Origin of the sequence: Devosia limi DSM 17137 (genome assembly GCF_900128975.1) — a bacterium.
Lineage (GTDB): Bacteria > Pseudomonadota > Alphaproteobacteria > Rhizobiales > Devosiaceae > Devosia > Devosia limi.
Map to the genome: position 1 here is coordinate 1 of NZ_FQVC01000011.1, position 56,920 is coordinate 56,920.

Genomic DNA, 56,920 nt, shown 5'->3' on the forward strand with positions numbered 1-56,920 from the left:
GGCAGGCCTCAGACAAAGCAGCGGTTCCCGCCCTATTGGCAACACGAGCAGTCGTCGGTGACGTGGTCGCGGACCGCGGCTACGACGCGCAAGCCATTATCGAGATGATCCAGCAAAGAGGCGGCCGCGGCCACATCCCAACCCAACGGGACCGCAAGCAGCAGCGCAGCGTCGACCCAGCCATCTACCGCCAGCGCAACCTCGTAGAACGGTTCTTCAACAAGCTCAAACACTTCCGCAAGATCGCAACCCGATACGAAAAGACGGCGCGCAACTATCTCGCCGCCGTTCTCATCGCTTGTTCACGCCTCTGGATGCGCTTTTATGAGTCCGCTACCTAGTGCGGAAAGCCCTGCTTGAACTCCACCCGCGTGCCGTGAAACGCCGTCGCATCCTCGTTGCGCACATAGTGCAGCGGCTGTGGCGGCATCCTGATGGTTAGCGGCAGTTCAAACGCATCTGGAATCGGCAGAGGGATTTCCTCGCCCTTGCCATTGAAGTCCCTCAGCTTCACCAGCCGGTCGATGACGAAAACTGATGGCCATCGGTGATGATGCGCCGGTTCGGTTTCGCCGGGGGCAATGCTGACGGAAACGACCCGGATCAGATCGTCCTCATAGAGGACCTGGTGATGTCGAGGTGCCGCCGCCAGGGCGTCCATTGCGGGATCCCAGGTTGCGGGATCGGTGCCGTCCATGCTCTTCGGTGTCATTGGCCTGGTCTCCTGCTGTTACGGCCGGACGAGACAAGAACATATTTTGAAGTGCGTGATCATCGGTATCGGGCGCGCGATGCGGACCCGATACCCAGCTATAGGCAGAAGACTATCGCTGAATTCGTTAGGGCGCCAGCCCTGGAGGGACCGGCGACGGCTCGTACAACACCGTGATCCGCACCCGCTCATTGGCGGCCATATAGGGATCATTGGGGAAGAAGGGGTCGGTGGTCGAGCGTCCGACGACCGACTTCACGCTGCCGTCCTTCAAGCCGAATTCGCCCAGTGTCGCCCGCACCATATTGGCGCGGTCAGCCGACAATTCCCATGAACCATAGCGCGGATTGCTATAGCTCGTGCCGGCAGCGGTGTGGCCGGAAACCCGGATCTGGTTGGGCAATTGCTGCAGGATCGGCGCGATGGCGGCAATCGCCTGGCGCGTGATCTCATAGGGATATTTCGACCCCTCGGGAAACATCGGACGCCCTTCCTGATCGATGATCTGGATATCGAGCCCCTCTTCGGTCTTCTCGACAATCAGGTTGTCGGCAATCTCGGTGATGTTCGGCATCGCCTGCCACGCCTGGCGGATGCTGGCGGCGGCGCTCTGGAAGGCCAGGTCATTGCTCGATTGCAGATCGGTCTGCGACGCGCCCATGGCCTGTTCGGATTCCCCGGTCATGCCTTCGCGTCCACCGGTGCCGGCTGCGTGCGAGCCGAAATCGGTGCTTTCGGTCGAGATCGACACGTCATCGACCGCGTCCATCGCCGAGCCGGCCATTTTGGCGCCGGTCGCATCCATGGCGCTGCCGCCCATGACGCCGCCCGACCCGCTGGTCGAAATGCTCACATTGGGAGGGGCGAAATAGTCGGCCAGCCCTTCCTTCTGCTCGGGCGTGGTCATGCTGATCAGCCAGAGCAGCAGGAAGAACGCCATCATCGCGGTCACAAAGTCGGCATAGGCGATCTTCCAGGCACCGCCATGATGGGCGTGGCCGGCTTTCTTGACCTTCTTGATGATGATGGGGCGGTTTTCTAACCCAGCCATGATGCAGTCGCTTCCCTAGAGCCCAAGGCTCAGTTTGCCGGCAGGTTGGCCGTCGCCTGGTCAATTTCCTCGAATGTCGGCCGGTCTTCCGACATCAGGCCCTTGCGGGCAAATTCGATGGCCATGACGGGCACCTGGCCCGAAATGTGCGCCAGCAGGCCCACCTTCATCGACAGGAAGTATTTGGCTTCAGCGTCATAGATATTGCGCAGCGCCTGCGCCATCGGGCCGAAAAAGCCATAGGCAACGAACACGCCGAGAAAGGTACCCACCAGCGCGCCGCCGATCAGATGGCCCAGCACCTCGGGCGGCTCCGAGATGGCGCCCATGGTCTTGATCACGCCCAGCACGGCGGCCACGATGCCCAGCGCCGGTGTACCATCGGCCAGCGCCTGCACGGCCGAAACCAGCCGTTCGCGCTCCTGGTGATGGGTCTCCAGCTCCTCGTCCATCAACGCTTCCATTTCATGGACATTGTTGGAGCCCAGCGTCACCATGCGCAGGTAGTCGCACATGAATTCCACCGCATGGTGGTTGGCGGCAAATTTGGGAAAGCGTGCAAACAGCGAGGATTGCGACGGGTTTTCGATATGAGGTTCCAGCGCCAGGATACCCTTGGCCTGCACCAGCTTGAACAGGCTGAACTGCAGCCCGAGCAATTCGATATAGGACGCCTTGTTGTAGCGCGGGCCCCGGAACAGCGTGCCGAACACGCCGAGCGACTGCTTCAGTACCGCCCCGGTATTGCCGATCACGAATGCCCCCAGCGCCGCGCCGAGAATGATCACGCCTTCGAAGGGCTGCCAGAGCACTTCAAGGTGCCCGCCCATTGCAGCGTAACCGCCGAACACGCAGACGATAACCAGCACGATACCAATAATGAGACGCATACGATCTGAAACCCAACTTGAGCAAAGGCTGCCGGCAACGGGTGGAAAAAGAGTCCGCTGCAGCGAAGGATGAACTCAGTTCCGCCGCGTCATTATCAATCGGTTATGCTTAACAGCCGGTGTATGCAGTGCTGCGTGCCGACACGGCCGGCAGAGCCTCACCAGGCTGGCTTGGTCGAAGCCTAGAACGTGCCCCCAGCGGGAACGCCCCGCTGGAACGGATGGCTACCGCTCCACCAATCGTGCCAGTTGCCCGATGACCGTGCCCCAGCCGTCATGAAACCCAAGTTCTTCATGCATGGCGCGATCCGCGCTGCTCTTGTGCATGACCCGCGCCACGTAATCGGTCCCCTGGTCATTATCGGCCAGCGTGATGACCGCCGTCATGAAGGCCTGCTCCGCCGGCCGCCAGCCGCCCTCCAGTGCATTGGTGAAGACGATGCGCCGGCCATCATCGACCGCGAGGAAGCACGCATTCATATGCGGCACGAAGGCACCGCCATCCTCACTCATCTCCGTTACCATCGCCCCGCCGGGCCGCACCTCCAGGGCCAGCACCCGGCACTTGGCCGGCTCGGGCAGCCACCATTGCGCAAACTTGGCGGGATCGGTCCAGGCCGCCCACACCACCGAGCGTGGTGCCTTGATCAGGCGCGAGATCGTCAGATCGCGCTGGGGATCGAAGCTCTGGTTCTCGAAATCCTTGCTCATGTCTCTGCCTCCTGCCCGTGGGCGGCGATGACGAACTGTTCCAGCCGGTCGGTCCGACCTTCCCAGATCGCCCGCTGGTCCGACAACCACGCCTGGACCGCCAAAACTTGCTGCGTCTCGATGGCGCAAATCCGCACCCGACCCTGCTTGCGGGTCTGGATCAAGCCATTCCCCTCCAGAAAATGGATGTGCTTCATGAACGATGGCAGCGCCATATCGAAGGGCGCCGCCAGTTCGCCGACGCTGGCGGGCCCCCGCCCCAATCGCCCGAGCACTGCCCGCCGTGTCGGGTCGGCCAGAGCCAGGAATATGCCGTTCAACGGGTCCGGATACTGTTCCATAAGGCTAAGTATCACGGCAAGGAAACTTAGTGCAACAGCTTAGTATCCTGCAGCAGCGTCGATCTGTCCGCCCAAGCCTGTTCAAAAGGACTGGTTGTCGCAGCCTCGGACCCCTGGAAAGCGGTCCAAACCCCTTCCCTTTCGGCGTCTTCTCCGCTAGACAGCCCACCTAACCACCCCGTCCAAGCCTTCCCCAAGCGCCGCAACGCCCCGTTGTCGTGCGCGAATGGTGCGGGTGGCCTGAATGTCGGGTGATTCTTCCTCGCCCGTCCCGTCCATCGAACGAGCCGAGTGAGCCCATGCCAAAACGTACCGACATCAAATCGATCCTCATCATCGGTGCGGGTCCGATCATCATCGGGCAGGCATGCGAATTCGATTATTCAGGCACCCAGGCATGTAAGGCGCTCAAGGAAGAGGGCTACCGGATCATCCTGGTAAACTCCAATCCGGCGACGATCATGACCGATCCGGATCTGGCCGATGCCACTTATATGGAGCCGATCACCCCCGAAGTGGTCGCCAAGATCATCGAGAAGGAACGCCCCGATGCGCTCCTGCCCACCATGGGCGGCCAGACGGCGCTGAATTGCGCCCTGTCGCTCCGCAAGATGGGCATTCTCGAAAAGTACAATGTCGAAATGATCGGCGCCACCGCCGAGGCCATCGACAAGGCCGAGGATCGCGAACTGTTCCGCGATGCCATGAAGAAGATCGGGCTGGAAACCCCGCGTTCCATGCTGGCCCACAACACCATCGAAGCGCTGCAGGCGCTTGAAGTGATCGGCCTGCCCTGCATCATCCGCCCGTCTTTCACCCTGGGCGGCACGGGCGGCGGCATTGCCTATAACCGCGAAGAATATCTGGCCATTGTCGAGAGCGGCGTCGATGCCTCCCCGACCAATGAAGTTCTGGTCGAGGAAAGCGTCCTCGGCTGGAAGGAATATGAGATGGAAGTCGTTCGCGACAAGAACGACAACTGCATCATCATCTGCTCGATCGAAAACATCGATCCGATGGGCGTCCATACCGGTGACTCGATCACTGTCGCGCCGGCGCTGACCCTGACCGACAAGGAATACCAGATCATGCGCGACGCCTCGCTGGCGGTGCTGCGCGAGATCGGCGTCGAGACCGGCGGCTCCAACGTGCAGTTCGGTATCAACCCGGCCGACGGCCGCATGGTCGTCATCGAGATGAACCCGCGCGTGTCGCGCTCCTCGGCCCTGGCCTCCAAGGCCACCGGCTTCCCCATCGCCAAGGTGGCCGCGCGCCTCGCCGTCGGTTACACGCTCGATGAATTGGACAACGACATCACCGGCGGCATGACCCCGGCTTCGTTCGAGCCCACCATCGACTATGTCGTGGTCAAGATCCCACGTTTTGCCTTCGAAAAGTTCCCCGGCGCCGACAATCGCCTGACCACGTCGATGAAGTCGGTCGGCGAAGCCATGGCCATCGGCCGCACCTTCCAGGAATCGCTGCAGAAGGCGCTGCGTTCGCTTGAAACTGGCCTGACCGGCCTCAACGAAATCGGCATTCCCGGCCTCGGCGAAGGCGAAGACAAGAACGCCATCAAGGCCGCCCTTGGCACCCCGACCCCTGATCGCCTGCTGCACGTTGCCGAAGCCATGCGCCTCGGCATGAGCCTGGAAGACATCCACGAAGTCTGCAAGATCGATCCGTGGTTCCTCGAGCAGATGCAGGGCCTGATCGATACCGAAGCCAAGGTGCGCCAGTTTGGCCTGCCCGACGACGCCGACGCTCTGCGCTCGCTCAAGGCCATGGGCTTCTCCGACCCGCGCCTGGCCCAGCTGGCCGGCGTCAAGGCATCCGACGTGCGCAAACTGCGCCACAGCCTGGGTGTTCGCCCGGTCTACAAGCGCATCGACACCTCGGCCGCCGAGTTTGCCTCGCCGACCGCCTATATGTACTCGACCTATGAGGCCCCGTTCGCCGGCGCTGTTGCCGACGAGGCGCGTCCGTCCGATCGCAAGAAGGTCGTCATCCTGGGCGGCGGCCCGAACCGGATCGGCCAGGGCATCGAGTTTGATTATTGCTGCTGCCATGCGGCCTTCGCGCTGGCCGATGCCGGCTACGAGACCATCATGGTCAACTGCAATCCCGAAACCGTCTCGACCGACTACGACACCTCCGACCGCCTCTATTTCGAGCCGCTGACCGAAGAAGACGTCATCGAAATCCTCGAAACCGAAAAGCAGAACGGCACCCTGCATGGCGTCATCGTCCAGTTTGGCGGCCAGACCCCGCTGAACCTGGCCGAAGCCGTGCAGAAGGCCGGCGTGCCGATCCTGGGCACCCAGCCCGACGCCATCGATCTGGCCGAAGACCGTGACCTGTTCAGCAAGCTGCTCAACAAGCTGGAACTGACCCAGCCCAAGAACGGCATCGCCTATTCGCTGGAGCAGGCTCGCCTGATCGCCGAACGCCTGGGCTATCCGCTGGTCATCCGCCCGTCCTACGTGCTGGGTGGCCGCGCCATGGCCATCGTGCATTCGGCCAATGAGTTCGAGCGCTATGTGCAGGACACCCTGACCGGCCTCGTGCCGCCCGACATCCTGCAGCGCTATCCCAACGACAAGACCGGCCAGATCAACTCGGTCCTGTCCGACAACCCGCTGCTGTTCGATGGCTACCTCTCTGGCGCCACCGAAATCGACGTCGACGCGCTGTGCGATGGCAAGGACGTGTTCGTCGCCGGCATCATGGAGCATATCGAGGAAGCCGGCATTCACTCCGGTGACTCCGCATGCTCGCTGCCGCCCCAGAATCTGAGCCCCGAAATCATCACCGAACTCAAGCGCCAGACCCGTGAACTCGCCTTCGCGCTCAAGGTTGGCGGCCTGATGAACGTGCAATATGCGCTCAAGGACGGCGTCATCTACCTGCTCGAAGTCAATCCGCGCGCCAGCCGCACGGTGCCTTTCGTCGCCAAGGTCATCGGCCAGCCCATCGCCAAGATCGCCAGCCGCATCATGGCCGGCGAGTCGCTGGACAGCTTCGGCCTCGTCGAAAAGTCCTTCGAGCATATCGCCGTCAAGGAAGCCGTGTTCCCGTTCAACCGCTTCCCCGGCGTCGATACGGTGCTTGGCCCCGAAATGAAGTCGACCGGCGAAGTCATCGGCCTCGACACCAATTTCGCCATGGCCTTCGCCAAGTCGCAGATGGGTGCCGGCTCCAAGGTTCCGGCCTCGGGCACCGCCTTCATCTCGGTGCGTGATAGCGACAAGCCACTGATCGTCGATGCCATCCGTCATCTGGAAAAGGCTGGCTTCACCATCCTCGCCACCGGCGGCACCCAGCGTTACCTGGTGGAAAACGGCATCGCCGCCACCAAGATCAACAAGGTGCTCGAAGGCCGTCCGCATATCGTGGACTCGATGAAGAATGGCGGCGTGCAGCTGGTGATCAACACCACCGACGGCATGAAGTCGATCAGCGACAGCCGCGATATCCGCCGCACCGCGCTCTACGCCAAGATCCCCTATTACACGACCGTGGACGGGGCACTGGCTGCCATCGAAGGCATCATCGCCTATCAGCAGGGCAGCCTCACCGTCCGCTCGCTGCAAAGCTACTTCACCGCCTGATTGCGACTACGGGAGCAGGACCAGTCCTGCTCCCCTCTCTCCACACACTCGCCCACAGCGCCCGCCCACCGGCGTCATGGCCCACCCACCACACCATCGCCGCCCACAGCGCCATCGCCACCCATGGCGTCATCCCGGCGAAAGCCGGGATCCAGTTTCCGTCTCACTGCCCTATCGCCGCACCCCTCTGCTCTGCCGCCGTGTCTCCCCTTCCCCCTCGACCTGGTGTTGACCTTTCCGTCCGCCCGGCTATGCTCTCCCCACCATGATGTCCGAAGCAACCAAGTTCGCCGTGCACTTGACCGCCTAGCGGCGCTCAATCGAGCACATCCGACGGGCGGCCCTGCCGCCTGATCAGGCTACCCCTGAGGTGGCCGTGCGAACTCATGGACATTTCCAATGCCTGCCAATCTCTTGGCGCTCTCCGCAGCGCAGATCGATCTATTCATCACCGACGGCTTCGTCCGCATCGACAACGCCTTTCCCCGCGACGTCGCCGCTGCCGCCCGCGCCATTCATCCCGACGATCCCGCTACCTGGACCCGGCCGCTCATGGCCCAACCACCCCTCATGCCCAGCGCACCGCTGCAACTGCATCGCCCCGACGGCACCTATTCCGCCGTCGAGACAGCCATCCGCCGCGCGCTCGGCCGCTCCTGAACCCGAAAGACCAAAACCATGACCAATTACTTTGAAAGCCCGTTCAAGGGCATCCTGCTGTCCGAGCAGGTCACCAATCCCAACCTTATCGTCGGCCGCTACAGCTATTATTCCGGCTATTATCATGGCCATAGCTTCGACGATTGCGCCCGCTATCTGCTACCCCAGCCCGGCGCCGACCGGCTGCTGATCGGCAGCTTCTGCTCCATCGGCAGTGGCGCCGCCTTCATCATGGCCGGCAATCAGGGTCACCGGAACGACTGGGTGTCGACCTTCCCGTTCCACTACATGCCCGAAGTGCCTGCCTTTGCCGGTGCGCTCGATGGCTACGCGGCCGCAGGCGACACCGTGGTCGGTAACGATGTCTGGATCGGCAGCGAGGCGATTATCATGGCTGGCGTCACCATCGGCCACGGCGCGCTCATCGGCACGCGGGCACTCGTCACCAAGGATGTGGAGCCCTATGCCATTGTCGGCGGCAACCCGGCCAAGCTGATCCGCAAGCGCTTCAGCGATGCCAACATCGCCCTGCTGCTGGAAATGGCGTGGTGGGATTGGTCCGACGAGCAGTTGCAGATCGCCATACCACTGCTCACCGCCGGCGACATCCCCGCCCTGCACCGCCACTGGCAGGAACAGCAGGGCTAGCGAACTCACCGAGGGACGCGCCCTTTGGCGTCCTCACCAATCCATCCACACCGTCACCACCCGGCTTGTCCGGGTGGTCCACACTTCTCAGGTCACGCATCACGCCGCGCGGAAAAACCCATCCACCAGCGCCAGCGATGCATCCACCGCCGCTTCGTCCACATCCAGATGCGTCACCCAGCGCTGCTGCCCATAACGCCCGGTGACCCCAACCCCCTGCCCCTGCAGATACGGCGTGAACTTTTCGCCGACGCTGGCATCCATGTCGATGAAGACGATATTGGTGTCCGGCATGGTCACCCGCAGCGCCTCGTGCCGCGCCAGCCCTTCGGCCAGCCGCCTTGCCCGCGCATGGTCGTCGGCCAGCCGCGCCACGTTATGCTCCAGCGCATAAAGGCCTGCCGCCGCCAAAATTCCCGCCTGCCGCATGCCGCCACCCAGCATCTTGCGATGCCGCCGCGCCTTGTCGATCAGGTCCTGCCGCCCGACCAGCACCGAGCCCACCGGCGCACCCAGGCCCTTGGACAGGCAGATCGAAACCGTGTCGAACGCCGCCGTGAAGGCCGCAATATCCATGCCCAGCTTGACGCTGGCATTGAAGGCTCGCGCCCCATCCAGGTGCAGCCCCAGCCCGCGCCGTCCCACCAGCGCCGCCACATCCTGCATATAGGCGAAGGGCAGCACCCGCCCGCCAAAGGTATTCTCCAGCGCGATCACCTTTGCCGGCGCGAAGTGACTATCATCCGGCTTGATCGCCGCCTCGATATCGGCCAGCGCCATGGTGCCATCCGCCTGGTGCTCGATCGGCTGCGGCTGGATCGATCCCAGCACCGCCGCCCCGCCGCCTTCCCAGCGATAGCAATGCGCCTGCTGTCCGGCGATATATTCATCGCCACGCCCGCAATGGCTCATCAGCGCCAACAGGTTCGATTGCGTCCCCGACGGCACGAAGATCGCCGCCTGCTTGCCCAGCCGTTCGGCCATCACCGCTTCCAGCCGGCTGACTGTCGGATCATCCCCGAACACGTCATCGCCCACTTCCGCCCCCATCATCGCCGTCCGCATCGCCGCACTGGGCCGGGTCACGGTATCGGAGCGGAAATCATAGCGAATGGCGGTCATGGCAGTCGATCCTGAGAACTGAGACGGGCAAATCAGCCCTCCCCAACTTGATCAGGAGCTGCGCAAACAGGCAACTGCGGACAGGCCGTCTCCCTGCGATCGAGCACCGCCGTCATTCCACCCACTGTGCTGCCCACGGGCTTGACCCGTGGGCCACTATCCTACGACCAGGACTGTGCTTGCGCCGCCCGACCCGCGGGTAAAGCCCACGGGCAGCCCGGTGAAAATACATGTCCCGGCAAAGGCCGGGATCCAGTTTCCCTCCTGAACCCCGGCAACCCCTACCTTATTCCCTCAACCCCGCCTGGATCGCATCCCACAGCGGATTGGCCTTATACGGCATCACCGGGGTCTCCCCCTTGTCCACCGCTTCCCAATATTTCCAGCCCAGCGCGTCGCTGCCGAGTTCATAATCGAACCCGTCATACTCATCCTCGCGGAACGAATAGAACGCCCAGTGAATGTCGTGCCGGTTGAAATTGGCCATCACGTCGGTGAGATATTCGGCGCATCCCTCGTTCCGCCGCATGCATCCGAACTCGCCCGCCACGATCCGCGTCGGCGGCAGGCCCTGCTTGTCTGCCCAGTCATAAACCGGCTGCAGGAACGCATCGACCGTACCAGCGCTCCACTCCACATCGGCATCCCCATAGGGCACCACGCCAGGATAGACATAGCCCTTCTGCTCGCGGAAATTCTTGCCGGCGGTGAAATTGTACGGCTCGTACATGTGGAAGGCGTAGAGCACTTTGGGATCGCTCAGCGGCGTCTCCCAGGAGCTGAACGTGCCGGCATTGGCATACCAGCCGCTATCCACCATGATCGGCGTATCGGGATCGACCGAGCGGATCGCCGCGATCACCATTTCATAGAATGCCGGCAGGTCGCGCGCCGTACCCTTGTGCTCGTCATACCAGGCAATGTAGCTCGCCGTGTCGCCGGGGCTGGTGGCCTCGGCCGCGCCCGTGCCGCGTTCGGGCGCCGGTTCGTTGACGATATTGTAGGCGACCACCGCCGGATTGTCTTTCAGCCGCGCCGCCAGATCCCGCCAGAAATCGGCCGATTGCTGCCAGTATTTCTTGTCTTCCCAGAGCCGGTTGTCGAATTGGCCGTCATTGTTCTGCTGCCAGCGCGCGCCCGGCAGTGTCAGCGGCGCGATCACCATGCCGATATCGGCGTCATGGGCCCAGCCCAGCACCTCTTCGAGCCTGGCCATGTCGGGCTCGACCAGCCCCTGGTAATTGCTGGCGCTGCCGATCAGAAAGTCGCGCTCGCTAGCGGGCCACTTGTCATAGGCCAGCCGCCCCCAGGTCACCCCCGCCGCCTTGGCGTCGACAAAGCGCTCGGCCAGCGGCTTCACCGAAAAGAAGTTGGTACCCTTCTGCTGCTGGTCCCAGAAGGCCATCGTATCGCCGGCCATGGTGGCACCGGTTAGCGCCACCATCATCGCGAGTGCGAGACCCGCTTTCGTTACAAATTTCATAAAAGTCCGCCTTTCGAATGGGCGGAACCCATGCCCCAAACCGGGCAGGAACAAGGCAAGCGTGCTAGACCGCACACCCCTCCAGACTTGTCCCCACCAACTCATCCTCGATGGTTAGCAGCGGATTAACCGCCATGGGTTTTCGCGCGACGATCAACATGCCGGTGATCGGCGCGCCCCGGTCCTGCCGCAGCGTCGCGGTTTCAAACCGCACCACGTCCAGTCCCGCCGCGATCAGCGCCAGCCGCGTCGCCGCCACACCATGCGCATAGCGTAGCGACGGCCGCAGAAACACCGCCTCCTCGCCATCATGGGCTTCCAGCGAAAACGCCAGCAAGCCGCCCGGCTTGAGTGCCGGAACCACCGCCTCGAGCACCGGCGGCAGCGCCCCACAATAGATGAACACATCGGCCGCCGTGATCAGGTCAGTCTGCGGTGGCCGCCCACCCAGCGAGGCGACCAGTTCCGCCTTGCCCAGCCGATCATAGATGCCCTTGCGGGCAGTCTCGGCAATCATCGCCGCCGAAAGGTCTATCCCCTCGAGGAACGACACCTTCTGCCGCAGGCGTTCGCCCATCAGGCCGGTGCCGCAGCCCAGGTCGAGAGCCTCGGCAAAATGCTCGATGCCCAGCCCGGCCATGGCCTCGGCCAGCATGATATCGAGCAGTGCGGGCACCTGGTATTTCAGGTTTTGCAGCAGCGCACTTTCAAACCTGGCGGCATATTGGTCGAACAGCGCTTCGACATAGCTGACGGCCGTACCGTCGCTGGCACTGGCGGCACCATATGCCGCCAGCCTGAGCTGAGCGCCGAACTGACCATCGTCGTCCAGTGCTTCCAGGCGCCGCCATGCCGCTATGGCCCTCGCGGTTTCGCCGGATTTTTCATAATACCCCCCGAGCAGGTCCCAGCCCGGGGGCCAATCGGGGACAAGGTCGAGGGCCTGCTCCATCAGGTCGGCGGCGGCCATGAACTCGCCCCCTTCGGCAAGGAGCTTGGCATAGCCCACGCGCCGGTCGGCGATCAAATCGCCGGAAGATTGAAACGCCTTGGTCAAGACGGATGATACTCGGAAAGATTGAGGGGCCGGAGGACCCGGCAGGGCGGCGGTTTGAAGGAATTTTTGCCTAAAAGCAAGCGCTGTCGCGCAGGGCAAATATGCACCCGCGAGATTGTGGGGCGTGCGCGATACGCTGTTTTGCGCTATAGGGGGGTGGCCCAGTTCCGGCACATTGTGCCCCGGCTTCGGGCAGACGCCCGTGGCAAAGCGATTATCCCATTGTTTTGCCGGACTTCTGCGCGTCGGCATCGGCAGTCTTTGGCCGGTGCGAACACTTGATGAACTTAGTCATTATCCTGGTTGACCCAAAGTCGACCGGGTATTTTGTCGTGCCAACACGACATATTGAACACGAGTTTCTTTCGGGATAGAATTGCGCCATCGAATATTGCGGCCGACCGATCTGATCATGCGAACACCATTCGCCCTGCTGACGTCACTCTCCGATATTTCGATCACTCAAGTCTCGATCATTGTGATCGGGGCTGCCTACAGCAGCGACTGCACGAGGGAACGCGCATCATGGCAACTGGCACCGTAAAGTGGTTCAACGGCCAAAAAGGCTACGGCTTCATTCAGCCCGACGAGGGCGGGGCTGATGTGTTTGTGCACATCTCCGCCGTTCAACGCTCTGGCTTGAATGGCCTGGATGAAGGTCAGAAGATCACTTACGAAATCGTCAAGGACAAGCGGACTGGCAAGTCCGCCGCCGACAACCTGACCGCCGCCTGACCAGGCAGCGTACGAGCATAAGGGGCGCATCCACTTGGAGGGGATGCGCCCTTTTTGTTTTCCGGGGCTGAACTTCACCCCACCGCCGTCACCCCGGCGCAAGGGATCCAGTTTCCTCCCTTTCACCTATCCACGACCGGAACGCCCTACATCCCCTCTGGCGCCACACGCATCACACGGCCATTGCTGGCGTCCGTCAGCACATAGACCGCGCCATCCGGCCCCACCCGCACATCGCGGATCCGCCCCAGCGCCCCTTCGAACAGTCGCTCCTCGCCGACCACCTGGTCGCCTTCCATGTCCAGCCGGACCAGCACCTGTCCGCTCAGCCCGCCAGTCAACAGGTCGCCCTGCCACTCGCCGATCAATTCACCCTCGTAGAAGTCGAGCCCCGACGGCGAGATCGATGGGTCCCAATAATGCAGTGGTTGCTCCAGCCCGGCCTGTTCGGTGCCAACGCCAATCGCCAGCCCCGAATAGTCCCGACCATAGGTAATCACCGGCCACCCGTAATTGCCGCCGGCTTTCGGCTGGTTCAGCTCATCGCCGCCCCGCGCCCCATGCTCGACGGTAAACAGCGCCCCATCGCTCTCACGCAGCGTCGCCCCCTGCGGGTTGCGATGTCCCTTGCTCCACAATTGCGGCGCCCAGCCCTCCAGCTGCGGATTGTCGGCGGGCACCGTGCCATCCGGCCCGATCCGCACTACGGCGCCGGCCAGGTCCGACAGATCCTGCGCCCGGTTCATGTCGCCGCGGTCTCCCAGGGTCACGAACACGTTGCCATCCTGCCCCACCACGATCCGCGAGCCGAAATGGCGGTTGGTATTGGTGAAATTGTTCATGCGAAAGATCACGTCCTGCTGGCTCAATTGCCCGCCATCACCATCGAGGGCCAGCGTTGCCGCCATCACCGCCGTGCCCTGCCCGCGCTGCAATCCGGCATCCTGCGCCCTCTCGGCATAGCTCAGATAGAGCCGCCCGCTTTCGGCAAAGTCGGGAGCCAGCGCCACGTCGAGCAACCCGCCCTGCCCCTCGGCATAGACCGCCGGCACACCCGCGATGGGCGGCCCAACCACGCCATCGGCGACAATCCGCAATTGCCCGCTGCGCTCGCTGACCAGCAACCGCCCATCGGGCAGAAATTGCAGCGCCCATGGGTGCTCGAGCCCTTCGGCGATCGTCGTGGCCACGAGCGGGCCGGCGCTGCTCTGGGCTTTTTGCGCCGTAGCAGGCAGCGTAGCTGCGGCAATCAGCAGCAGCGCGATGGCCCCGGAATGGGCTTGGGCATAAGCACTCAACATCATCTGGCCTTTCTTCCCGATTATCCCTAAGACTTGCACTTGCGTGTGGAGACCCCATCTCGAATGCGCAACACCCGCTTGACCACAACGTGGCTTGCGGGCAACTTGAGCCTATCTTCCCGAAAAAGTTATCGTGACGCTGATGCCGAACGTCCTTTTGGCAGGAAGATGCCTATATTTGCCGTGCCTTTGGAGGCGAGACGAAAAATGGACAAGATTCCAATGACGGTTGGGGGCCATCAGGCTCTGACCCTGGAGTACCAGCACCGTACCGCCAATGAGCGTCGTCGCATTATCGACGCCATTTCGGAAGCGCGCGCCCATGGGGACCTGTCCGAAAACGCCGAATATTCGGCGGCCAAGGAACAGCAGAGCCTCAATGAAGGTCGCATCCAGGAACTGGAGTCGATGCTGGCGCTTGCCGACATCATCGACGTGTCCAAGCTTTCGGGCGACAGCGTCAAATTCGGTGCCACGGTAACCTTCCTTGATGAAGATACCGAGGAAGAAAAGACCTATCAGGTCGTGGGCGACCCGGAAGCCGACGCTTCGGGCGGTCGCATTTCGATTTCTTCGCCAATCGCCCGCGCCATGATTGGCAAGGCCGAGGGCGATTCGTTCGAGGTTTCCGCGCCAGGCGGTGCCCGATCCTATGAAATCGTAAAAATCCGCTACATCTAGTGCTCAAAAATTGAGCATACCCCTAGCGGGGGTGTGACATTTCGGTGTTATCACCGCTCTTCTGACCGGACAGCACCGAGTGGACCTTGAATCATTGCTCCCACGGCCTTTATCTAGGCCGGGGGAGTTATTCTTTTCCTCGCAGTTTCGGAGAGCGTCGCGATGCACGCGAAAGTCATCATCATCGGATCGGGCCCTGCCGGCTACACCGCTGCCATCTACGCGGCGCGCGCCATGCTGGAGCCGGTGATGATTCAGGGTCTGCAGCCCGGCGGCCAGCTGACCATCACCACCGATGTGGAAAATTACCCCGGCTTTGCCGACGTCATCCAGGGCCCCTGGCTCATGGATCAGATGAAGGCGCAGGCCGAGCATGTCGGCACCAGGATCGTCAACGACCTCATCGTCTCGGTCGATTTCGACAAGCGCCCCTTCGTGCTGACCGGCGATAGCGGCGATATCTACACCGCCGACAGCCTGATCATCGCCACCGGCGCCCAGGCCAAATGGCTGGGCCTGCCGAGCGAACAGAAATTCCAGGGCTTCGGCGTTTCCGCCTGCGCCACCTGCGATGGTTTCTTCTATCGCAACAAGGAAGTCGTCGTGGTCGGCGGCGGCAATACCGCGGTCGAAGAGGCGCTGTTCCTCACCAATTTCGCCTCCAAGGTCATTGTCGTGCACCGTCGCGACGAGTTCCGGGCCGAGCGCATCCTGCAGGAACGCCTGTTCAAGAACCCCAAGATCGAAGTGCGCTGGAATACCGAAGTGGCCGATATCGGCGGTACCGCCATGCCACCTTCGGTCAATTCGATCACCCTGCGCGATACCGTCACCGGGCGGACATATGAGCAGCCTGTGGACGGCGTCTTCGTCGCCATCGGCCATGCCCCATCTACGTCAATATTTGCCGGCAAGCTGGACATGAAGGCGGGAGGCTACCTTCAGGTCAAACCCGGCACCTGCGAAACCAACATCCCCGGCGTCTTTGCGGCCGGCGACGTCACTGACGATGTCTATCGTCAAGCCGTCACCGCCGCTGGCATGGGGTGTATGGCTGCGCTCGATGCCGAACGATACCTTGCCGAACACGAACTGGCCGAGGCAGCGGAGTAAACCTGCCCACATAAAGAGAAAGCGTCAAAATGCTCGACTGGGACAAGCTCCGGATCTTCCACACCGCCGCCGAGTCGGGGAGCTTCACTCACGCCGCTGAGAAGCTCGGCATGAGCCAGTCGGCGGTCAGCCGGCAGATTTCGGCGCTGGAGGACGATCTCGGCCTCAAACTGTTCATCCGCCACGCCCGCGGCCTCGTGCTCACCGAGGTGGGTGAACAGCTGTTCCGCACTGCCCACCGCATGCATTGGGAACTCCAGCAGGTCGAAACGCAGATGTCCGAAAGTCAGGACGTCCCCACCGGCCCGCTCATCGTCACCACCACGGTGGGCATCGGCTCGACCTGGCTATCGTCACGCCTCGACGAATTCCTCAAGCTCTATCCGCTGATTCAGCTCGAAATCCGCCTCAACGATGCCGAGCTCGATCTGGCCATGCGCGAGGCCGATGTTGCCATTCGCCTGCACCGGCCCAACCAGTCCGAGATGATCCAGCGCAAGCTGTTCACGGTGCATAATTATTTCTACGCCTCGCAGAGCTACATCGCCGAATATGGTGCGCCCAAGAATATCGAAGACCTCGACAATCACCGCGTCATCAGCTTCGGCGAGCCCGTGCCGTCCTATCTCGGCGACATCAACTTCCTCGAACGTCTCGGTCGCTCGGACAATTCTCCGCGCCGGGCGGTACTCAAGGTCAATGCCGTCTATGGCATGATGCAGGCCGCCCGCGCCGGCATCGGCATCGCGATGCTGCCGGCCTATGTCACCGAAAAGGAAGATGGTCTGGTCCAGATCCTGCCGGAGATCCAGATCCCGGAATACGAGGCCTATTTCGTCTATCCGCCCGCGCTCAAGAGCTCCAAGCGTGTCGGTGTGTTCCGCGACTTCCTCGTCGGCAAGGCCCGCGAGTGGAGCTTCTAGGCACCGCAACGACCTCGGTTGCGATCACCCGATGGGCAGGATGAACAATCCTGTCCACCGCGTAGCAGCCACCGGCTATCCCTGTCACCGCCACCCTCTAAGGCGCTGCCGCCCTTGACACTTCCGCCGCACCGGCCCAAGTGTCGGGTGATCGCGGCTCGTCCGCCGTCAGCAACATAGGATCAACCCCGATGAACCCCGACTCTCGAAGTCGAGCCCCAAAGACCGCGGCACCCGTTCAGGCCTGATCCCAGGTCCGCGCGGTGCCGCCAGCACCGCATCAAGGACCACAGCCATGCTCCATATCTATACCTATAGCGGCCAGCACCTCATCCGCTCCGTCACTGACGGCGTCAATAATATCGAGGGGCTGGACCGCGGCATCTGGTATGATCTGATCAATCCCACCCCCGACGAGGAAAAGTTCGTCGAGGCCTGCCTGGGTGTCTCCGTGCCGACGCGCGATGAAATGCAGGACATCGAGCCCTCCGCCCGCCTCTACACCGAATCCAATGCCGAGTTCCTCACCCTGACCGCCCTGGTCAACCTGCGGGAACACGACCCGCTCAAGACCCCGGTCACCTTCGTTCTCCGCGACAAGGTGCTGGTCACCCTGCGCTATGCCGAACCGCTCCCCTTCGCCCTGTTCGAGGCCAGCGCCACCAAGCCCGGCGCGCGTGCCTACAATACCGGCGAGATGGTGATGATCGGGCTGATCGAGGCCCTGATTGATCGACTTGCCCAGATTCTGGAGTGGACCGGCGATGAACTCGACGCGATTTCGCGCGAGGTCTTCCGCTCCAGGGACAAGAGCGCGACCCGCAAGGCGCGCAATCTCGAAGCGCTGATCGAAAAGATCGGCAACAAGGGCGACATGCTGACCCTGGTGCGGGAAAGCCTGGTCTCCATCCTGCGCCTGACCACTTTCCACCAGACCAAGGAAGAGACCAAGGCTGCCCGCGATGTGCGCCAGGAGATGAAGATCCTGCAGCGCGACGCCTCGGCCCTGGGTGATCACGCCGGCTTTCTGTCCAACAAGGTCAATTTCCTGCTCGACGCGACGCTGGGCCTGATCAATCTGGAACAGAACCAGATTATCAAGATCTTCTCGGTCGCCGCTGTGGTCTTTCTGCCCCCGACCCTGGTGGCCTCGATCTACGGCATGAACTTCGAGCATATGCCCGAGCTGGCCTGGCAGGTCGGCTATCCCTTTGCCATCGGCCTGATGATCGCCTCCGCCGTCCTGCCCTACCTGTTCTTCAAGCGAAAAGGCTGGCTATAGGCCACGCCGCCGCCATTGCCCGGCTGGTCCGGGCAATCCCACCCTACCGGGCCATCTCAACCCACCCGGTGATTCCCGCGCCGGCGGGAATCCATTCTCCCTACCATCCCAGAATAGATTCCCGCCGGCGCGGGAATGACTCAGTGAAACTCGCCCACCTGATTCCCGCCGACTCCCCCCCACCTGCTCAATTAATCCCCTCACCGCACCAAAACTGCCGCAAACATCACCATCGCCCCCTGCGACAAGCCGTCCACATGACGGTTTGGTGACAGTAAAATCACTGATTTCATTACACAATTTGCAAGCTCATGCGCCGGACGCATGGCTGGCATAACCATTGCCCAATTGTTGAGCGCAGTGCACATCCCTATATCGATCCTCACACAGCGGGTGCTTCTCCTCCTCCCTTGCTCCTGCTGCGTTCCCTCCTTGTGGGGTTCTGCCCTACAAAACTATGGCTTCGCTCTCCCCTCGAGCGAGGCCATATTTTTTTGCCCAAACGCCTGTGCGCCGGGCCATTCTGATCCGATTTACGCCTGCAACACGCGCATGGCTGACATGTTAACAAGCCAATTGCTGACTCAGTCAGTAGAGATCATATTGCGTTTGTCGCTGAGACGGACCCGTATCCTCCTCCCTCGGTTCCTGTATCGCGACACCCGAACTTGGATCGTATCCTCCTCCCTCGATCCCTGTTCAACCGGCAGAGCGCATATCCTCCTCCCTTGCTCTCTGCCACACTTTCGATTTGGCTTCGGCCCTATCATCAGGCTCCATCTTCGGATGGAGCCTTTTTTTTGCCACTGCCGGCGGCTGCCCTGGTGGGTGAGTGGACACAATGTCGCTGTGTCTGCTGCATGGCTGGCATACCAACTCCGCCATTGCTGACCATCCGGTCAAAATCTATATTCACACCTGTCGCCGCGACGTGCTCCGTATCCTCCTCCCTCGGACCATGTTGCCGACACCCGGTTTCGAGCCGTATCCTCCTCCCTCGGCTTGGGACCACTGGCAGAGCGCATCTCCTCCTCCCTTGCTCTCTGCCCCACTTTCGATTTGGCTTCGGCCCTATCATCAGGCTCCATCTTCGGATGGGGCCTTTTTTTTTTGCGCATTCATTCGCCGCCTGCATGGCTGCACTTCCCAACCGGCGTTTGTTCTCCACCGCCTGATCAGGGATAGTGCTGCATGACTTCCGCTGGCGGCTCCGGCCGCTGGCGCCTCCAAGGTCAGCGGCTTCGGCTGATGACCCCCTAGGCCCTGCCCATCCCCTCGGGCGGGGCCTTTTTTTTCTAGGTCATTCCTGCCGCCAAACCGGCAATATCTGCCGCCGGCTCTCCCCATCGCATCGCTATCCGATTGATCTTGCTGACCTATCCATGCGGCACGGGACTTGCTTACCCAAAGCTTAACCACATGGTGTCATCCCTGCAGGAGCCGATCATGGTGAGCGTCAACACCGCCTACTCCACCACCAGCTATGCCAGCCTGGCCAGCACCTTCGTGAACAATGTCGCCCAGCAGACCGCCGGCACGTCTGGCGCTGCCGCCAAGACCAGCACCGACAGCGCCGCCACCAATGTCACGCTGTCCGATGCCGCCAAAGCCTCGCTGGAGCTCAAGGACTTCGCCACCGTGGTCAGCGAGGTCCGCGCCAAGCTCGAAGCCATCATGCTGGAAGCCGGCCGCACCAATCCGCTGGAAAAGGGCGAGCTGGCCGTCGATCTCAGCACGCTCGACCAGCGCGAACTCTACGCCATGTCCAGCAACGGCGAGTCGAAGTTCACCCCCGATGAGCAGAAGGCGGCGGGCCTCGAAATGCAGCGCCGCTTTGAAGCCGCGCTTTCCGGCCCGGCCGCCGTCGCCAGGGTAACCGGCAATTATCAGAACCTCTACAAGGCCGCCGCCGAATATTTCGACGCCCTCGGCCCCGAGGAAAAGCTCGACAAGGAATGGATTGCCGGCCGCGCCGCCCTCACCGAGGGCCTCAAGCAGTTGCAGGCCGATCCCAAGAAGCTCCCCACCACCAACAAGGACGATCCGGTCGCCCTCTATCTGGCGCTGGCCGAAGCCGGCGAGGCCGCTTCGCCCCGCCCGATCGGCAGTGTCGCCGAGCAGGCCCGCAAGACCCTCGACAAGCTCTATGCCGATGCCGTCGCCAACGGCAAGGTGCCCACATTCAACAGCAAGACCACTGTCGGCACCTATATCGACATGATCGCCTTCGACAGCCGCTCGCTGTCTTCGATCATCCTGGATGGCACTGGCAAGTTCACCGAGACCGAGGTCAACGCGGCCCAGACCGCCATGCGTTCCAAGAGCGGCGCCGCGCTCGTCGCCGGCTTTCAGAACGCCGCCAAATCCAGCGACCCCACCGCCTTCAGCCAGAACGTCATCAGCCTCTATTCGGCCATGAGCCCCGAAGAGCGCCAGGCCGCCGGCTGGAGCAAAAAGTTCTACGAGGCGGCTTTGTCCAGCTACACTTCCACCGCCAAGATGATGGAAATGTTCGGCGAATCCAGCGGTAATACCGGCTTCTCCAGCTGGTTCAGCAAGTAGCAGCCGGAAGCGCCACAGCCTGTCAGCGCCCGGCCCCTTCCTCACCCACCAGCCGTCATCCCGGCGAAAGCCGGGATCCAGTTTTCTTGCCGGCGCTACTCCGCCCCTACGCGATCCCGGCGCAAAACGCCTGGATTCTTGCCACCGCCTCTTCCAGCTCGGCATTGGCCGCGGCATAGCTCAGGCGGAAATGCCCCGGCAGGCCGAAGGCGGTGCCATGCACCAGCGCCACGCCGGTTTCCTCCAGCAGCGCCATGACGAAGTCCTCGTCCGTCACCAGCCTGGTGCCGCCGGCGCTGGTCTTGCCCAGCAGGCGCTGGCACGACGGGAACACGTAGAACGCCCCTTCCGGTGTCAGACAATCGAGCCCGGTATCGGCGTTGAGCCCCTTGACCACCAGGTCGCGCCGTTCCTGAAACACCGCCCGCCACTCGGCGAGGAAGTCCTGCGGTCCGTTCAACGCCTCGACGGCGGCCCATTGCGCGATCGAGGACGGATTGGTGGTCGACTGGCTCTGCAGCTTCAGCATCGCCGCCAGCAGCGGCCGCGGGCCCGTGCAATAGCCAATGCGCCAGCCGGTCATCGCATGCGACTTTGACACGCCATTCATGGTCAGCGTGCGCGGGCGCAGCGCCGGCTCCACCTGCGCGATAGTGGCGAACACGCCGCCATCATAGACCAGCACTTCATAGATATCGTCGGTCAGGATGTGCACATGCGGATGGCGCAGCAGCACATCGGCCAACCCGCGCAGCTCCGCCGCGCTATAGGCCGCCCCCGTCGGGTTGGACGGCGTATTGAGGATCAGCCACTTGGTCGCCGGGGTGATCGCCGCGTCCAGCGCCTCCGGAGACAACTTGAACCCCGTAGAGGCATCAGCCACCGCAAACACCGGCGTCGCGCCGCATAGCCGCACGATTTCGGGATAGCTCACCCAATAGGGCACCGGCACCACGACTTCGTCGCCCGGGTTCAGCGTCGCCATCAGCGCGTTGAAGATGATCTGCTTGCCACCCGAGGCGACAAAGCAATCGGCGGCGGTCACGTCCAGCCCATTATCCCGGCGAAACTTGGCGGCCACGGCTTCCTTGAGTTCAGGAATGCCGTCCACATTGGTGTAGCGGGTCTTGCCCTCGTTCATGGCGCGGATCGCGGCCTCGCGCACATTGAGCGGCGTGTCGAAATCGGGCTCCCCCGCCGACAGCGCGATAATATCGCGGCCTGCCTGCGCCATGGTGCGCGCCTTCTGGCTGATCGCCACCGTCGCCGACGGCGCCACGCGCTCAAGTGCTTCGGACAAGAAACCCATAGTCAACCTCCCGGAAAGTCGGGGGGATTGATACGGCCAAGTGCCGCGCCGGGCAAGCTGGGTTGCGCGACTTCCGTCAGGCCGCAGGCGGCGCCGTACTCGCGCGCACTGCCAGCGTCACGGGGAGTGTGCGCCGTTCGCTCGGCACGGCGTTTTCAAGGATCGCATGGACCGCCACCCGGGCGATCTCGGCCATCGGCTGCACGATGGTGGTCAGCGCCGGCGTCGATGCTTGCGCCTCCGGCACCCCGTCAAATCCGACAATGGAAACATCCCCGGGCACCTGCAGGCCCCGCGCCTTCAGCCAGTCCAGCGCATAGAGTGCAATCCTGTCCGACATGGCGAGTAGTGCCGTCGGCCCCTCCCCGCCGGCAAAGATCCTCGCCAGGCAGGCTTCGACGCTCGCCTTGTCATTGCGCGTCTCGTAGACCGGCAAGTCCTCCGGCCCAAGACCAACTGCGGCCAGCGCCTGCCGATAGCCGGTGACGCGATCGCGCGATGTCGCATAAATCGCCCCGGCGACATCCGCCGCGCTCACCAGCCCGACATGGTCATCGGCATTGAATTCGGTCGCCAGCACCGCAAACTTGCGATGCCCCAGATCGGTCAGGTGACGGGCCGCCAATGCCCCGCCGCTGACATTGTCGATGCCGATAGCCGGGATCGAGCGATCCTGCACGCCCAGCGCCAGCGCCACGAACGGCAATTGCCGCTCCCGCGTCAGCTGCACCAGTTCCTCCCCACCCTCGACACAGAGCAGGATAAACCCGTCGACCAGCGCGCTCTGGATATTCCAGGCCAGCCGCTCGTGGTTCATCGCCGAAACCAGTGCGATCCCCGAGCCGCTGGCGTCGCAAACCCGGGCGATTGCCGCCATCAGCGCCCGCGCCCATGGATCGTCGAAGAAATACGACATCGGCTCGACAGCCGCCACGCCGATGGCATTGACCTTGCCCGCGCGCAGCAGCCGCCCTTTGAGGTCCGGCCCGCCATAGCCCAGCGCCTTGGCCGCCGCCAGCACCCGCTCGCGCACCTCGTCGCGCACCAGGTTGGGCCGGCTGAACACATTGGACGCCGTACCCTGCGACACCCCCGCCGCCTTGGCCACATCCGCCAGCTTCACGCTCTTGCCTGCCACCGATACCTCGCTCCAGCGCCGCGGACCCGCCGTTGGGCACGTGATAGCACGATATTGGATCGGTTCAAAATTGACTTGACCCAGCTCTTGGCGATGCTATTTTTGAATCGGTTCAAGCCAGACCTCGATCCTGAATTGAATCGATTCAAACGATATCACAGGAGCGGAACGTGATCCCCGCCAGTTATCTCTTCAAGAATGTCTATCGTCAGACCTGGATCGATCCCCAGCCAGGTGCCCCCGTCGCCCACGCCCAGCGGCATCGGCCGGCGCGCACCACCGCCTGGCTGTCCACCCTCGTCCACCGCCTGCCGCACCTGGACCGGCACCAGGCAGGCTGTCCCGATCGCTGAGCCCGACCGCCAGGCTAAATCCCCACGCCTGCGTCCCTGCGCAGCATCACGCCCTGCACCCGCCAGCCTGCATCGGGCTCATCGGCCAGCTGATACAATGCCTCATAAAGCCCCAGGTCCGGCCCGACGAACCGCACCACCTGCAACACCGCCGTGTCGCTCACCTGGGTGGCCTCACCGAAACTATGGGACCGCGACTCCACGATCGGCCGATAACCCGAGCGCAGGATATCGGCATAGAATAGCGCGGGATCGCTATAGCGCGCCCTGAACCCGGCCCCCGCAAATTCCAGTGCCGCGGCCCCATCGCCACTGCGAAATGCCTCGATTTGTCCGGTGACCACCGCCTGCCAGGGCGGTTCCTCCGTTTGTGCCATCGCCGGTGTCATTGCCGGTGTCATCACTAGAAACGCAAAAACCGCGAGTGCCATAGCCAGACGCATATTCGCCTCCTGTGCTCGGCGGAAGTGGCGCGGCCCATGCCTGCCACACTTCTGCCCTGAAATGGTACGCGCTTCACCCAGATCGGCACAAACTCGAACCGCATTCCGCTGGTTCAATGGCACCATTGTTAAGAGTGAGACGACGTCGATCCCATGCACAAATCTACGTCACCCAAGCGGAAAAGTTTCAGGCTCTATGCCATGGCGACCACGGCCACTCTGGTCATTGGCGCGTCGGCAGCCCTGTTGACGGGCGTCACACCGGCAACAGCAGCGAACCTGGCGAACCAACCGGATGCACAAATTGCCGTCTTCATGGTGCCGCTGACCATTCTCGTTCTTGCAATGCTTTACGAAGTCGCGCGCTTTGCCTTGCGCGGCAACCTGCCCGTCGAAGCCCCGCTTCGCCGGAACTCGCGTCGTTACTGGAAACCCGGCCGCGACGAGGGTTGACCTCCTCCCATATTTCTTGATCACGTCAACAACTGGGTCGGCCTCGCGCCGGCCCTTTTCTGTGGGTGGGCACGACCATCGGCCTATTGCCGCGGCGCTTTCTTGGGTTCACATTGAGCCAAAGGAGGACGAAACGATGCTAGTCGACGCTATCCTTCAATCCAAGGGTGTCGTGGTTCACACCCTGCCCGAAACGGGTACGCTGGCCGATGCAGTCGCCATGCTCAACACCCACAATATCGGCGCCGTCGTCATCACCGCTGCCGGTGGTGGCATTGTCGGCATTCTGTCCGAGCGCGACATCGTGCGCCAACTCGGCAAGAACCCGGGCGGCGCCCTGGATCTGCCCATCGCCTCATGCATGACCCGCGGCGTTTTCACCTGCTCGCGCGATACCCCGATCAACGACGTCATGGAACGCATGACCCGCTACCGCATCCGCCATATGCCGGTCGCCGAGGACAATGCCCTGATCGGCATCGTCTCTATCGGCGACGTGGTCAAGCGCAAGATCGAAGACGTCGAACAGGAAGCCCTCGCCCTGCGCGAATACATCGCCTCCTAGGATTCTTTCCGGCTACAACGCAACCACCGGCCCAGCGGCCCCAGCACCTCCCTCCCCCTTGAGGGGAGGGACCGAGGGTGGGGTCCCTGGGCCCTTGCGCCCATCCAACAGCCAGCACGCGCACCTCCCCTCGACGAGAGAGCCGGGTGGGGTGGAGCAACGCGCCCAACATGAGGGTGGGGGTCCCTGGGCCCTTGCCCAATGGCTCCCTCACCCCAGCCGCATCAATCCCGCCGCCGTCGGCCCAAACCCGCACTTGCGGTAGAACCCCTCCAGTCCCGGCTCGAAATCCACATGCAACCACTGTGCCCCGCGCGCCATGGCCGCCAGTTGCGCCGCCTCGACCAGTTTCAGCGCAATGCCCTGCCGCCGATAATCGGTATCCACGCAGGTATCGAGAATGAACGCGTGGATGCCCCCATCCCACGCCACATTGACGAACCCCACCAGCCGATCACCGTCATAGGCTCCGACATGCCCCAGGCTCCGCTCCAGCACCGGCGCGAAGCTCGCCGGTCCGGCATCGCCCCAGGCCTTGAGCCAGAGCGCCCGCATCGCTTCGTCTCGTGGAAACGGGTCCACCACGATCTCGATCACCACTCGCGCCCTCCAACATTACCAGCCTGTCCAAGTGTTCATGTCCCCGCAAGGTCCAGGAAAACTGCTCTGGCCTAGGGTTCTTCCTGTGCTGGACGAACCGGCCCCATGCAAAAGGAATTGCCCCATGAAGACGATCACCACAAGCGCTGTTGTCGCGCTCATGACCGCCTCGCTCGGCCTCGTTGCCGCTGCCCCAGCAATGGCGCAACAGGCTCCCGCCCAGACTCAGTCCGTGCAGAAGGGCAATGGCCCCGACCGTGGCTTCCGTCATGATCGCGGCGATCACGCGGGTCCGGGCCGCATTGGCGGCGGTGGCCAGCTCGGCGGTCTCCTGCAGTTCGGCCGCAGCGCCGAAGCCATCGAGGTCGCGTTGGTCCGTCTCTCCCACCAGATCGAGATGACGCCCGAGCAGACCACCCTGTTCGACGCCCTCAAGACCGCCAGCCTCGCCGCCCAGGCCGATTTTGCCGCTGCCATCGAAGCCGTGCTGCCCAAGCCGGCCGCCGCTGCAGCCGCAACCGCTGAGCGGCCCGGCTTTACCGATCGCCTCGACATGCGGATCGCCGTGGAAAGCGCCCATGTCGCCGCCCTCACGGCCGTCCAGCCTGCTTTGACGGCCTTCTTCGATAGCCTGACGCCCGAGCAGCAGGCCCAGTTGACGCCGCAGCGCGGCGAACGCCGGGGTTCCGGCATGGCTGGGCACGGCAAGGGCGGCATGCGCCATCATGGTCCCGCCAGCGCCCCGCAGGGCCAGTTGCCCGCGCCCGGCGCTCCGGGTGCAGCGCCCCAGGGCTAACCAATACGCGCACCGGCCTTTGGCATCCTTCACCGAGGGCCGGACTGGCGGCGCGCGGCAAGCCGCAATGCCGATGCGCCCCGGCAAACTCCGGCCCTCAACGGCTGGGGTTTGCTTTTGTGCAGCCATGATTTACCAATCACTTTCCTCGATTGGATCAATCCCATGACCGCTCTGCCGCTCGACCCCGCTCGTATTCGTGCCCATTTCCCGGCTTTCGATGAGCCTTCGCTGCGCGGCCAGGCCTTTTTTGAGAATGCCGGCGGCTCCTACACCGCCCGCCCGGTCCTCGATAAGCTCGACCACTTCTATCGCGCCACCAAGGTGCAGCCCTATGGCGTCTACCCGGCCTCGATTGCCGCCGGCGAGGCCATGGACCTCAGCTTCGAGCGCATCGCCGCCGCCCTCAACGTGTCAGCCGACTGGATTCATTTCGGCCCATCGTCCTCGGCCAATACCTATGTGCTGGGCAATGCCTTTGCCGGTTGGCTGAAGCAGGGCGATGCCGTCATCGTCACCAATCAGGATCACGAGGCCAATACCGGCGCCTGGCGCCGCCTCGCCCATCGCGGCATCGAGGTGCGCGAATGGCGCGTCGATAGCCAGACCGGCCGCCTGTCGCTCGACGCGCTCGATGCCCTGCTCGACCCCAAGGTGCGCCTGATCGCAGCGCCGCACTGCTCCAATATCATCGGCGAGATCAACCCGATTGCCGATATCGCTGCCCGGGCCCGTGCCATTGGTGCCGTCACCGCCATCGATGGCGTCAGCTATGCGCCCCATGGCCTGCCCGACCTCGCCGCGCTTGGCGCCGATATCTATTTCTTCTCGGCCTACAAGGTCTATGGCCCCCACCAGGGCATCATGGCCGTGCGCCCGTCCCTCGCGATGGAACTGCCCAATCAGGGCCATTACTTCAATGACACCAAACCGCGCTATCGCCTGACCCCGGCCGGTCCCGACCACGCCCAGATCGCCGCCTCGTCCGGCATTGTCGATTATCTGGAAACTGTCGCTGCGCTGGCCGATCCCACGATCATCGGCCCCGATCCCTATCGCCGCGCCCACGCCGCCATGCGGGCCCAGGAAACCGCGCTGGCCGCGCCGCTGCTCACCTATCTGCGCCACAAGAATTCGGTCCGCATCATCGGCCCCGACGATGCCGGCCTGCGCGCCCCCACCATTTCCCTGGCCCTCGACGAGCCCGGCGCCGTCGTCGCCGCGCGTCTCGCCCGTCACGGCGTCATGGCCAGCGGCGGCAATTTCTATGCTGTCCGCCTGCTCGAAGCCCTCGGCATCGCTCCCGAGCACGGCGTGCTGCGCCTGTCCTTCGTCCACTACACGACGCCCGAGGAAATCCGCCAGCTGATGACCGCGCTCGACGCCGAGCTGAGGTAATCTACGCGGCCGCCCGGCCGTCATATCGCCATCCCCACGCCCCGCCACTGAAAGCCCTCGATGCCCCGTCCCGTCGCCACAATGCTGCTTGTCGTCTGCACCATGCTCTGGGGCCTGGCCTTCATCGCCCAGAAAACCGCCATGGATTCCATGGGGCCGCTGAGTTTTGCCGGCATTCGCTACATTATCGGCGGCCTGCTGATCCTGCCGCTGGCCTTGTTTGAACGTCGCCGCAAGAACGTTCAGCTCACGCGCCAGCAGTGGATGCTGATCGGCCTCATGTCGCTGGTTTTCTTCCTCGGCTCGGCCCTTCAGCAGATCGGTCTCGGCACCACCACGGTCACCAATGCTGGGTTCCTGACCGGGCTCTATGTGCTGTTCGTTCCCGCCATTGCGCTGTTCGCCTTCCGCATCCAGCCCCACCCCATCATCTGGGTCGGCGTGCCGCTGGCATTGGTCGGCATTTTCTTCCTCAATGGCGGCGGCTTTGACAGCTTCAATGCCGGCGACGGGCTTGTCGTCTCCAGCGCTGTGTTCTGGGCCATGCATGTGCTGCTGCTGGGCTTTATCGCCCGCACCACCGGCCTGCCGATTTTCGTATCCTCGGTCAGCTTTCTGGCCGCCGGCGTCCTGGCCTTCGCTCTTGGCCTGATCTTCGAGGGCCCCACCCTGGCCGGCATCGTCGATGCCTGGCTGCCCATTGCCTATTCGGCGGTGATGTCCACCGCCATCGCCTTCACGCTGCAGGCCGTCGCGCAACAATATGTGCCTGCGGCCAATGCGGCGATCATCCTCTCGGCCGAAAGCCTTTTCGCCGCATTGGGGGGCGCGCTGCTGCTGGGTGAACGCCTGCCGCCAATCGGCTATGCCGGCGCTGCCCTGCTGTTCGGCGCCATCATACTGGTCGAAGCCGTCCCGCCCCTGCTGGAGCGGCGCGCCCGCCGGCAGACTGCCTATTTGGTGTAGCGATAGAGCTGGAAGGTCTTGCAGATCACCGCGAGGAAACACCCCTGCAGGGCCAGCTGGTCTTGCCCCACCTGGGTGATGGTCCCTGCCGCCTTGTGCCCATACAGGTTCAGCGTGCCCTTCCAGCGGCCGGGCGCCACCGGGGTCGCGCCTTCCAGCAGCATGGTGTTGAGATAGGGCAGGTTCTCGGCATTGTCGGCGCCATTGCCCAACCAGATCAGCTCGGCGCAAAGCTGGGTGCCGTCACCGCAGAAATTGATGTCATAGCGGGAGTCGCGATATTCGATTTCCCAGATGCCCTCGGGACCACCGGCAGCCATGCTCGGCAGCACGCTTGCCGCCATCAATGCCGTAGCGGCCAGAGCCCGTACTATCGTTTTCATCACCGTCTCCACGCAAAATACTATGGCCTGAGATTGCCCTGTTCAAACTGAACCGTGGCTGAACATAGTCTGTCATCGTGGCGTCATGCGAGCCTCATAGGATCACAGAGGTCAAACGCTTCCCCAGGCGGCTTGACCCTCGGCCCAGCCCCGCGTTCCCCAAACGCCGCGCTGCGCCTTCGGAGAGCCCGGCCGCAAACCCCGGCTCTCCCCGCCGACCGCTCGGCATCTGGCCGCCCCCGGGCGGCCTCTTTTTTGCCCGCACATCCATCCATTCCCGTTCATCGCGGCCCGCCCACTGTCGTCATCCCCACCAACGCCGTCATCCCGGCGAAAGCCGGGATCCAGTTTACCTCCGCCTCAGTGCCCCCACGTCCCAACCAAACCACCGGGCTGTCCACGGGCTTGACCCGTGGACCTCTCACCACTTGCGCCGCACTGCGAGTGGCCCGCGGGTCAAGCCCGCGGGCAGCCCAGTGAATGCTTCAACGGTTGCGCTCGCAAACACCCACCGCCGTCATCCCGGCGAAAGCCGGGATCCAGTTTGCCTTCCCCTCAACGTCCCCACACCCCAACAAAACCACCGGGCTGTCCACGGGCTTTGACCCGTGGACCTCTCACCACTTGCGCCGGGCAAGCGCCTACCGGGTCACGCCCGCGCCCACAGCGTGGCCCCCTAGCCCCGCTCCATCGCCACCGTCTCCACCGGCGTGCCCATTTCCGTCCCCGCACTTACCCCAGTCTCCCGCCAGCCGCGCCGCGCATAAAATGCCCGCGCCCGCATGTTAAACCCCCGCACCTCCAGCCGCCGCGTCCCCGCCGCCTCGGCCCGCGCCATCAATTGCGCTCCGACCCCGCTCCCCCAGGCATCGCTGCTCACGTGAATGGCGTGCAGATAATCCCCCTCGATATGGCTCATCCCCACAATCCGCCCGTCGCGCACCCCTACATCGATGTCGCGCCAGCAGGCTTCCACATAGCCCTTGGCCGGCCTCTCGGCTGCAAACCGCGCCCGCCCGGCCGCATCCACATGCGGCCCCCAATTCTCCACCCACGACTGCTCCAGCAGCGCCACCAGCTCGCCAATCTCGTCCTCACCCATCCGCCGGATTTCCACGCTCGCGCCCATCGTCGCCCTCTTCACTCGCAATCAGCTGTTGAACACGCCGCGCAGGGCTTCTAGCCTCCCGCGCAAGCGTCTATTGCCTTGGATCCCCACCGCCGCAAACGCGAGACCGCGCCGCCAATGGCCAAGCTGTATTTCTCCTATGCCGCGATGAATGCCGGCAAGTCGACCCTGCTATTGCAGGCGGCCTACAATTACCGCGAAAGCGGCATGCGCCCGCTGCTGTTCACCTCATCGCTTTATGCCGAGAACGGCGTCGGTCTCATCTCCTCGCGCATCGGCATTTCCGAAGCCGCCGAGCTCTATGGCGCCGATGATGATCTCTATCAGGCCGTGCGCAGGCATATGGACGAAGCCAAGGTCGATTGCGTCTTTGTCGATGAAGCCCAATTCCTCACCGCCGATCAGGTCTGGCAATTGGCCCGCGTCAGCGACCGGCTGAAGGTGCCGGTCATGTGCTTTGGCCTGCGGACCGATTTCCAGGGCCATTTATTCCCCGGCTCCGCCGAACTGCTTGCCATTGCCGATGTGCTGCGGGAAATTCGCACCATCTGTTCGTGCGGCTCCAAGGCCACCATGGTCGTGCGCCAGGGCATGGACGGCCGCGTGCTCACCGATGGCGATCAGGTCTCCATCGAAAAGTCTGTCTACATCTCGCTGTGCCGCAAGCACTGGGAAGAAGCTGTTGGCCGCTGGCCGGTGAAAGGACCCTAAATGCATCAGGACCAGGACGAGCCCAGGGGCGCCCTCACCATCCGCACCCTGGCCATGCCCGCCGATACCAATCCGGCCGGCGACATCTTTGGTGGCTGGGTCCTGAGCCAGATGGACATTGCCGGCTCCATCGCCGCCGTCGAGCGCGTCCGGGGTCGCACCGTCACCGTGGCGGTCGAGGCCATGACCTTCATCGCCCCGGTCAAGGTCGGTGATGTGCTGTGCATCTACACCACGCTTGAACGCGTCGGCACCACCTCCATCACTGTCGCCATGGAAGCCTGGGCCCGCCGCAATCGCCTCGCCGATCGCGTCAAGGTCACCGAGGGCCGCTTTGTCTATGTCTCCATCGGTGATGACGGCCAGAAGCGCCCGATCCCGCCGCTCTGATCGCGCACCCTCGTTCAGCAATCGTTCAGCAAGACCATGATGAATAGAAGCCAGGCCGCCAGACGGTTCACTGAGAGGTTCTCATGCGTTTATTTCGCCTTGTCGTCGCTGCCGGCCTGACCATCCTGGCCGGCGCCACTGCGGCCTTTGCCGCGCCCGCCACCGCCACCAGCAATGTCAACCTGCGCTCCGGCCCCGGCACCAATTATGCCGTGGTGGGCACGCTGCGCACCGGCCAGAATGTCGAGGTCATCGAGTGTCAGGACAGCTGGTGCTTCATTGAGGATGGCAATCGTTCCGGCTGGGCCTCTTCGGCCTACCTGCAGCGCTTCAATAGTGGCGGCCCCTCGCGCCCCCAGCCCGGCCAGCCGGTTCCGTCCGATCCCAGCCTGAATTTCGGCATCACCATCGGCCCCGATGGCAAGCCCTCGATCAATTTCGGCATCAACCAGCCCCAGGTGCAGCCGCCGCGTCCCGGCCCGGGCCCCGGTCCGAGGCCACCGCGTCCGCCGCGCCCGCAGCCCGTGCCGCCGCCGGTCGCCGAAGCCTGCTTCTATGCCGAGCCGAACTACCGCGGCGCCAGCTTCTGCCTGGAGGAAGGCGAGTCCATGGCCCGCCTGCCCCGCAACTGGAATGACCGTATCCGTTCGGTCGAAGTGCTGGGTGGCGCCACGGTCGATATCTGCGGCGATGCGAACTTCTACGGCGTCTGCCAGACCCTGGAGTCCAGCAGGTCGCGCCTTGCCAACCAGCTCGACCGGCGGATTTCCTCGCTCGAAGTCTACTGATCCAGTCGACCTCCGGCTGCCACGCATCCGGCATCCATTGCCCTCGCCCGTCCGGCGGGGGCATTTTTGTGACGCTTCCCCTGATTCCGGCGCCCTTCAGGAACTCTTTTCTCGCCGTTACCGTTTCTTCCTCAGCATCACCAGGAACAGTCGCCGCGCGATAGTTGATCCCCGCGAAAACAGGAGCCGAGACCATGAAGCGCCAGACCCGCCGCACCCTGCTCAATGTCGCGACCGCCTTGGCCGTGGCTGCCACCGCAGCGCTGGTGCTCATGCCCGCGGCCCAGGCTGCCGCCGGCACCATCACCAGCAATGTCAATGTGCGCTCCGGCCCCGGCACCAGCTATCGCGTCGTCGATACCGCCATCCGCGGCACCCAGGTTGACGTGCGCCAATGCGAGGGCAATTGGTGCTTTGTGCAAAAGCCCGGTCCCGATGGCTGGGTCTCCGCCAATTACCTCAGCACGGGCGGCCGCCCCGCCAATCCCACCCAGCCGGGCCTGTCCTTCGGCTTTCAGGTTGGCCCCAATGGCCCCACCATCAATTTCGGCAATAACCAGCGCCCGCCCATCGTAGTGCGGCCCGAGCCCAGCTACAGCGAGGTGTGCTTTTATGATCGCACCCGCTTTCGCGGCGAGAGCAATTGCCTGACCAGCGGTGACAGCGTCCGCGATCTCGGCCGCTTCGCCGACCGCATCTCGTCCATCGACAATCCCGATGGCCTGACCGTGCAGGTCTGCAGCGAGCGCAATTTCCGCAATTGCCGCACCTACACTTCCAGCGCCGCGTCGCTGGGTGACTTCGACGACTACATCGTCTCGGTCCGCGTCCGCTGAACCGGCGTCGTCCGCTCCCCCCGGCGCGCCGGGGGCCTGCCCCAAAGGCGCCCCTTGGAAGCCGCCCGGCCCCGCGCTAGTCTGCCCATGTTGGACTAGCCCGCAAACCGGGCGCGCCTCCCGACGGAGCAGCGGCGCTCGTGGTATAGGAGAACCCGATGTCGTTCTGGACCCGCGCCGTTTCCGTCGCTTTCGCCGCCCTCGCATTGCTCGCCATCACCCTGCCGCCCGCCGCCGCCAGCACGCCGGCCTGGAGCACCAGCGATCTGACGCTGCGCCAGGGCCCCGGCCCCGCCTATCAGGTCACCGGCGCCATCCCCACCGATAGCCGCATCCGGGTGCATCGCTGCTCCCGGCTCTGGTGCCTGGTGGAAGCCCACGGCGCCAGGGGCTGGACCGGTCTCGCCCATATCAGCTTTGGCCAGGGTCCAAAGGGTCCGTTCGAGGGACCAAAACTGAACTATGCCAGCGGCGGTCCCGGTCAGGTCTGCCTGTTTGAAGGCACCCATTACACTGGCGCCTCGATCTGTGCCGGCTCCGGCCAGGTCTTCCCCGACCTGCTGCTCTATGGCCGCGACAACCGCTATTCCTCGATCAGCGTCACCGGCAACGTCTCCGCCGCCGCCTGCCGCGACCGCAACCTCAAGAGCTATTGCGAACGCATCACCGAAAGCCAGCCGGTCCTCGACAGCTTCCTCAACAACAACCTCTCCTCGCTCCGCGTCTACTGAGCACCGAAGCAAAAACGCCTGCCCGGACCTCCAGGCAGGCGTTTGCTTTTTCACGGGCCCACTGCACCACCGTCCCCACCCACCGAGCTGTCCCCGGGCTTGACCCGGGGACCACTCACCGCCAGTGCCGCATTGAGAATGGCCCACGGGTCAAGCCCCCGGGTAGCCAGTGTCTTCTGAGAAATGCCCCTAGAACCGCAGACCCAACCGCGCCTTGCCCGATAGCGACCGCATCCCGGCGCCATCAATGCCCAGCTCGGCACTGGTTCCCAGCGTCCAGTCTCCGAGACCCAGCAGGTCAAAACCGGTCGTCAGCGTGCCGAATGATCCCGCCTTGCCGTCAATCATCGAGAGGCCAAACTGCCCGCCGAGGAATGGCTGCACCGTCAGTCCATCACCTGCTGCGAGGCTGAACTGCAGCGTCCCGCCCAGCGACACCCGCAACTGGCTGGTGGTGAACGCATCGATCACCGCGCCATTGCCCAGCCCGTCCACCACTGTGTAGGACCCGGCCCGCTCCTGCAGATACAGCGCATTGGCCGATGGCTTGAACGTCAAGGCGTCGCTCAGTGCCCATTGCCCTTCCAGCTTGGCCCGCGCCAATAGCCGGTCGGTCTCGAACGCCCCCCCGAAGAGGCTCGTCGACACATTGTTCCAGCTGCGGCCATAGAAGACGCTGGCATCCAGGAACACGCCCTCGCCGATCTCCGCCGACATATAGGGACCAACCAGCACGCCCGTACCATTGGCGCGACTGAAGTCGGTGATGTCATCCATCCAGTCGACATGCAGCGCCAGCCCGACCAGCAGCTTGTCATTGACCAGCACATCCCCGCCCGCCGAGAGCAGCGCAAAGCTGCCCCAATGGTCGGTGCCATTATCGGCGCGGACATGCAGTGTCGCCGTGCCATCAATCCAGAAATTGATGCCATCATTGCCCACTGGCTGCATCGCCAGGCTGTCGGCTGCGCTGGCCGCCGCCGCCAGCGTGCTGGCCGCAAAGTTCATGCTGATCGAATTGCCCGAAGGCGAAAACGACAGGCTTCCCGGTGCCGAAGCCGACGCCATGGCCCGCCGGTTTACCAGCCCCGGCACATCCACCGCTCCAGCCAGCAGCCCGGCACGCGATTTGACGAAGCCGGTCGAGAGCGTGCTGAAATAGTCCTCGACGGCTACCGGATTGATCGTCGTGGTGAACGACACACTGGCAATATTGGACCGGCCGAGCGTCGGACTGTGCAGCGTATAGGAGACCACCGCCGTGCCGCCAAACTGGGGGTTCGGGGTGAACTTCAGGTACAGCGCGCTTGGCGCCGGTCCGCCCACCTGCGCCACATCGGCACCGACAATGCGCGCCGTGCCGGCATGGGGCGGGGAGACATTGACCACATCGCCCGTATCGAACGGACCACCGGTCGCGCCCTCGCTCAGATTGACCGGCAGCGGCGTCGCGCCCGGCGGCACCACCACGGCCTTGTCCTCGGCCGTCACCGCCCGGGGCACCACATTCATGGTGTAATTGCCGGTAACCGAGCCGCCTCCGGTATCGGTCACGGTGATCGAGAAGCTGTAGCTGCCCGCGGCAGCCGCATCGATGGTGCCGACAAATGCACCGGTGCCATCCACATTCAGGCCTTGCGGCAAGGCCCCGGCGCTGACGTTGAAGCTTAACGCACCGACATTGCCGCTTGCCGCGATCTTGGGCGCATAGACTTCCTGCGCCATGCCATCGGGCAAGGCGCCGCCGGCCGGGCTCAGCGTGATCACATGGCCGACTTCGGGCGTCACGCTATTGGACGGCGCGGAGGCAGAACTGGTTCCGGCCGCGTTGGTGGCCGTCACCGTGAACGTATAGGCGATGCCATTGGTCAGTCCGCCAACCGTCAGCGGGCTACTGCTACCGGTCGCCGTCAGCCCTCCGGGGCTGGACGTCACCGTATAGCCGATTATGTCAATACCACCGGTGGAAGCAGGCGCGGCGAAACTCACGCTGGCCTGCCTGTCGCCCCGAACCGCACCAACGCCCGTCTGCGCGTCCGGCCACACCGGATTGACCATGAATGACCGGCTGACCTGGCTCGCCGGGAGATAGGAGCCATTGCCGGCCTGATCAGCATTGATCGTGCAGGTCCCTGCCGAAACGAAGGTCAGCGCCCCACCGCTGGTGATGGTGCAAACATTACTCGTGGACGAGGTGAAGGTCGGCGTCAGCCCGGAATCCGACGTCGCCGACAGTATGGGCGTCGTACCGAAATTCTGTGCGCCGGGATTGGTAAACGTAATCATCTGGCTCAGCACCGGATCCGGCGCCGCCAGCGCCGGCTGAACACCACCGAAAACGACAACAAACAGGGCGAAAAGCCCACTCACCAAACCCGGAAATCGCTTCAAAATAAACCGCCTTAAATCAAGAACGGGCATGACCACGCAAACGCGATTCCACCAAGCCCATCGGCGAAATAATACGCCGACATGCTCTGTCCAATCCGCCAATCCCGCATTGTTTGAATTGAATTACACTCAAGCCGAAGCCGCCCCCGGCGATCCCGCAACCGTCAGCGCCTGCGCCACCACCAGCATCCCCGTCAGCGCCTGCCCGCCACCCTGTTCCCTCTTCGTTCGTCCGATGCTAAGCTCGGCGGAACGTTGCGCTCCAGCGCTTCGTTTCCTATCTGAGTGTCTCCTCCCCGACCGACGGTGTGTTCATGGCCGACAAATCTGCGCGTCCCGGCAAAGCCGAGTTCTCCATCGATGACTTCCTCGGCGAGATCGAGAAAGCCGAGGATATCGCCGCCAGCAAGCCGCTTTATGCCGAGCGGATGAAGAACAAGCGCGCGCTCGACCGGGCCGACCAGAAGGCCGCTGCCGACGCCGCCAAGGCGCAGGAAGATGCTGCCAAGGCGCTCGCCCAGGCCGAAAAGAAGAAGACCGCGCTCGAAAAGCGCCGCACCACCAAGGCCAGCCACGACACCGCCACCGGCATGTCGGCCAAGACATCCAAGACCAAGATCAACTCCGTCGATCGCATCGACTTCGGCGGCATGGGCGAAAATCCCCAGGCCGGTTTCGGCCACGTGCCCTCCAGCAAGGCCAAGCCCCCCCAGACCGACGACGAGATCAACGCCGCGCTGACGGCCGCCACCAGGAAGTCCAAGGCCCGCAAGGGCGAGAGCCTCGAAAACGCCCAGACCGTCGGCGTCACCGCCACCGTCAAGGCGCTCGAACAGATCATCCTGCATGGCCGCAAGGAGGTGGAAGGCTCGTCCCCCTGGATGCCGCACCGCCCGGTGCGCCCGCTGCGCGACAAGTCCATGCCCTTCCGCATGGTCACGCCCTATACCCCCGCCGGCGACCAGCCCACCGCCATTGCCGAGCTGGTGGAAGGCGTCAACAATGGCGAAACCGACCAGGTCCTGCTCGGCGTCACCGGCTCCGGCAAGACCTTCACCGCCGCCCAGGTCATCGCCGCCACCAATCGCCCCGCGCTGATCCTGGCGCCCAACAAGACCCTCGCCGCCCAGCTCTATGGCGAGTTCAAGTCGTTCTTCCCCGACAATGCGGTGGAGTATTTCGTCTCCTATTACGACTACTATCAGCCCGAGGCCTATGTGCCGCGGACCGACACCTATATCGAGAAGGAATCCACCATCAACGAGCAGATCGACCGCATGCGCCACTCGGCGACCCGGGCGATCCTCGAGCGCGACGACGTCATCATCGTCGCCTCGGTGTCGTGCATTTACGGCATCGGCTCGGTGGAAGACTACACCGCCATGACCGTCGATCTCGGCAAGGGCCACAAGATCGACCAGCGCGAGCTGCTCGCCAAGCTTGTCGCCCTGCAATACAAGCGCGGCGATACCGGCTTTGTGCGCGGCACCTTCCGGGTGCGTGGCGATACCATCGAGATCTTCCCCGCCCACTATGAAGCCGCCGCCTGGCGCGTCACCCTGTTCGGCAACGAGATCGAGTCCATCGCCGAGTTCGATCCGCTGACCGGCAAGAAGTCCGCCGATCTCAGCTTCATCCGCATCTATGCCAATTCCCACCACGTCACGCCCCGCGCCACCATGAACCAGGCGATCAAGCAGATCCGCGCCGAGCTGGCCGCGCGCCTGCAGGAGCTCAACGGCGCCGGCCGGTTCCTGGAAGCCCAGCGGCTGGAACAGCGCTCCCTGTTCGATCTGGAAATGATGGAAGCCACCGGCTCCTGCGCCGGCATCGAGAATTACTCCCGCTACTTCTCCGGCCGCCGCCCCGGCGAGCCGCCACCGACCCTGTTCGAATATCTCCCCGACAATGCGCTGGTCTTTGTCGACGAAAGCCACGTCACCATCGGCCAGCTCGGCGCCATGTATCGCGGCGACCTCCGCCGCAAGGCCACCCTGGCCGAATACGGCTTCCGCCTGCCCTCCTGCATGGACAATCGCCCGCTGCGCTTCGAGGAGTGGAACGCCATGCGGCCGCAGTCGGTCTATGTCTCGGCCACGCCCGGCTCATGGGAAATGGACCAGACCGGCGGCGTCTTTGCCGAACAGGTCATTCGCCCCACCGGGCTGATCGATCCCCCGGTCGAAATCCGCCCGGCCAAGGCACAGGTCGATGATGTGGTCGATGAAATCCGCCAGACCAACAAGGCCGGCTATCGCACCCTCCTCACCGTCCTCACCAAGAAGATGGCCGAGGACCTGACCGAATACCTGCACGAACAGGGCATTCGCGTGCGCTACATGCATAGTGATGTCGATACCATCGAGCGCATCGAGATCATCCGCGATCTCCGCCTCGGCGCCTTCGACGTGCTGGTCGGCATCAACCTCCTGCGTGAAGGTCTCGACATTCCCGAATGCGGCCTCGTCGCCATTCTCGACGCCGACAAGGAAGGGTTCCTGCGCAGTGAAACCTCACTGATCCAGACCATTGGCCGCGCCGCCCGTAACGTCGATGGCAAGGTCGTGCTCTATGCCGATCGCATCACCGGCTCGATGGAACGCGCTTTGGCCGAAACCAGCCGCCGCCGCGACAAGCAGATCGCCTACAATCAGGAACACGGCATCACCCCGCAGTCCGTCCGCTCCAACATCCACGACATCGTCGATTCCGTCTACGAGCGCGACCACGTCACCGTCAGCATCGGCAAGGGCCGGGATGGCAAGGAACAGGTCCAGGTCGGCGCCAACCTCGCCGCCGTCATCAAGGACCTCGAAACCCAAATGCGCGAAGCCGCCACCAACCTCGAATTCGAAAAGGCCGCCAGGCTCCGCGACGAGGTCAAACGCCTCCGCGACATGGAACTGGATACCCTCACCGGCGAGGTCAACTGACACCCGCCCCACGCGAGCCCCGATCCGTCCCTCCCCCTCCAGGGGGAGGCTAGGTGGGGGCCTCCACCGCCCTACCCGCACGCCCCGGCTCCCCCAAAATCCCCACAACCACCGCAAACACCCCCTCCGGATTGCCCAGCACATCCGCATTGCTGAACCGCACCACCCGATATCCCTGCCCCGCCAGAAACCCCGTCCGCTGCGCATCCCGCGCCACGCCTGCCGCGGAATAGTGGCTGTCCCCATCGATCTCGAACACCAGCTTTTCCCGCTTGCAGACGAAGTCGACCACAAACGGCCCAATCGGCGCCTGCCGCCGAAAATGCCAGCCCGTTTCCCGCCATGGCTGCAACACCACCCAAAATCGCCGCTCGGCCGGCGTCTGCTCCCGACGCAGCTTGCGGGCCAAGGAAATCTGCCTGTTCATAATGCCCCCTTACGGGAAGCTAACATCCGGCGCAGGCGTGAGAAAGCACCCCCGCCCAACCTCCCCCTAAAGGGGGAGGAGCCCCATCGTGGCCTTCACCACCCAAACCGCGCGAGCCCCAATCCGTCCCTCCCCCCTCCAGGGGGAGGTTAGGTGGGGGTCCCTCAGATCACGCCAAAACCCACCACCGTCTCCCTCACGCGCCCCCCTCGCCGCCGCCATCAAGGACCTAGAAACCCCGCGCGAAGCCGCCACCAATCTCGAATTCGAGCAGGCCAAACTGCGTGACGCGGTCAAACGGCTCCGCGAGATCGAACTGGCCACGCTAACGGGCGAGGTGAATGACCACCCAACCCGCGCACCCCCACCCAACCTCCCCCTGAAGGGGGAGGAGCCCCATCGCGGCCTACACCACCGAACCGCGCGAGCCCCAATCCGTCCCTCCCCCTTCCAGGGGGAGGTTAGGTGGGGGTCCCTCAGATCCCGCCAAACCCCACCAACGTCGCCCTCACGCGCCACCCTCGCCGCCGCCATCAAGGACCTCGAAACCCCGCTCGAAGCCGCCACCAATTTGGAATTCGAGAAGGCCAGACTGCGCGACGCGGTCAAACGGCTCCGCGACATCGAACTGGCCACGCTAACGGGCGAGGTGAATGACCACCCAACCCGCGCACCCCCACCCAACCTCCCCCTAAAGGGGCAGGAGCCCCATCGCGGCCGACACCACCCAAACCGCGCGCGCCCCAATCCGTCCCTCCCCCTTCCAGGGGGAGGTTAGGTGGGGGTCCCTCAGATCCCGCCAAAACCCACCACCATCGCCCTCAGACGCCCCCCTCACCGCCGTCATCAAGGACCTCGAAACCCCACACGAAGCCGCCACCAATCTCGAATTAGAGCAGGCCAGACTGCGCGACGCGGTCAAACGGCTCCGCGACATCGAACTGGACGCTAACGGGCGAGGTGAATGACCACCCAAACCGCCCCCCCCACCCATCCTCCCCCTCGAGGGGCAGGAGCCCCATCGCGGCCTTCACCACCGCCCCCCGCGAGCCCCAATCCGTCCCTCCCCCTACCAGGGGGAGGTTAGGTGGGGGTCCCTCAGATCCCGCCAAAACCCACCACCGTCGCCCTCAGGCGCCAACCTCGCCGCCGTCACCAAGAACCTCGAACCCCCGCGCGAAGCCGCCACCAACCTCGAATTCGAGAAAGCCGCAAGACTGCGCGACGAGGTCAAGCGGCTACGGGAAATGGAACTGGACACGCTGACGGGTGAGGTGAACTAAAAAGCAAAACTCCAGCTAAGCCATTGCATTGTGAACCAAATTAAACAAAGCTTACAGTAAGTAGTGCTTTGTGAGGTCTATGGGTGCGTTTTGAGCGGGTTTGGTCTGGTGAAGATTGGGAGACGTACGCGCACGCATTGGTTCAGCTACGCCACGGCCCCGAAAATGTTCAACGCGTCCCAGCCAAAGTTAGCGGCGATGCGGGGCTAGAGTTCTTCACAACCAACGGCTGCCTTATCCAGTGCTACGCGCCAGAGGAAACCTCTGACACTGCCAAATCATCAAGCGCGATGAAGCAAAAGGCAACTTCTGACCTTCCCAAACTGATCAAGAACTCAAAAATCATATCCGGCATACTTCAAGATCTGAAGGCTCGCCGATGGATACTGATGTGCCCGTTTCTAGACGACAAGGATGTAATTCGACACGTTCGAGTAAAGGGGCAAGATATTCTCGCCGCCAACCTTTCTTTTGTTACTAGGGATTTTGAAGCGTTAGTTCACAGCCAAGAAGATTTTTCAGTAGAGATTGCAACGCTGAAACGGCAGTCGCTTGGCCCCAAACTGGCGTATGAACCCCCATCAGATGCAGCGATTGCAGAGAAATCCGGAGAATTTGCCGACAAGCTGGAGGCCAAGCTCAGGCACGCTTATCCAGACATGCAAGAAAATACTCTGCGTGAGAAAAAGGAACTTTACGTTAGAGGCTTTCTGCGACGAGAAAATGCAATCAGCGCACTCCGGCGCTCCTATCCTGCGCTTTGGGAGCAATTGATCAATTCTATCGGTGCCGAAGAAACCCGCCTATCTTTGTTTGGATCTACGGAAACTCAGCCAGCGTTCAGACTAAGAGAAAGCTTAGGCAGAATAGAGCAGAGCCTAGGACGGGATTTGCCGAGCATGCCGTCCTCTCTAATCACCGACCTTTCAGTGGGCACGCTGAGCGACTGGCTTATCCGCTGCCCGCTTGATTTCGATTGAGCGCCGCATGTCCGATATTGACCACAAGGAGGGCTTCACCTTCACAAGCCGCCCTGTTCCCGTACCTGGTGATCTCAGGATAACATGGCGCATCAGTGTGCTTCTAATGATGCTGTCGGCATCGAGAGCTGACCAAGCCTCACTAGCCAAGCTCAACATTATTTCTGCGGCAGTTAACTCAACGGCGGCTTTAAATCTTCTTGAGAAGATTATCGCTGGGGGCGCCCCAACCGTGGCTTGGAAAATGGGCGTAGAGCCGGCTTTGGGCCGTGCGGTCGATTTACTGGTGGGAGATGGACTGGCGAAATGGAAGCCAGTATCTGGTCGCGCTGGCGTAGTTCTTACAGTCACAGGAAAAGCAGCTTGCTCCGCCATCATTGCAGATGGAGACGTTCTCTCAGAAGAGAAATCCATTATCAAGCAACTCGCCAAGATAACAACAGAGACTCTAGTTTCATCAATTATTTCACTATGAGCACATGATGTTTAGAATCAATAACATTTCGCTCCGAGCATCTACTGCCGCAACGAAGTTCGGCGCTGAGATTCCTCTGAAGCCCGGTCTAAACATAGTCTCTGCTAGAAACTCCGCCGGGAAATCCACCGCGCTTCAAGCAATAATTTATGGCCTCGGACTTGAACGATCGCTCAGCCCGAGTCTAGAGGTCCCTCTCCCCTACGCATTGCGGCAACGGCTCCATGCGGCTCCCGAACTCGCGTACCAAGACGTCATTTCCTCTCATGTTGAACTGGAATTACAGAACAACTCGGGTCAAAGGGTCCTGTTGCACAGAGATATTGTTGGAGGCGCGGAGAGAAAACTCATCAGGGCCACGATCTATTCCGGCGAACATGCCGAGAAACGTGACTTCTTTGTCCACGATCCTGGCGCAGCGCAGAATGAGGATGGCTTCCACAAATTCCTTGAAAAGTTTCTCGGTTGGACTTTGCCTTCTGTTCCGACGTTTGATGGCCGTGAAGTACTTCTATATGTCGAAGCCATATTTCCAATGCTCTTCGTGGAACAAAAGCGCGGATGGTCAACAATACAAGGTCCGCTCCCAACTCACTTCAAGATTCAGGACCTCAACCGGCGGGTAATGGAATTTCTACTCGACTTGGACGTAGCAAAGTTACGCCGTAGACAGTCAGAGCTCAGGCTACAGCTGTCCGAATTAACCTCACAATGGCACGCGGTCGGCACGGAACTTAGGGCCGCCGCTGGCGTAGGCTTTAAAGTAAGCGCCTTCCCGCCAGAGCCGAGGGGCGCTGCTTCCGCATTGTCGATCAGTTTCGAAGCATTCAACGATGACAAATGGGTCCCGCTCGACGAGCACATCGTGTCTCTGGCTAAAGAAGCCGAGGAAATTGAGATCGATTTTTCGCAAAATGTAGAAGACGCAGCGCCGGGCCTACAATTGCAGCTTGCCCGGAGCAGAGAGCGGTTGGAAGAATTAAATGTTCGAATGTCTAGCATACGGCAAGAGTGGGTTTTACTTCACGCCGATGCACAATCGTTGCGGGAGCGCATTGCAACGCTTGATGTGGACCTTACGCGAAACAAGGATGCTGCAAAACTAAAGAGGCTTGGATCTGTAATAGGATCTGCGGCAGCCACACATGTTTGTCCCACATGCCATCAAGAATTGCAGACGGAGCTGCTTCCGACTTCCTCTTCCCCGGCCATGGCAATCGAAGAAAACGTCGAATTCATTCGGTCACAACTGAAACTTTGCAACGCAAATCTGTCTTCCAACTTGAGATCGATGGAGCAAGTCCAAGAACTTCATGCGGCCGTTCAGCAGGAAGTTCAATCAGTCCAGCAGCGAATACGCCAAATTCGTGGTGAGCTGACCAAGCCGGCGACATCTGTCTCACGTGCTAGTTTAATGCGCTCAGTCGAAATTGCGTCTGCAATTGATAACGCAAAAAAACTACTACAGTCACTTGCTGGACTTCGAGACGGCCTGGTCTTGATAGCCGAACGACATAAGACTCTGTCAGAAGAGCTAAAATCGATCGGAAAACAGGAATTAAGTCCCGAAGATTTGGAGAAGATCGAATATTTTCAGTCTAACCTACGCAAAAGGCTAGAGAATTACTCTTTCAAGAGCTTCAATCCTAGCGAAATTTCTTTGTCTGATGACAATTTTAGGCCACTAGTCGTAAGCAGAACCGACGTCGGAGTATTAGAGCGGGAGCTGGGGTTCGAGATGTCAGCAAGTGACGGCATTAGGATGAAATGGGCTTACTACCTGTCGCTTTTGCAATGCTCGCAGAAATTCTCGACAAACCATCCGGGCGTGGCAGTATTCGACGAACCGGGGCAGCAAGCGATGGAGTTGGATAGTATTAGATCGTTCCTCGTAGATGCATCTCATTTTTCGCCACGAGATTCACAGATCATTGTCGCCGCCACGTACGAAAACGTAGCGCCCTTGATACCTGAGCTTTCTGCGCTGGACGTGAACAGGGTGCACTTCGACGGGTTGCTTCTTCAGCCACTTTGATTCCCCCCAACTTCTCCCCCTCCCTCCCCCATGCCCCATACTCCCCCGGTTTCAACCCCGGGAGTAACCCATGCCCCAGCGCCGACCAAAGCCCCGTCCAGCGCCGCCGCTGCGCTTTTCGCGCAGCATCGTGCAGTGCCATTTGCGTCTCAGCCGGCAGGTGAGCGTGCTGCGGGCGGTGTTGCAGGAGCACAAGGCGGGGCCGGTCGCCGCCGAGACGGTGGCCTTCGTCAACAGCATGCTGATCGAGGCGCAGCGCCTTTATGGCCGTGAGCCCGACATTGCCCGGTTTCAGCTGCTGCCGCCCGATGCGCGGCTGACCCTGTTTGATCTGCGCCTGATCAACCAGCGGCTGCGCGATGCCGATGCCGTCTTCGCCGATCGCTATGAGGGCCTGCTTTGGCCGCCTGACGAAACGCCTGGAGCCGACCGGCCATGGCAGGGTGATTGAAAAACTTATCCCCGCCCGCTGGCGGCCATGCCAGACTGCTGTCCATCCCCCGCCACGGAACGCGGCGCTGACGAGGCGCCGGGCGGCCGGCCGGTGGCCACGGGGCGTCGCTCGAGAGGCGCCTCGCGGTCACCGGTTGGTTCGGGGAGATGGGGAGGTCGGGGTCGCCCGGCTTCGGTGGGCGACACCGTCAGCAGCGCTTGAAAAACCAGCGTCCCTGGTTCGGTCCCACCAAAAATCCCATCGTGTGCAGCGGCTTGCGCCCCACACTCTAACTTACCAGGGGCGCCAGCCGCTGCACGCCGTGCCACTCATCCCCGCAGGCCAAGCCATGCGGCGCTTCTGCACGTCTCAGCTAGCGTTTGGCCGCGAACACTGGATTGACCCCAGCCGCGGGTCAGGCCGAGCCGAAAGGGCGGGTTTTCGAGAACCGGAGCGGAGCGTACCCCGGTACGTGAGCACCGGAAGCGGAGAATATCCGCGCTTGCAGGCCGGCCTCACCCGGAGATGGGTTAATCCAGCCAGCCGGACAGCTCTCTACGCACCATGGCTTCGATCATGTCCATGCCGCCGGGGCTGTCATTGAGGCAGGGAATATAGGCGAACTGCTCGCCCCCCGCTTCCATGAAGGTATCCTTGCCGCCCATGGCGATTTCTTCCAGCGTCTCGATGCAGTCGGCCGAGAAGGCCGGCGCCAGGATCGCCACCTTCTTGATGCCCTTGCCCGGCAGTTCGCCCAGCGTCACATCGGTATAGGGCTCCAGCCACTTGGTCGGCCCGAACCGGCTCTGGAACGTCACCATCAGCTTGGACTTGTCCCAGCCCAGATACTCGCGCACCAGCCGCGTCGTCTTGTAGCACTGGCAATGATAGGGGTCGCCGCGCTGCAGATATTCCACCGGCATGCCATGATAGCTGGTGATCACCAGATCCGGCTCGAAATCCAGCTTGGCCACGCCATCGCGGATCGAATTGCCCAGCGTCTCGACATATTTCGGATCGTCGAAATAGGCCGGTGCCGTGCGCACTGCCGGCTGCCAGCGCATCTGTCCCAGCGCCTCGAAGGCCTTGTCATTGGCCGTCGCCGTGGTCGTCGCCGAATATTGCGGATAGAGCGGCACCAGGAGGATCTTCTGGCACCCGGCCGCCTGCAGCTTTTCCAACACGCTCTTGGTCGACGGATTGCCATAGCGCATGGCGAAGTCGACAATCACATTGCCGTCCCCGCTCAGCCGCTGCGCCAGGTTTTCGGTCTGGTTGCGCGTAATCACCCGCAACGGGCTCTCGTTCTTTTCCTTGTCCCAGATCTGCGCATAGGCATGCCCGCTCTTCTGCGGCCGCACGCTCAGGATCACCAGGTTGAGAAGCGGCCACCACAGCCATTTCGGCGTCTCGATCACCCGCGGATCGCTCAGGAATTCCTTCAGGTAGCGACGGACATTCCAGTAGTCCGTGCCATCCGGCGTCCCCAGATTGAGCAGCAGCACCCCGATCTTGGGGGCTTTGACAGGCTTGTGGCTTGGCGGCAGGTGATCGGACATGGACCGTCGCAGTCTGGAGGGATTCTAGGATTTGGCGCGAACCATAACCACTCGCACGCCCAGCGCAAGGCGGCGATGCGCCGCGCTGTTCAGAGACTGGCGATCAGCAGCAGAATTCCGAAGCCAAGCACCGCCACGGCCCCCGCCAGTTCCGCCCACCAGACCACGCTGGCCGTCACCGCATTGTCGGCGCCGCCAATCCGCCTTGCCAGGCTCTTGGAATAAACCGCCGCCGCCGCCAGCACCGCCACCGTCAACGCCGTCCCCGCCCCCATCAGGAACACCGCGGCGATCCCCGCCACCAGCAATCCCTGCGACAGCGCGAACACCAGCACCACCAGCGCCCCCGAACATGGCCGCAGGCCCACCGCCAGCACCACGCCCAATTGCTCGCGCCAGCTGCTCCCCGCCACGCTGGGCGGCACCACATGCAGATGCGCGTGCTTATCCCCGTCATGCTCATGGCCACTATGATCATGGTCATGCCCATGGTGGTCATGGTCGTGATGATGGTGGTCGGTTTCGTGCAGATGGTCGTGCGCCTTTTGGCTGAGGTCTGCTCCGTGATGATGATGGCTGTGCCCCCAGCCAAACACCTTGCGCGCAATCAGCCACAGGCCCAGCAGCGCCACCATGGCGTAGGAGGCGATGCCGATCCAGTTGGCCGCATCGCTCATGGCCAGGCTCGTCATCCGCAATGCCCCGGCCGCCACCAGCACGAAAACCACCGCCACCACCGATTGCAGCATGGCCGAGATGATGCTCAGCGAAATGCCGCGCCGCGCCTGGCTCTCATTGGCCAGCATGTAGGAGGAAATCACCACCTTGCCGTGCCCCGGCCCGGCCGCATGCAGCACGCCATAGACAAAGCTCAGCCCGCCCAGCAGCCAGAACGCCGTCCAGTCATTATGCAGGGCCCCCAGCGATCCGGTCATCGCACCATAGAACTGGCGCTGCTGGTCCTGCAGCCAGCCAAAAAATCCGCTGCGCGGCAAGGTCAGGCCCGGCTCGGGCGGCGGCCCGCCAAACGGGGTTGCCGGCCGCGCCTCGGCCACCTGCTTGGTCGCTTCCAGCGCCGTCGCCGCTGCTGGCACCACGCCGGTGCACGACACCACGATAATGCCCTGCGTGCCGCGCATCGCCGCCGCCAGGTCGGGCGGCAGTTCCAGCACTTCCGGTCCCAGTGCATACAGCCGTTCTTCAACCTGCTTATCCATCGCACGCGGCGGCTCCAACACGACGTTGCAGCTGTCCGGCGCATTCTGCAGCGTCACCTTGGCGGCATCGGCAAAGCTGATCGCCACGTAATATTCCGGGTCGTTGATCGCCAGTTCAAACCGGTTGCCGGGATGGAACGGTGCCTCGGGCATCACCGAATAGCGCAGCGTCACCCTGCCATCGACATAGTCCATGGTCTGGTCGCCGACCGGGGTGAAAGCCAGCATGTCGTCGCCTTCGCCGGCAAAGGTATAAAAGCCGAAATCGGCCAGTCCCAGCATGTTCTCGTCGGCCAGATCCTGCAGTTCAGCGACGCTGGTAATGCCGTCGCCATCGCTGTCCAGCCCCTGCACCACCCAGGCCGAGAACGCCGCGTCGAACGTCCACTCATGCTTGAGCGCAGTGACCGCACCATCATCGTCAAAGGCCAGCGTCACCGCCGCATCGATGAAAATATGCGGATGCGCCAGCGCCGGCAGCACCATGGCTCCAGCAGTCACGGCGAGCGTAAGGAGCCCGGTGGCAAGCTGACGGCAGAATTTCAACATGAGCAGATGGCCCTAACTGATGGGGTGGGTCGCGAACCACTCAACCAGATGGTCGATGAGCGCCCGAACCTTGCCGGCAAGGTGCCGGCGATGCGGATAGACCGCCTGCAATGTCTGGCCGGTCGGCAGGAATGGCGTCAGCACCGGCACCAGCGCCCCCGATGCCACCGCTGGGTCTGCCAGATAGGAAGGCAATACGACAAAACCGAGGCCCATTTCCGCCGCCTGCCGCGCCGCCAGCGGCGAATTGACTCGCACCGGCCCGTTGACCGGCACCGAGATGGTTTTACCATCCTCGACAAAGCGCCAGTTCGACTGACCCTGCAGGTTCACATCGACAATGCAGGGCAGGTTCCGCAGCTGGTCGGGATGCGTTGGCGTGCCATGGGCCTTCAGCAGCGATGGCGACGCCCCCACCACCACATGCATATCGGCGATCTTGCGGGCGATCAGCGAACTATCGGCCATGGTCGAGATGCGCAACGCCACGTCGATGCCCTCGTCGACGAGGTCGACATAGCGATCCTCCAGCCGCAGATCGAGCGTCACCTTCGGATACTTCGCCAGGAACTCGAAGATCACCGGCGCCAGCGTCCCCTCGCCGAAATTGCGCGGTGCCGACACCCGCAACAGGCCGCGCGGCTCGGCGGTCTGGTCGGTAATGGTGGCGTCGAGATCGTCCAGTTGCTGCAGCAGCGCGCTGGCCTCGCGGTAATAGGCCTCGCCCGCCTCGGTCAGGCTGAGCTTGCGGGTGGTGCGGTTCATCAGCCGCACCCCGAGATAGTCCTCGAGATCGGTCACATATTTGCTGAGCAGCGCCTTGGAGCGCCCATGCTGACGCGCCGCAGCGGAAAACCCACCGGCGTCGAACACCTGAACGAAGGCCCGAATGCGCGCGAGATCCTGCATGTCTACTCCAGCCTGTCGAGATCGAAACCGGCGACGTCATCGACCAATTGTGCAAATCCATTGAGTGCGTGTTGCGCGCTGGCCAAGCCCTTCTCGGCAGATGCCAGCAACGCGTTGCCCACGACGCCCTGCGGGTTCAGATCCGTGCTGACCCAGCCCGGTCGGGTCTTGCCATGCATTTTGAGCCAGTGTGTCCCGCGATCCATTGCCTGCGCAGCCGAACCAAAATCGGCCCTCTGCTCGCGCCGCACCGCCGCCGGCCGATAATGCAGCATCAGCGAGGTTTCGATATCGCCCCCATGAATGCCATAGGCCAGCTCATCGGCGCTAAACAGCCCCTCCGGCTGCCCGAACCGCATCCAGGCGGCACTCACGGCCAGCATCTGCTGTTCCAGGCGCAATCGGGTCGCCAGCAGCCCGGCAATCTCGGAATTGCCGCCATGGCTGGAGACCATGATCAGCTTGCGCACCCCGGCCCGCCGCGCCGTCATCACCACAGCGTGCCACGCCGCCAGCAGCGTTTCCGCGCTCTGGGTGAACACGCCCGGCAATGGCAGATGTTCGATGCTGTGCCCCACCGCCTGCAACGGCAGCACCAGCACATCATGATGCGGATCGATGTGGTCGCGCAGCCGCGCCAGATGCCCCCGGGCGATATCGCAATCGGTCGACAGCGGCAGATGCGGACCATGTGGCTCAATGGCCGCGATGGGCAGCACGGCAATCGTTCCGGGCCCCGCGAATTCAGCAAATTCGGGCGCGGTCAGCTCTTCGGCAAAATAGGTCGCCACCTGTCGCTCCGTCCCAGTGTCAGGCCCGAACGCATACCCCATCTGCACAAAGTGAACAATAACGGGACTTGGTCGTCGCCAGATTAACGATAGGATGCAAGGCCAATCGACGCGCCTAAGGAGTTCGGACTATTTTCCCACCCATGTCCAAGCCCTCATCCCGTTCAACGCTCTATCGGCTGATCGAAGCCGGCCAGCTCGCCCACAAGGCCCTGCTGGTTCCCTTGCTCGAACGCGGACTGGAACCCGGAGACGACGCCGTGCTGTTTGCGCTGGGGCGCTCCGGCATGGCCGAACCCGATCTCGCTGACGAACTGGGCCTGCCGCTGGATGCGCTCGACGCACGCATTGCCCGGCTGGCCGAGCGTGGCCTGGTTGGTCGCCAGGCCGTCGGGCCCGAACTTGCACCCGGGCTGGCGCTGACCGAACGCGGCATCCGCATTCGCAACAGCCTCGCCGATAACTGGGCCCAGCTCGAAGAGGCTCTTCTGGGTGAGCTCAAATCCAAGCAACGCAAGTCGCTCGGCGGCACGCTCAAGCGCTTCGTCGCCCTGCTCAAGCTCTGACCGGCCCAACATGACTGGACCATTCAGGTCCGGTTCATCGGCAAAGGTGTTTTCTGTCTCCACGGGCATCGACCTGCCCCCCAAATGGTAACAGGAGTTCAGCACATGGCCTTGAACAAGAAAATCCTCGCCGGTGGACTGGCGGCTCTGGCGCTTCTGGCGACGACCGCAGCAGCTTCCGCCGCCCCCGCCTTCGCCAGCAGCAATGTCAATGTGCGCTCGGGCCCCGGCACCGGCTACCGCGCCATCGATACCCTGCGCCGCGGTGAACGCGTCGACATCCAGTACTGCCGTGGCAGCTGGTGCTTCGTCGAGAAGGATGGCCCCAATGGTTGGGTCGCCGCCAATTATCTCGAACGCGGCCGCCCGAGCCGTCCCGACTGGAACGACGACCATTGGGATCGCCCCAATTGGAACCGCCCCGGCCGTCCCGGACCCGATTGGGGTTGGGATCGTCCCGGCCGTCCGAACTGGGGTCACACCCGTCCGCCGCGCCCCCAGCCCCTGCCGATCTATCCGTCCAGGCCGGGCGCCAGCTTCTGCTTCAATGGCCCCAACGGCTACTTCTGCGCCGGCAGCTAGAGTCACCAATGCCAACGCCGCCCTTCGGGGCGGCGTCTTCACATCCGGCGCCACCCGACGCAACCTGCCCGTCTGTCATTCGTTGTCCTGCCAAGCCTTATGGCACCCACACGGAAGGATATTTGAGATGGCAGTGTCCACCCAGACCACCGAGACCAAAACGCCGGCGTCCAAGGCCCCGGCCAAAAAGTCAACTACGGCCAAGGCGCCCGCCACCAAAAAAAGTGACGGCAAAACCGCTACAACCAGGGCAGCCAAGGCGACCAAACCTGCCGGCACCAAGGCCTCTGCGACCAAACCCGCGGCAAGCAAGGCAAAGCCCGCCGCCAGAACCAAATCCGGCAAGGTCGCCGCCACCGCCCAGTCCCATGACAGCAGCACCACTGCCAGGGAACATGACGATCACGTCGACCGCGTCTGGGACCTCGCCAAGCGTATCGGCATTTGCATGTTCGTGACCTGGGATGGCGAACGCCAGCGCGCCCGCCCACTCGCGGCCACAGTGGATAGGGAAGAGGGCGTGCTCTATTTCCTGACCGATATCAACGGCCACAAGGACGAACAGATCGCCAGGTTCCCCACCGTGACCGTCGCCTTCGCCGATCACGGCCATAGCCGTTACGTCACCCTCACCGGCAAGGCGACGATGAGCAATGACCGTGCCCGTATCAAGCAATTGTGGTCGCCTTTCGCCAAGGCCTGGTGGGATGGTCCCGAAGACCCGGCGATCCGTGTCATCCAGGTCGTCCCCGATGACGCCGAACTCTGGGATAGCCCGGGCCGCATCGTGACCACGATTTCCATGCTTGCGGCGGCCGTCACCGGGCGCGCTCCAAAGTTTGGCGAAAATGCCAAGGTGATCATGTGATCCTCTTGGCGCGCTGACCCGTATCAAGGGCAACAGCAAGCGGCATAAAGGGACCGTGATGACCAAGTATCTGATCCTCTATGCCGCCTGCGCCCTGATATTCTTCCCGCTCGACTTCATCTGGCTCTCGACCATGGGCAAGGGCTTCTACCAGCGCGAGCTGGGTGGGCTGCTGCTTGAACGTCCAAATCTGGCGATCGCCGGTCTGTTCTATCTGGCCTATCTGGTCGGTGTCGTGGCGCTGGTCGCGGCGCCGGCCGAGGGCGATGTGATGCGGGCGCTGCTGATGGGCGCAGTCCTCGGCTTCGTGGCCTATGGCACCTATGACCTGACCAATCTGTCGACGGTTAAGGGCTTCACGCCCATGGTGGCCGTGGTTGACATGGCCTGGGGCACGGCCCTCACCGCGGCGACGGCAGCGGGCGGTGTCTGGATCAGCCGTTTCTTCGCCTAATCCTTGCCCGGCAGCGTCGTCGGGTCGGCCGTTACCGGCACCCGTTTAACGCGTTCGCGCGCCATCACCACCAAACCGGCCGCGACAACGATGGCGGCGCCAATCAGGGAAATCGGGTCGATCACGTGCCCGAACATCACGATACTGAGCACGATGGCCCAGGGCAGCGAGAAATAGTTGAACGGCTGTACCACGCTGGCCGGCGCCATCGACAATGCATAGACCATCAGCCCATGCCCGATGCAGGTGGTCGCCATGATGACGATGACCAGCGCCACATCGCCCCAGCCCATCGGCTCCCAGAACCAGACACCGACCATGGTCGATAGGCCCAGCCCGATCAGACCGGCATAGGCCATGCTGGTTGCTGCCGAGTCGAAGCGGCTGACCTTGCGGGTAATGACGATATACACCGCGTAGCACATCGCCGACGCGATCGCGTAGCCAACGCCCCAATCCAGCGGCAAGCCACCGGGCCGCACGATCACCATGGCGCCGGTAAAGCCAACCCCCACCGCCACAAATCGGAATATCCCGACCTTTTCGCCCAGGATGGGAATGGCAAACAGGGTCACCATCAGTGGATAGACCAGTGAAATGGCCTGCAACTCGCCCAGCGGCACGGTTTGCAGCGCCAGAGCATAGAGCCAGATATCGGCCATCAGCAGGGCGCCGCGCAGCCACTGCCACACCGGAACGCGCGAGGTCAGGGCCTGCCGCAGGGGCGCCTGCCGCAAAACCAGGAACAGCGCGAACACCCCGAAGCCCCAATACCGCATCATCGAGATCTGGAACGGCGAATAGTCCTGCACCAGCAGCTTGGAAATCGCGTCCTGCAGGCCGAACACGCCAATGGTGATCAACGTCAGAGTAATCGCGCGCCCGATATTGTCGGCGGCGGGGGATGCGGAAAGCGCACTCATGCTGGGGAACAGTCTGGGTCAGCGGACACAAAAACGCCCCGGACCACCCGGACCGGGGCGTACAAGCTCTATCGCAACGATCAGGCTTTCGCCATCATCGATTTGACGATGCCGGCAACCGCCGTCAGCAGGCCACCACCGACCAGACCGGTCGCGCCCTGCCCGGCCAAAGCGCCGAGATCGAGGCTACCAGTTGCGCCCGCTGCCGCTGCACCACCCACAAGGCCGCTGAGGCCTGGGATCATGCTGGCCAGCCAGGTTCCAGCCACCCCGCCGATGGCCCCGGCGATGGTATTCCCGGTCGTCCCGAGATTAAGATTCTTGGCCAATTGCCCGACAATGTTGCCGCCGGCGCCCCCGGCGAGCAACTGAACAAGGATGGGCACGATGACTTCCATGTGTAGTCCCCCTCTTCACGTCCCGCGGGCCCTCTCGCCGCGCAGTAACCTGCTCAGACTAGTCCTGTTCGCAATTCAAAAAAAGGACAGGACCATTGCCCAGCTCCTGCTATGGTCGCGCCACAAAAGGCCGCTTCGCCCTTGCGCCGTCGGCCTGGCTCCCTATCTCACCGAGATTGAAGCGCACCGGCAAAGCGTCCTATGGTCCGCCCGAGCGCAGAAAACCATAAGTCATGAATCAGCAGTCCCAAACCAGCATTGATCCCGTCGCATTGGTCACCGGCGCCGGTGATCGCATTGGCGCGGCCATCGCCCGGCGCCTGGCCGGGGCCGGCTATCGGGTGATCGTTCACTATCGCTCCGATGCCGAAGGCGCCAGGGCGGTGCAGGCCGCGATCGAGGCCGCAGGCGGTCAGGCCGCCATCCTGCGGGCCGACCTCGCCAATCGCGATGAACGCGCCAGCCTGATCGAAGACGCCGCCACCCGGTTAGGTCCGCTGACCGTGCTGATCAACAATGCCTCGCTGTTCGATCCCGATAGCGCCATCGATGTGACCGAAGCGCTCTGGGACCAGCATTTCGCTATCCATGCCGAAGCACCGGTCTTCCTCGCCCGCGACTTTGCCGCGCAACTGCCCGAAGGCGCATGCGGCAACATCATCAATATGATCGATGAGCGGGTGCTGCACCCGAGCCCGGCCTATTTCAGCTATACCCTCTCCAAAGCCGTGCTCTGGACCGCCACCCGCACCCTGGCACAGTCACTGGCCCCGGCCATTCGCGTCAACGCCGTCGGTCCCGGCCCCGTGCTGCCCCATAGCCGCCAAAGCCAGGCCGAGTTCGACCAATCGGTCGCTGCGCTGCCACTGCAACGCCATGCCGGCCCCGATGCCATCGCCGATGGCGTTCTGATGCTGCTCAATACTCCGTCTATGACCGGGCAGATGCTCGCCCTCGATGGTGGTGAACACCTCGAATACCTGCCCAAGAGCAAGCCGACGCCGCGATCATGACCGACACGCCCATTCCCAGCGGTCACGAGGTCATCAAGGCCTTCGTGCGCACTCTGCCCGCCGCACCGGGCGTCTATCGCATGATCGATGCCGAAGGCGAGGTCATGTATGTCGGCAAGGCCCGCAACCTCAAGGCGCGCGTCACCAATTACACCCGCCCCGAAGCCCTCGAGACCCGCCTGCAGCGCATGATCGCCGCCACGGTGACCATGGAGTTCGTGCGCACCGAGACCGAATCCGAAGCGCTGCTGCTCGAGGCCAATCTGATCAAGCGCCTGAAGCCCCGCTTCAACGTCTTGCTGCGCGACGACAAGAGCTTCCCCTATATCCTGATCGCCACCGATCATCCGGCGCCCGAACTGATGAAGCATCGCGGCACCCGCCGCCGCAAAGGTCATTACTTCGGCCCCTTCGCCTCGGTCACCGCCGTCAATCGCACCATTGCCAGCCTGCAGAAGGCCTTCCTCCTGCGCAATTGCTCGGACAGTTTCTACGCCGCCCGCACCCGGCCCTGCCTGCAGCACCAGATCAAGCGCTGCGCCGCCCCCTGCACCGGCGAAATCTCCCTGTCCGGCTATGGCGAACTGGTCGAGGAAGCCCGCGAATTCCTCAGCGGCCGCTCCCAGGGCGTGCGCGACCACATGCAGGCCGAGATGAACACCGCCGCCGAGCAACTCGATTTCGAGCGCGCAGCCCTGCTGCGTGATCGGCTGAGCGCGCTGGCGCTGATCCAGAGCCAGGGCGATGCCACCGCCAAATCCGTCGAGGAAGCCGATGTCTTCGCCATCCACCACGAAGGCGGCCAGTTTTGCGTGCAGGTGTTCTTCTTCCGCGCCTTCCAGAACTGGGGCAACCACGCATTCCGCCCGCGCGCCGATTCCAGCCTGTCGGATGCCGAAGTTCTTGAGGCCTTTATCGGCCAGTTCTATGAAAGCCGCACGCCGCCCCGCCTCGTACTGATCAGCCACGAACTGGCCGAGCACGGGCTGATGGAAGAGGCTTTGACCAGCCGCGCTGATCGTCGTGTCTATGTCGAAGTGCCCAAGCGCGGCGAAAAGCGCGACCTGGTCAATCATGCGCTCAACAATGCGCGCGAGGCCCTTGGTCGCCAGCTTGCCGAAGGCGCCACCAATCGCACCCTGCTCGAAGGCGTCGCCGAGACCTTCGGCCTCAATGAGGTTCCGCGTCGCATCGAAACCTATGACAACTCCCACATTTCCGGCACCAACATGGTCGGGGCCATGGTCGTGGCCGGCGAGGAAGGCTTCTCCAAGAAGCACTACCGCACCTTCAACATCAAATCCGATATCGTCGCCGGTGACGATTTCGGCATGATGCGCGAGGTGCTGACGCGCCGCTTCAGCCGCCTGGCCAGTGAAAGCGACAATGACGCCGAGGACGAGAGCACCGGCATGCCCGATTGGCCCGATGTGGTGTTCATCGATGGCGGCGCCGGCCAGATGAGTGCGGTCCGCGGCGTCATCGCCGAGCTCAACCTGCAAAAGGAAGTCACCTTTATCGGCATCGCCAAGGGCGAAGAGCGCGATGCCGGCCGTGAGAAATTCTTCATGGAGGGCCGCGAGGCCTTCATGCTGCCCCACCGCGACCCGGTATTGTATTACGTCCAGCGCCTGCGCGACGAAGCCCACCGCTTCGCCATCGGCACCCACCGCGCCAAGCGCAAGAAGGAAGCCATCAAGAACCCGCTCGACGAAATCGATGGCATCGGCCCCACCCGCAAGCGCGCCCTGCTCAACCATTTCGGCTCCGCCAAAGCCGTCGGCCGCGCGTCCCTCCAGGACCTGGCCGTCGTCCCCGGCATCTCCGACCAGATGGCGCAGATGATCTACGACCATTTCAACCGCGGCGGTTAGCGTCTCACCTGCCCCCAGACCCGGCACCCGACGGCGGCATTGCCGCCAGCGGCAATCGCCTGCTCCGTGCCCCCCTCCAAAAGTCATAGGTGACAAACCCTGGCCGCTATCCTATAGCTGTCGCCATGACCCGTTCCGCCGCCACGTTTTCGTTTTGGTATTTTAGCTATCCGATGCTGGCGGAGGCAGGGACGCGCTTGGTCTAAACGACAAGTACCAAAAAACCCAATATGCCGCCGCCAGCCAAACTGGCGGCTTTTTTATTGCCCGCCGTTTGGCCCACCCACCAGGAGCCCACGCCGTGCTGAAATCCACCGACGACCTGCGCATCAGCGCCATTCAGGAATTGACCACCCCCATCGAGGTGATGCGACAGCATCCCCGCACC

55 protein-coding genes and 2 pseudogenes (1 of these 57 cut by a window edge) are annotated in these 56,920 nt (G+C 62.9%); 34 read left to right on the top strand and 23 right to left on the bottom strand.

What is annotated here, in order from left to right; translation table 11 throughout:
- Positions 1-341: IS5/IS1182 family transposase (locus tag BUA69_RS15790; RefSeq protein WP_072866590.1), on the top strand; the 341-nt coding region annotated here is incomplete at its 5' end.
- Here the strand turns inward: BUA69_RS15790 and BUA69_RS15795 are convergent.
- From BUA69_RS15795 to BUA69_RS15815, 5 genes are all read right to left on the bottom strand, one after another.
- Positions 338-697: a hypothetical protein gene (locus BUA69_RS15795; RefSeq protein ID WP_052950328.1), complete on the bottom strand. Its 360-nt coding sequence runs from the start codon at positions 695-697 to the stop codon at positions 338-340. The genes BUA69_RS15790 and BUA69_RS15795 overlap by 4 nt on opposite strands.
- A gap of 142 nt (positions 698-839) precedes the next feature.
- Complete coding sequence (locus tag BUA69_RS15800) at positions 840-1,763, bottom strand: flagellar motor protein MotB (RefSeq protein WP_046133588.1); 924 nt, start codon at positions 1,761-1,763, stop codon at positions 840-842.
- Between the two features lie 29 nt (positions 1,764-1,792).
- Positions 1,793-2,653 carry a flagellar motor stator protein MotA gene (gene motA / locus BUA69_RS15805; RefSeq protein WP_046133589.1) on the bottom strand — a complete coding sequence of 287 codons (861 nt, stop codon included), beginning with the start codon at positions 2,651-2,653 and terminating at the stop codon, positions 1,793-1,795.
- A gap of 225 nt (positions 2,654-2,878) precedes the next feature.
- The gene (locus BUA69_RS15810) at positions 2,879-3,364 is read right to left on the bottom strand and encodes an SRPBCC family protein (RefSeq protein ID WP_046133590.1); all 486 of its coding nucleotides are present in this window, start codon (positions 3,362-3,364) and stop codon (positions 2,879-2,881) included.
- On the bottom strand, positions 3,361-3,705 hold the full coding sequence (locus tag BUA69_RS15815) for an ArsR/SmtB family transcription factor (RefSeq protein ID WP_046133591.1): 345 nt from the start codon (positions 3,703-3,705) through the stop codon (positions 3,361-3,363). The genes BUA69_RS15810 and BUA69_RS15815 overlap by 4 nt, the downstream gene beginning before the upstream one ends.
- 299 nt (positions 3,706-4,004) lie before the next feature.
- Here BUA69_RS15815 and carB point away from each other — a divergent pair, with 299 nt between their 5' ends.
- The 3 genes and pseudogenes from carB (at position 4,005) to catB (ending at position 8,624) form a co-directional block, all read left to right on the top strand.
- Complete coding sequence (gene carB / locus BUA69_RS15820) at positions 4,005-7,316, top strand: carbamoyl-phosphate synthase large subunit (RefSeq protein ID WP_046133592.1); 3,312 nt, start codon at positions 4,005-4,007, stop codon at positions 7,314-7,316.
- Between the two features lie 399 nt (positions 7,317-7,715).
- A pseudogene (locus BUA69_RS21180) lies at positions 7,716-7,871 on the top strand (phytanoyl-CoA dioxygenase); the annotation flags it as partial.
- Between the two features lie 123 nt (positions 7,872-7,994).
- A complete protein-coding gene (gene catB, locus BUA69_RS15830) occupies positions 7,995-8,624 on the top strand; it encodes a type B chloramphenicol O-acetyltransferase (RefSeq protein WP_046133594.1) in 630 nt (209 codons plus the stop codon).
- Positions 8,625-8,723: 99 nt separating this feature from the next.
- Here the strand turns inward: catB and ltaE are convergent, their stop codons facing one another.
- The 3 genes from ltaE to BUA69_RS15845 all read right to left on the bottom strand — a co-directional run bounded on the left by ltaE (position 8,724) and on the right by BUA69_RS15845 (position 12,286).
- Positions 8,724-9,746, bottom strand: coding sequence for a low-specificity L-threonine aldolase (gene ltaE, locus BUA69_RS15835; protein WP_046133595.1), 1,023 nt, complete (start codon positions 9,744-9,746; stop codon positions 8,724-8,726).
- 286 nt (positions 9,747-10,032) lie between these two features.
- Positions 10,033-11,229 carry a glycoside hydrolase family 5 protein gene (locus BUA69_RS15840; protein WP_046133596.1) on the bottom strand — a complete coding sequence of 399 codons (1,197 nt, stop codon included), beginning with the start codon at positions 11,227-11,229 and terminating at the stop codon, positions 10,033-10,035.
- A 64-nt stretch (positions 11,230-11,293) separates the two neighbouring features.
- Positions 11,294-12,286 carry a class I SAM-dependent methyltransferase gene (locus BUA69_RS15845; protein WP_046133597.1) on the bottom strand — a complete coding sequence of 331 codons (993 nt, stop codon included), beginning with the start codon at positions 12,284-12,286 and terminating at the stop codon, positions 11,294-11,296.
- 525 nt (positions 12,287-12,811) lie between these two features.
- On the opposite strand from BUA69_RS15845, the gene BUA69_RS15850 reads away from it, so the two are divergent.
- Positions 12,812-13,021: a cold-shock protein gene (locus BUA69_RS15850; RefSeq protein ID WP_046133598.1), complete on the top strand. Its 210-nt coding sequence runs from the start codon at positions 12,812-12,814 to the stop codon at positions 13,019-13,021.
- Between the two features lie 146 nt (positions 13,022-13,167).
- Here the strand turns inward: BUA69_RS15850 and BUA69_RS15855 are convergent, their stop codons facing one another.
- Entirely contained in the window at positions 13,168-14,325 is a 1,158-nt protein-coding gene (locus BUA69_RS15855; RefSeq protein ID WP_046133599.1) for a PQQ-dependent sugar dehydrogenase, read from the bottom strand.
- A 204-nt stretch (positions 14,326-14,529) separates the two neighbouring features.
- Between BUA69_RS15855 and greA the strand changes: the two genes are divergently transcribed.
- From greA to BUA69_RS15880, 5 genes are all read left to right on the top strand, one after another.
- Positions 14,530-15,003, top strand: a complete 474-nt coding sequence (gene greA / locus BUA69_RS15860; RefSeq protein ID WP_046133600.1) for a transcription elongation factor GreA — start codon at positions 14,530-14,532, stop codon at positions 15,001-15,003.
- Positions 15,004-15,165: 162 nt separating this feature from the next.
- On the top strand, positions 15,166-16,116 hold the full coding sequence (gene trxB / locus BUA69_RS15865) for a thioredoxin-disulfide reductase (RefSeq protein WP_046133601.1): 951 nt from the start codon (positions 15,166-15,168) through the stop codon (positions 16,114-16,116).
- A 29-nt stretch (positions 16,117-16,145) separates the two neighbouring features.
- Positions 16,146-17,039 (top strand): LysR family transcriptional regulator, encoded by an 894-nt coding sequence (locus BUA69_RS15870; protein WP_046133602.1) that lies wholly within the window; start codon positions 16,146-16,148, stop codon positions 17,037-17,039.
- Positions 17,040-17,334: 295 nt separating this feature from the next.
- Complete coding sequence (gene corA, locus BUA69_RS15875; RefSeq protein ID WP_046133603.1) at positions 17,335-18,321, top strand: magnesium/cobalt transporter CorA; 987 nt, start codon at positions 17,335-17,337, stop codon at positions 18,319-18,321.
- A gap of 1,446 nt (positions 18,322-19,767) precedes the next feature.
- Entirely contained in the window at positions 19,768-20,883 is a 1,116-nt protein-coding gene (locus tag BUA69_RS15880) for a hypothetical protein (protein ID WP_143154547.1), read from the top strand.
- 106 nt (positions 20,884-20,989) lie between these two features.
- Here BUA69_RS15880 and BUA69_RS15885 read toward each other — a convergent pair whose 3' ends face one another.
- Positions 20,990-22,192 (bottom strand): pyridoxal phosphate-dependent aminotransferase, encoded by a 1,203-nt coding sequence (locus BUA69_RS15885; protein WP_046133606.1) that lies wholly within the window; start codon positions 22,190-22,192, stop codon positions 20,990-20,992.
- A gap of 76 nt (positions 22,193-22,268) precedes the next feature.
- Positions 22,269-23,375 (bottom strand): LacI family DNA-binding transcriptional regulator, encoded by a 1,107-nt coding sequence (locus tag BUA69_RS15890; RefSeq protein WP_425283910.1) that lies wholly within the window; start codon positions 23,373-23,375, stop codon positions 22,269-22,271.
- A gap of 125 nt (positions 23,376-23,500) precedes the next feature.
- On the opposite strand from BUA69_RS15890, the gene BUA69_RS15895 reads away from it, so the two are divergent.
- Complete coding sequence (locus tag BUA69_RS15895) at positions 23,501-23,683, top strand: hypothetical protein (protein ID WP_046133608.1); 183 nt, start codon at positions 23,501-23,503, stop codon at positions 23,681-23,683.
- 14 nt (positions 23,684-23,697) lie between these two features.
- Here BUA69_RS15895 and BUA69_RS21060 read toward each other — a convergent pair whose 3' ends face one another.
- On the bottom strand, positions 23,698-24,060 hold the full coding sequence (locus tag BUA69_RS21060; protein ID WP_160300084.1) for a DUF4864 domain-containing protein: 363 nt from the start codon (positions 24,058-24,060) through the stop codon (positions 23,698-23,700).
- Between the two features lie 267 nt (positions 24,061-24,327).
- Between BUA69_RS21060 and BUA69_RS15905 the strand changes: the two genes are divergently transcribed.
- Entirely contained in the window at positions 24,328-24,579 is a 252-nt protein-coding gene (locus BUA69_RS15905; protein ID WP_046133610.1) for a hypothetical protein, read from the top strand.
- Between the two features lie 136 nt (positions 24,580-24,715).
- Entirely contained in the window at positions 24,716-25,144 is a 429-nt protein-coding gene (locus BUA69_RS15910; protein WP_046133611.1) for a CBS domain-containing protein, read from the top strand.
- 210 nt (positions 25,145-25,354) lie between these two features.
- Here the strand turns inward: BUA69_RS15910 and BUA69_RS15915 are convergent, their stop codons facing one another.
- Positions 25,355-25,699, bottom strand: a complete 345-nt coding sequence (locus tag BUA69_RS15915; protein WP_425283912.1) for a GNAT family N-acetyltransferase — start codon at positions 25,697-25,699, stop codon at positions 25,355-25,357.
- Positions 25,700-25,868: 169 nt separating this feature from the next.
- Between BUA69_RS15915 and BUA69_RS15920 the strand changes: the two genes are divergently transcribed.
- From BUA69_RS15920 to BUA69_RS15930, 3 genes are all read left to right on the top strand, one after another.
- Positions 25,869-26,540 carry a Spy/CpxP family protein refolding chaperone gene (locus BUA69_RS15920; protein WP_052950329.1) on the top strand — a complete coding sequence of 224 codons (672 nt, stop codon included), beginning with the start codon at positions 25,869-25,871 and terminating at the stop codon, positions 26,538-26,540.
- Positions 26,541-26,705: 165 nt separating this feature from the next.
- Complete coding sequence (locus BUA69_RS15925; protein ID WP_143154549.1) at positions 26,706-27,938, top strand: aminotransferase class V-fold PLP-dependent enzyme; 1,233 nt, start codon at positions 26,706-26,708, stop codon at positions 27,936-27,938.
- 60 nt (positions 27,939-27,998) lie between these two features.
- The gene (locus BUA69_RS15930; RefSeq protein WP_046133612.1) at positions 27,999-28,904 is read left to right on the top strand and encodes a DMT family transporter; all 906 of its coding nucleotides are present in this window, start codon (positions 27,999-28,001) and stop codon (positions 28,902-28,904) included.
- On the opposite strand, the gene BUA69_RS15935 is transcribed toward BUA69_RS15930, so the two are convergent.
- The gene (locus tag BUA69_RS15935; RefSeq protein ID WP_143154550.1) at positions 28,892-29,287 is read right to left on the bottom strand and encodes a DUF2147 domain-containing protein; all 396 of its coding nucleotides are present in this window, start codon (positions 29,285-29,287) and stop codon (positions 28,892-28,894) included. The two genes, BUA69_RS15930 and BUA69_RS15935, sit on opposite strands and share 13 nt — an antisense overlap.
- Positions 29,288-29,963: 676 nt before the next feature.
- Positions 29,964-30,416 carry a GNAT family N-acetyltransferase gene (locus tag BUA69_RS15940; RefSeq protein WP_072866591.1) on the bottom strand — a complete coding sequence of 151 codons (453 nt, stop codon included), beginning with the start codon at positions 30,414-30,416 and terminating at the stop codon, positions 29,964-29,966.
- 117 nt (positions 30,417-30,533) lie between these two features.
- Between BUA69_RS15940 and BUA69_RS15945 the strand changes: the two genes are divergently transcribed.
- From BUA69_RS15945 to BUA69_RS15965, 5 genes are all read left to right on the top strand, one after another.
- The gene (locus tag BUA69_RS15945; protein WP_046133614.1) at positions 30,534-31,127 is read left to right on the top strand and encodes a thymidine kinase; all 594 of its coding nucleotides are present in this window, start codon (positions 30,534-30,536) and stop codon (positions 31,125-31,127) included.
- Positions 31,128-31,517, top strand: coding sequence for an acyl-CoA thioesterase (locus BUA69_RS15950; RefSeq protein ID WP_046133615.1), 390 nt, complete (start codon positions 31,128-31,130; stop codon positions 31,515-31,517).
- A gap of 83 nt (positions 31,518-31,600) precedes the next feature.
- Entirely contained in the window at positions 31,601-32,305 is a 705-nt protein-coding gene (locus tag BUA69_RS15955; protein ID WP_052950332.1) for an SH3 domain-containing protein, read from the top strand.
- Positions 32,306-32,499: 194 nt separating this feature from the next.
- Entirely contained in the window at positions 32,500-33,141 is a 642-nt protein-coding gene (locus tag BUA69_RS15960; protein ID WP_052950333.1) for an SH3 domain-containing protein, read from the top strand.
- Between the two features lie 158 nt (positions 33,142-33,299).
- Positions 33,300-33,872, top strand: coding sequence for an SH3 domain-containing protein (locus BUA69_RS15965; RefSeq protein WP_046133616.1), 573 nt, complete (start codon positions 33,300-33,302; stop codon positions 33,870-33,872).
- Between the two features lie 189 nt (positions 33,873-34,061).
- Here BUA69_RS15965 and BUA69_RS15970 read toward each other — a convergent pair whose 3' ends face one another.
- On the bottom strand, positions 34,062-36,242 hold the full coding sequence (locus BUA69_RS15970; RefSeq protein WP_143154551.1) for a putative Ig domain-containing protein: 2,181 nt from the start codon (positions 36,240-36,242) through the stop codon (positions 34,062-34,064).
- A gap of 335 nt (positions 36,243-36,577) precedes the next feature.
- On the opposite strand from BUA69_RS15970, the gene uvrB reads away from it, so the two are divergent.
- Entirely contained in the window at positions 36,578-39,196 is a 2,619-nt protein-coding gene (uvrB, locus tag BUA69_RS15975) for an excinuclease ABC subunit UvrB (RefSeq protein ID WP_052950334.1), read from the top strand.
- Positions 39,197-39,245: 49 nt separating this feature from the next.
- Here uvrB and BUA69_RS15980 read toward each other — a convergent pair whose 3' ends face one another.
- Positions 39,246-39,605: an endonuclease domain-containing protein gene (locus tag BUA69_RS15980; RefSeq protein WP_280136795.1), complete on the bottom strand. Its 360-nt coding sequence runs from the start codon at positions 39,603-39,605 to the stop codon at positions 39,246-39,248.
- Between the two features lie 1,154 nt (positions 39,606-40,759).
- Between BUA69_RS15980 and BUA69_RS21575 the strand changes: the two are divergent.
- The 5 genes and pseudogenes from BUA69_RS21575 to BUA69_RS16005 form a co-directional block, all read left to right on the top strand.
- Positions 40,760-40,906, top strand: a pseudogene (locus tag BUA69_RS21575) (UvrB/UvrC motif-containing protein); the annotation flags it as partial.
- A gap of 137 nt (positions 40,907-41,043) precedes the next feature.
- Complete coding sequence (locus BUA69_RS15995) at positions 41,044-41,886, top strand: hypothetical protein (RefSeq protein ID WP_143154552.1); 843 nt, start codon at positions 41,044-41,046, stop codon at positions 41,884-41,886.
- A gap of 7 nt (positions 41,887-41,893) precedes the next feature.
- Positions 41,894-42,361, top strand: a complete 468-nt coding sequence (locus BUA69_RS20815; RefSeq protein WP_143154553.1) for a hypothetical protein — start codon at positions 41,894-41,896, stop codon at positions 42,359-42,361.
- 7 nt (positions 42,362-42,368) lie between these two features.
- Positions 42,369-44,396 carry an ATP-binding protein gene (locus BUA69_RS16000; protein ID WP_046133346.1) on the top strand — a complete coding sequence of 676 codons (2,028 nt, stop codon included), beginning with the start codon at positions 42,369-42,371 and terminating at the stop codon, positions 44,394-44,396.
- Positions 44,397-44,466: 70 nt separating this feature from the next.
- The gene (locus BUA69_RS16005) at positions 44,467-44,847 is read left to right on the top strand and encodes a hypothetical protein (RefSeq protein WP_046133355.1); all 381 of its coding nucleotides are present in this window, start codon (positions 44,467-44,469) and stop codon (positions 44,845-44,847) included.
- A gap of 512 nt (positions 44,848-45,359) precedes the next feature.
- Here BUA69_RS16005 and hemH read toward each other — a convergent pair.
- From hemH to BUA69_RS16025, 4 genes are all read right to left on the bottom strand, one after another.
- A complete protein-coding gene (hemH, locus tag BUA69_RS16010) occupies positions 45,360-46,388 on the bottom strand; it encodes a ferrochelatase (RefSeq protein ID WP_046133356.1) in 1,029 nt (342 codons plus the stop codon).
- Positions 46,389-46,477: 89 nt separating this feature from the next.
- A complete protein-coding gene (locus BUA69_RS16015) occupies positions 46,478-48,154 on the bottom strand; it encodes a HoxN/HupN/NixA family nickel/cobalt transporter (protein ID WP_082093648.1) in 1,677 nt (558 codons plus the stop codon).
- A gap of 12 nt (positions 48,155-48,166) precedes the next feature.
- Positions 48,167-49,063 carry a LysR family transcriptional regulator gene (locus tag BUA69_RS16020; protein WP_046133357.1) on the bottom strand — a complete coding sequence of 299 codons (897 nt, stop codon included), beginning with the start codon at positions 49,061-49,063 and terminating at the stop codon, positions 48,167-48,169.
- Between the two features lie 2 nt (positions 49,064-49,065).
- Entirely contained in the window at positions 49,066-49,854 is a 789-nt protein-coding gene (locus BUA69_RS16025) for a creatininase family protein (RefSeq protein ID WP_052950296.1), read from the bottom strand.
- A 143-nt stretch (positions 49,855-49,997) separates the two neighbouring features.
- Here BUA69_RS16025 and BUA69_RS16030 point away from each other — a divergent pair, with 143 nt between their 5' ends.
- The 4 genes from BUA69_RS16030 to BUA69_RS16045 all read left to right on the top strand — a co-directional run bounded on the left by BUA69_RS16030 (position 49,998) and on the right by BUA69_RS16045 (position 52,324).
- Positions 49,998-50,420 (top strand): hypothetical protein, encoded by a 423-nt coding sequence (locus BUA69_RS16030; protein WP_046133358.1) that lies wholly within the window; start codon positions 49,998-50,000, stop codon positions 50,418-50,420.
- A 105-nt stretch (positions 50,421-50,525) separates the two neighbouring features.
- Positions 50,526-51,002 carry an SH3 domain-containing protein gene (locus tag BUA69_RS16035; protein ID WP_052950297.1) on the top strand — a complete coding sequence of 159 codons (477 nt, stop codon included), beginning with the start codon at positions 50,526-50,528 and terminating at the stop codon, positions 51,000-51,002.
- Between the two features lie 127 nt (positions 51,003-51,129).
- The gene (locus tag BUA69_RS21500) at positions 51,130-51,870 is read left to right on the top strand and encodes a pyridoxamine 5'-phosphate oxidase family protein (protein ID WP_201777419.1); all 741 of its coding nucleotides are present in this window, start codon (positions 51,130-51,132) and stop codon (positions 51,868-51,870) included.
- Positions 51,871-51,928: 58 nt separating this feature from the next.
- Positions 51,929-52,324, top strand: coding sequence for a DUF2177 family protein (locus tag BUA69_RS16045; RefSeq protein WP_046133359.1), 396 nt, complete (start codon positions 51,929-51,931; stop codon positions 52,322-52,324).
- On the opposite strand, the gene BUA69_RS16050 is transcribed toward BUA69_RS16045, so the two are convergent.
- Both BUA69_RS16050 and BUA69_RS16055 read right to left on the bottom strand, forming a co-directional pair.
- Positions 52,321-53,247: a DMT family transporter gene (locus BUA69_RS16050; RefSeq protein ID WP_046133360.1), complete on the bottom strand. Its 927-nt coding sequence runs from the start codon at positions 53,245-53,247 to the stop codon at positions 52,321-52,323. The two genes, BUA69_RS16045 and BUA69_RS16050, sit on opposite strands and share 4 nt — an antisense overlap.
- 80 nt (positions 53,248-53,327) lie before the next feature.
- Positions 53,328-53,645: a hypothetical protein gene (locus BUA69_RS16055; RefSeq protein ID WP_046133361.1), complete on the bottom strand. Its 318-nt coding sequence runs from the start codon at positions 53,643-53,645 to the stop codon at positions 53,328-53,330.
- A 233-nt stretch (positions 53,646-53,878) separates the two neighbouring features.
- On the opposite strand from BUA69_RS16055, the gene BUA69_RS16060 reads away from it, so the two are divergent.
- The 3 genes from BUA69_RS16060 to BUA69_RS16070 all read left to right on the top strand — a co-directional run.
- Positions 53,879-54,658, top strand: a complete 780-nt coding sequence (locus BUA69_RS16060) for an SDR family oxidoreductase (protein ID WP_046133362.1) — start codon at positions 53,879-53,881, stop codon at positions 54,656-54,658.
- Entirely contained in the window at positions 54,655-56,532 is a 1,878-nt protein-coding gene (uvrC, locus tag BUA69_RS16065; protein WP_052950298.1) for an excinuclease ABC subunit UvrC, read from the top strand. The genes BUA69_RS16060 and uvrC overlap by 4 nt, the downstream gene beginning before the upstream one ends.
- A 301-nt stretch (positions 56,533-56,833) precedes the next feature.
- On the top strand, positions 56,834-56,920 hold the 5' end (the start) of the coding sequence (locus tag BUA69_RS16070; protein ID WP_046133364.1) for a 3-deoxy-7-phosphoheptulonate synthase. It continues 987 nt past the right edge of the window; only the first 87 of its 1,074 coding nucleotides appear in the window; its start codon is at positions 56,834-56,836; its stop codon lies off the right edge, out of view.

Bases quoted from the DNA above. Each gene is read 5' to 3' on its own strand.
- BUA69_RS15795 (WP_052950328.1), bottom strand. From the start codon at position 697: ATGGACGGCACCGATCCCGCAACCTGGGATCCCGCAATGGACGCCCTG.
- BUA69_RS16035 (WP_052950297.1), top strand. From the start codon at position 50,526: ATGGCCTTGAACAAGAAAATCCTCGCCGGTGGACTGGCGGCTCTGGCG.
- BUA69_RS15955 (WP_052950332.1), top strand. From the start codon at position 31,601: ATGCGTTTATTTCGCCTTGTCGTCGCTGCCGGCCTGACCATCCTGGCC.
- BUA69_RS15960 (WP_052950333.1), top strand. From the start codon at position 32,500: ATGAAGCGCCAGACCCGCCGCACCCTGCTCAATGTCGCGACCGCCTTG.
- BUA69_RS15905 (WP_046133610.1), top strand. From the start codon at position 24,328: ATGGCGACCACGGCCACTCTGGTCATTGGCGCGTCGGCAGCCCTGTTG.
- BUA69_RS15840 (WP_046133596.1), bottom strand. From the start codon at position 11,229: ATGAAATTTGTAACGAAAGCGGGTCTCGCACTCGCGATGATGGTGGCG.
- BUA69_RS15950 (WP_046133615.1), top strand. From the start codon at position 31,128: ATGCATCAGGACCAGGACGAGCCCAGGGGCGCCCTCACCATCCGCACC.
- hemH (WP_046133356.1), bottom strand. From the start codon at position 46,388: ATGTCCGATCACCTGCCGCCAAGCCACAAGCCTGTCAAAGCCCCCAAG.
- ltaE (WP_046133595.1), bottom strand. From the start codon at position 9,746: ATGACCGCCATTCGCTATGATTTCCGCTCCGATACCGTGACCCGGCCC.
- BUA69_RS15850 (WP_046133598.1), top strand. From the start codon at position 12,812: ATGGCAACTGGCACCGTAAAGTGGTTCAACGGCCAAAAAGGCTACGGC.
- BUA69_RS15920 (WP_052950329.1), top strand. From the start codon at position 25,869: ATGAAGACGATCACCACAAGCGCTGTTGTCGCGCTCATGACCGCCTCG.
- trxB (WP_046133601.1), top strand. From the start codon at position 15,166: ATGCACGCGAAAGTCATCATCATCGGATCGGGCCCTGCCGGCTACACC.
- BUA69_RS15810 (WP_046133590.1), bottom strand. From the start codon at position 3,364: ATGAGCAAGGATTTCGAGAACCAGAGCTTCGATCCCCAGCGCGATCTG.
- uvrC (WP_052950298.1), top strand. From the start codon at position 54,655: ATGACCGACACGCCCATTCCCAGCGGTCACGAGGTCATCAAGGCCTTC.
- BUA69_RS15800 (WP_046133588.1), bottom strand. From the start codon at position 1,763: ATGGCTGGGTTAGAAAACCGCCCCATCATCATCAAGAAGGTCAAGAAA.
- BUA69_RS15910 (WP_046133611.1), top strand. From the start codon at position 24,716: ATGCTAGTCGACGCTATCCTTCAATCCAAGGGTGTCGTGGTTCACACC.
- BUA69_RS21500 (WP_201777419.1), top strand. From the start codon at position 51,130: ATGGCAGTGTCCACCCAGACCACCGAGACCAAAACGCCGGCGTCCAAG.
- BUA69_RS16060 (WP_046133362.1), top strand. From the start codon at position 53,879: ATGAATCAGCAGTCCCAAACCAGCATTGATCCCGTCGCATTGGTCACC.
- BUA69_RS15870 (WP_046133602.1), top strand. From the start codon at position 16,146: ATGCTCGACTGGGACAAGCTCCGGATCTTCCACACCGCCGCCGAGTCG.
- BUA69_RS15925 (WP_143154549.1), top strand. From the start codon at position 26,706: ATGACCGCTCTGCCGCTCGACCCCGCTCGTATTCGTGCCCATTTCCCG.
- greA (WP_046133600.1), top strand. From the start codon at position 14,530: ATGGACAAGATTCCAATGACGGTTGGGGGCCATCAGGCTCTGACCCTG.
- BUA69_RS16045 (WP_046133359.1), top strand. From the start codon at position 51,929: ATGACCAAGTATCTGATCCTCTATGCCGCCTGCGCCCTGATATTCTTC.
- BUA69_RS16000 (WP_046133346.1), top strand. From the start codon at position 42,369: ATGTTTAGAATCAATAACATTTCGCTCCGAGCATCTACTGCCGCAACG.
- corA (WP_046133603.1), top strand. From the start codon at position 17,335: ATGCTCCATATCTATACCTATAGCGGCCAGCACCTCATCCGCTCCGTC.
- BUA69_RS15880 (WP_143154547.1), top strand. From the start codon at position 19,768: ATGGTGAGCGTCAACACCGCCTACTCCACCACCAGCTATGCCAGCCTG.
- BUA69_RS16050 (WP_046133360.1), bottom strand. From the start codon at position 53,247: ATGAGTGCGCTTTCCGCATCCCCCGCCGCCGACAATATCGGGCGCGCG.
- BUA69_RS15855 (WP_046133599.1), bottom strand. From the start codon at position 14,325: ATGATGTTGAGTGCTTATGCCCAAGCCCATTCCGGGGCCATCGCGCTG.
- BUA69_RS15945 (WP_046133614.1), top strand. From the start codon at position 30,534: ATGGCCAAGCTGTATTTCTCCTATGCCGCGATGAATGCCGGCAAGTCG.
- BUA69_RS16020 (WP_046133357.1), bottom strand. From the start codon at position 49,063: ATGCAGGATCTCGCGCGCATTCGGGCCTTCGTTCAGGTGTTCGACGCC.
- BUA69_RS15935 (WP_143154550.1), bottom strand. From the start codon at position 29,287: ATGAAAACGATAGTACGGGCTCTGGCCGCTACGGCATTGATGGCGGCA.
- BUA69_RS15815 (WP_046133591.1), bottom strand. From the start codon at position 3,705: ATGGAACAGTATCCGGACCCGTTGAACGGCATATTCCTGGCTCTGGCC.
- BUA69_RS20815 (WP_143154553.1), top strand. From the start codon at position 41,894: ATGTCCGATATTGACCACAAGGAGGGCTTCACCTTCACAAGCCGCCCT.
- BUA69_RS15965 (WP_046133616.1), top strand. From the start codon at position 33,300: ATGTCGTTCTGGACCCGCGCCGTTTCCGTCGCTTTCGCCGCCCTCGCA.
- BUA69_RS16030 (WP_046133358.1), top strand. From the start codon at position 49,998: ATGTCCAAGCCCTCATCCCGTTCAACGCTCTATCGGCTGATCGAAGCC.
- motA (WP_046133589.1), bottom strand. From the start codon at position 2,653: ATGCGTCTCATTATTGGTATCGTGCTGGTTATCGTCTGCGTGTTCGGC.
- BUA69_RS16005 (WP_046133355.1), top strand. From the start codon at position 44,467: ATGCCCCAGCGCCGACCAAAGCCCCGTCCAGCGCCGCCGCTGCGCTTT.
- BUA69_RS15940 (WP_072866591.1), bottom strand. From the start codon at position 30,416: ATGGGCGCGAGCGTGGAAATCCGGCGGATGGGTGAGGACGAGATTGGC.
- carB (WP_046133592.1), top strand. From the start codon at position 4,005: ATGCCAAAACGTACCGACATCAAATCGATCCTCATCATCGGTGCGGGT.
- BUA69_RS16015 (WP_082093648.1), bottom strand. From the start codon at position 48,154: ATGTTGAAATTCTGCCGTCAGCTTGCCACCGGGCTCCTTACGCTCGCC.
- BUA69_RS16055 (WP_046133361.1), bottom strand. From the start codon at position 53,645: ATGGAAGTCATCGTGCCCATCCTTGTTCAGTTGCTCGCCGGGGGCGCC.
- uvrB (WP_052950334.1), top strand. From the start codon at position 36,578: ATGGCCGACAAATCTGCGCGTCCCGGCAAAGCCGAGTTCTCCATCGAT.
- BUA69_RS15885 (WP_046133606.1), bottom strand. From the start codon at position 22,192: ATGGGTTTCTTGTCCGAAGCACTTGAGCGCGTGGCGCCGTCGGCGACG.
- BUA69_RS15930 (WP_046133612.1), top strand. From the start codon at position 27,999: ATGCCCCGTCCCGTCGCCACAATGCTGCTTGTCGTCTGCACCATGCTC.
- BUA69_RS21060 (WP_160300084.1), bottom strand. From the start codon at position 24,060: ATGGCACAAACGGAGGAACCGCCCTGGCAGGCGGTGGTCACCGGACAA.
- BUA69_RS15915 (WP_425283912.1), bottom strand. From the start codon at position 25,699: ATGCGGGCGCTCTGGCTCAAGGCCTGGGGCGATGCCGGACCGGCGAGC.
- catB (WP_046133594.1), top strand. From the start codon at position 7,995: ATGACCAATTACTTTGAAAGCCCGTTCAAGGGCATCCTGCTGTCCGAG.